A 57,671-nucleotide genomic window follows, 5' to 3' on the forward strand; every position below is an offset into this window, starting at 1 on the left:
GGCGCAACCCGTGCATGAGACGCGTGGGGATGTTAAGGCGCGCTACGCCGCGAATCTCTCGTCAGGTCGTGCGAAGCGCATCGCCTGCGAGGGGATGGCGCCAGAGCATCAGCCCCGGTGAGGCGACGGCGGCCCCTTGAGTTCGACGACATTGCCGTCAGGATCGCTGAGGTAGCACGACGGGCCCTCCCCGTGCGCGCCATAGCGCTGCGCCACCTCCCCCAGCGTCACCCCGTGCGAGGCGAGCCCACGGCGGATCGCGTCGGCATCGAACGGCTCGACACGCAAACAGAAGTGATCGAGATTGCGCCCCTCCGGCCCCGGCGCCGCGCCGCCCTGACGTCCGATCGCGCCGCTCACGTCGACCAGATCGATCAGCGCGTCGCCGGCGCGCAGTTGCACCAGGCCGATGTCGGATTGCACTTTCTCGCGCGTGCATCCGAGCACGTGGACGTAGAAATGCTCGAGGCGGGCGACGTCGTTCGTGCGCAGCACCACGTGATCGAGCGCGACAAACGGAATCTTCATCACGCGCTCAGTGCATAGCGCCGCCGCTTCTCGACCTTGGTCTCGTGCGTCATTTCGCTGCGGCCATCCTCGAAAACCGTCTCGAGGCGTACGGTGAAGCCCCACAGTCGTGCCACGTGCTTGAGCACTTCCTCGAAACCGTCGTCAAGCGGACGGCGATCGCTCTGCACGTGGCGCAGCGTGAGCGAACGGTCGCCGTGCAGATCGACATGAGCCACCTGAATGTTCGGCTCGAGCTGGCTCAGGTTGTACTGCTGCGCGAGCATCTCGCGAATCTCGCGATACCCCGAATCGTTGTGGATGGCCGTCACGCGCAAGCGACTGTCGCGATCGTCGTCAAGCACCGAGAAGAGCTTCAGGTCACGGATGACCTTCGGCGAGAGGAATTGCTGGATGAAGCTCTCGTCCTTGAAGTTGCGCATGGCGAAATCGAGCGTGGTGAGCCAGTCGCTGCCTGCGATGTCCGGCGCCCAGCGCCGATCCTCGTCAGTCGGCGCCTCGCACATGCGGCGGATGTCCTGGAACATCGCAAAGCCCAGCGCATACGGGTTGAGCCCGCTGTAGTACGGACTGTCGAAGGACGGCTGATACACCACGTTCGTATGCGCGTGCAGGAACTCCATCATGAAGGCGTCGTTGACGAGCTTCTCCTTGTAGAGCTGCTGGAGAATCGTGTAATGCCAGAACGTCGCCCAGCCTTCGTTCATCACCTTGGTCTGGCGCTGCGGATAGAAATACTGCGCGAGCTTGCGCACGATGCGCACGATCTCACGCTGCCAGGGGGCGAGCTTCGGGGCGTTCTTCTCGAAGAAGTACAGCAGGTTCTCCTGCGGCTCCCCGGGGAACGGCGGATCCTCCGACTCGGTGGGATCGAGGCCGTCGTCGTCGTCATCGTGAAGCGCATGGTTCGGCAGCGTGCGCCACAGGTCGTTGATCTGCATTTGCAGATAGTTTTCGCGCTCCTTCTGGCGCGCCTGCTCCTGGGCGAGCGACAGCCGCTTCGGCCGTTTGTACCGGTCCACGCCATAATTCATGAGCGCGTGACAGGAGTCGAGCAGCAACTCCACCGATTGCTCGCCGTAGCGCTGCTCGCACTCCGTGATGTAGTTGCGCGCGAACAGCAGGTAATCGACGATCGCGTCGGCGCTGGTCCACGTGCGGAACAGGTAATTTCCCTTGAAGAACGAGTTGTGACCGTAGCTGGCGTGCGCGATGGTGAGCGCCTGCATGGTCATGCTGTTCTCCTCCATCAGATACGCGATGCAGGGGTTGGAGTTGATGACGATCTCGTAGGCGAGCCCCATCTGTCCGCGCTTGTAGCCACGCTCGGACGACAGGAAGTGCTTGCCGTAGGACCAATGGTGATAGCCGATGGGCAGGCCTACGGTCGCGTACGCGTCGAGCATCTGCTCGGCGGTGATGATCTCGATCTGATTGGGGTACGTATCGAGTTTGAAATCCCTCGCGATGCGCGCGATCTCGTGCTCGTAGCGCTGAATCAGCTCGAACGTCCATTCCGATCCGGTGGATATATACGCCATGATGCGTCCTCGTTGCCCGCATTGCGTCGTCGACGCGGCGACCGCTTTCAGGCCGCCTTCTTCTTGAACAGGTCGTGCAGCACCGGGTAGATTTCGGCCGCTTCCATGATGCGCTGCATCGCGAAATTCGGGTGCTGCTGCTTGACCGACAGGTACTCGTTCCACAGATTCTGCGGCTCGGCGCTCGCCACCTCCACGTAGGCGAAATACTGAACCGCCGGCATGATCGTCTGGTTGAGAATGTCGCGGCAGATGGGCGAGTCGCCGTCCCAGTTGTCGCCGTCGGAGACCTGCGCCCCGTAGATGTTCCAGTCGCTCGGCGAGTAGCGATCGGCGATGATCTCCGTCATCAGCTTGAGCGCGCTCGATACCACCGTGCCGCCCGATTCCCTCGCGTAGAAGAAGTCGTCCTCGTTGACCTCCTTCGCGGTGGTGTGATGGCGAATGAGCACCAGGTCGATGCGCTCGTAGTTGTGCCGCAGGAACAGATAGAGCAGCATGAAGAAGCGCTTGGCCAGGTCCTTGCGGCTCTGGTCCATCGAGCCCGACACGTCCATCAGGCAGAACATCACGGCCTGCGCTTGCGGTCGCGGCTGCATGATCCGGTTCGAGTAGCGCAGATCGAGCTTCTCGATGTACGGAATCGCCTCGACGCGAGTGCGCAGGTGAGTGATCTCATGCGCCAGGGCCAATGCGCGTGGCGACGTATCGCCCTCGCGCGAGACCACGTCGGCGTACTCGGCTTCCAGTTCGCGCAACTGCTTGCGATAAGGCGCCGTGAGCGCGATGCGTCGGCCGAGCGAGCTGCGCATCGTACGAATGACGTTGAGGTTCGACGGCGTGCCGTCGATGGAATATCCCGCGCGAACCTTGCGGAACTCCGGAATCTGCGCGAGCCGGCGCTTGGCAAGGTCCGGCAGGGCCATGTCCTCGAAAAAGAACTTCAGAAACTCCTCGCGCGAGAGGTTGAAGACGAAATCGTCTTCGCCCTCTCCCGAGTCGCTGGCGCGGCTGCCGCCGCCGCCCGCACCCGATGGCGGACGCTCGAAGTTGTCGCCCACCACGAACTCGCGGTTGCCGGGATGCACCATCTCCCGCCGCCCGCCGGGTCCGTGGTGGAACAACGGTTCCGAAATGTCCTTGACCGGGATCGAGACCTGTCCGCTGCCATCGATATCGGTAATCTTGCGCCCACCCACCGCCTTCGCGACCGCGCGACGAATCTGCTCGCGGTAGCGCTTGATGAAACGCTGCTGGTTGATGGCGCTTTTGTTCTTGCCGTTTTGCCGTCTGTCGATGATTGCTGACATAGTGGCCCCGATGGATTACGAGGATTTGCGCACGCGCAGATACCATTCCACGAGCAGACGCACCTGCTTCGGGGTATAGCCTTTTTCCACCATACGGTTGACGAAGTTGGCGTGCTTTTCCTGATCCTCCTTGGACGACTTCGCGTTGAAGGAGATCACCGGCAGCAAGTCCTCGGTCGTGGAGAACATGCGCTTCTCGATGACGGCGCGCAGCTTCTCGTAACTCGTCCAGAGCGGATTCTTGCCCGCGTTGTTGGCGCGCGCGCGCAGGACGAAGTTGACGATCTCGTTGCGGAAGTCCTTCGGATTGGTGATCCCGGCCGGCTTCTCGACCTTTTCCAGTTCGTCGTTGAGCGCCGTGCGATCGAGAATCTCGCCGGTATTCGGATCGCGATACTCCTGATCCTGAATCCAGAGATCGGCGAAGTTCACGTAGCGATCGAAAATGTTCTGGCCGTACTCGGAATACGACTCGAGATAGGCGGTCTGGATTTCCTTGCCGATGAACTCGACGAACGGTGCCGTCAGGTATTCCTTGATATAGGCCAGGTATCGCTTCTCGACCTCGCCGGGATACTGCTCGCGCTCGATCTGCTGTTCGAGCACGTACAGCATGTGCACCGGGTTGGCCGCCACTTCGGTGTTGTCGAAGTTGAACACCTTCGAGAGCACCTTGAAGGCGAAGCGCGTGGACATGCCCGTCATGCCCTCGTCCACGCCGGCGTAGTCGCGGTATTCCTGATACGACTTGGCCTTCGGATCGATGTCCTTGAGGTTCTCGCCGTCGTAGACGCGCACCTTCGAGAAGATGTTGGAGTTCTCCGGCTCTTTCAGGCGCGTAAGCACGGCGAACTGAGCGAGCATCTTCAGCACGTTCGGCGCGCGTGGCGCATTGGCGAGCGAGCTGTTCTTCACGAGCTTCTCGTAAATCTTCACCTCGTCGGTCACGCGCAGGCAGTACGGCACCTTCACGATATAGATCCGGTCAAGGAAGGCTTCGTTGTTGCGGTTGCCCTTGAAGCTCTGCCACTCCGCTTCGTTCGAGTGCGCGAGCACGATGCCGTCGAATGGAATCGCACCGAACCCTTCCGTGCCCTTGTAGTTGCCTTCCTGCGTGGCGGTGAGCAGCGGGTGGAGCACCTTGATCGGCGCCTTGAACATTTCCACGAATTCGAGCAGGCCGCGGTTGGCCAGGCACAGGCCGCCGGAATACGAGTAGGCGTCGGGGTCGTCCTGCGGATATTCCTCGAGCTTGCGAATGTCGACCTTGCCGACCAGCGACGAAATGTCCTGGTTGTTCTCGTCCCCCGGTTCGGTCTTGGCAATGGCGATCTGCTGCAGCACCGACGGCCGCACCTTCACCACGCGGAACTTGGTGATGTCGCCGTTGAATTCGTTCAGGCGCTTGGTGGCCCACGGCGACGGGATCGTATTGAGATACCGCACCGGAATGCCGAAGTCCTCTTCCAGAATCTTGCCGTCTTCCTCGGGCGAGAACAGACCCAGAGGCGACTCGTGCACCGGCGATCCCTTCAGGCAATAGATGGGCACGTCCTCCATCAGCGCCTTGAGCTTCTCGGCCAGCGACGACTTGCCGCCGCCCGGGGGCCCGAGCAGATACAGGATCTGCTTGCGCTCCTCGAGGCCCTGCGCCGCGTGCTTGAAGAACGAGACGATCTGCTCGATCGTGTCTTCCATGCCGTAGAAATCGCGGAAGGCCGGATAGATCTTGATGATCTTGTTGGAGAACAGCCGCGAGAGTCGCGGGTCGTGGTGCGTGTCGATGAGCTCGGGCTCACCGATGGCGCGCAGCATACGCTCGGCGGCCGTCGCATAAGCCGTCGCATCCTTCTTACAGATCTCCAGGTATTCCTGGATGCTGTATTCCTCTTCCCTGCGTGCTTCGAAACGTGTCGTGTAGTGGCTGAAAATATCCATATGCCTCACCCCCGCTTCATCGGAAAGCATCACAACGCGATGCCCGCCCTGTTACCCAAGACCCGGATGACTGCGCAATGGTTTCGACCTGGCTCACTGCATGCCGGAGCGACGATTGCGAAACCATTCGCACTGTCCCCTCCCTCACATGAACGACTCAAAATCCGTTTAGGTTGACTTTAAACGCGCCACCAAAAATTGCAACCGTTAACTCATCATATGCTCAAAACAAAAAAACTGTCTCCAGATATTTTCCGCATCTCTAGGCCTCCACGATAACCCGCATTCCACAAGGGTTTGCGCTCGATCTACGCATTGCGCACGCCCATGCCGCCCCATCAAAATTCGAGCGTTTTTTCAAGCACCATCCCACGCATTGCGCACTCGGGTTTGCCTGCACTCATCGCCGTTTTTCCTTGCGTCCAATTCATTAAGGAATCCTATGTATTCAATGGATTTCCCAACGATCTTCGTATCGTGTTCTGCGGAAAAAAGTGGGGGGCCCGACGACGTCGACGAACGCGAAGACGTGGGCGCAAGACGGAGGGCTTTCCTGACGAAGCAACGCGACGGCGCGAAGTCGCGAAGGTCGTGCGAGCGGCAGGTGCGGCACCCGACGAACGCAGGCGAAAAGTCGACGATTGCCGGATATCTGAACGGGCGAACCTCCTCGGCGAAATCGTACCGGACGGGACGAATCGGCCACGGGCATCCCGCTTCGCCCTCGTGCTTGCCGGAGGTTCCGGCCGGGCCGCGGCACTGCACCATGCCACCGTCTCATCGATACCTTGCATATTGCCGATCTCTGGAATGAAGCGAACAGCGTGCCAGTCGATCGTGCGTGAACTCATGTTACGCCGGTTCGCCAAAATGTGCTGCGATGATTGTGTAACGCCCTGTGTCGCCCCGGCACTCCACCGCCATCACCGCTTCCCGGCCATTTCATGCAATAATGCAACTTTGTTGCATTTATTACACAGTTGCAAACTGTGTCCGGGCATCGACCGCCGCCTCCATGATTCGTTTTTCCGTTTGGCTATACCGTCTCGCCGGCTGGGAACGCACCGCCTTGACGCTGCTCGTACTCCTGCCGCTGTGGGCACTCGTCTATTGGGCGCTGCTGGGAGTCGCATCGTGATCGGCTGTCAGGATCTCTCGGTGCATTTCGGCCCCAACGCGGCGCTCGAAGGGGTTAACGTCACGTTCGCGCCCGGCGTGCTCTCGGCCGTCGTCGGCCCCAACGGCGGGGGCAAGACCACCTTGCTGCGCGCGCTCGCGGGGCTGCAGAGGGCGTCGCGGGGCAAGATCGTGTGCGACGGGCCGGTGGCTTATCTGTCGCAGCGCCCGGAAACGGATCATCGGTTTCCGATGTGCGTCGAGGAATACGTGCTGACCGGCACGTGGCGGCGCACCGGCGACGCTCGCCGCCTCGGCCGCGACGAATTCGCGCGCGCTAACGACGCGCTGGCGCGCGTCGGTCTCGCCGACCGGCGCACCCAGCCGCTGGAAGTCCTGTCCGGGGGGCAATGGCAGCGCGCACGCTTCGCCCGACTGATCGTCGAGGATGCGCCGATCGTTTTGCTCGACGAACCGCTGACTGGCATCGACGTACCGTCGGCGGAACTGTTGCTGGCTTTGCTGGATCAATGGCGCAACGAAGGTCGCACCGTGGTGACGGTACTGCATGACCTGCCACTGGTGCTCGAGCGGTTTGCGCACGTGGCCGTGATGGCGGGCCGGCTGGTTTCGTCGGGTACGCCGGCGGCGTGTCTGCACGGCGCCTTTCCGTCCGGCGAGCGCGCAGGCGGGGGTGCCGCCGTCGGCCTGTCCGGCGCGGGCGGCTACACGGCGCGCGCGGCCCATGCACCGCTCTCGGGCGTGTCGATCACGACCACGACGGGAGATCGACGGTGAGTGCGCTGATCGATTGGGTGGTCGGCCCCTTCGCCGAGTTCGACTTCATGCGGCATGCGCTCGTCGGCAGCCTGGCGCTGTCGATCGGCTGCACGCCGGTCGGCGTCTTCCTGTTGCTTCGCCGCATGAGCCTGATGGGCGACTCGCTCTCCCATGCCGTGCTGCCCGGTGCGGCCGTGGGGTATCTGATCGGCGGCCTGTCGTTGCCCTGGATGGCCGGCGGCGGCATGGTGGCGGGTCTGCTCGTGGCGCTGCTCGCCGGCCTGTCGAGTCGCCGCACGCGGCTCGACGAAGGCGCCTCGTTCGCCGGCTTCTACCTGCTCGCGCTCGCGGGCGGTGTGGTCATCGTGTCGAAGTGGGGCAACAGCGTGGACCTGATGCACCTGCTCTTCGGCTCGGTGCTGGCGGTCGACGACCCGTCGTTGATCCTGGTGGCCGCGATCGCGACAGTGACGTTGTTGTGGTTCGGGTGGCATTATCGCGGTCTCGTGCTCGACAGCGCCGACCCGACCTTCCTCGGCCAGAGCCGCGGCAAGACCGTGATGCGATATCACCTCGGCTTCACGGTGCTCACGGTCATGAACCTCGTTGCAGGCTTTCAGGCCATGGGCACGCTGATGGCCGTCGGGCTGATGATGCTGCCCGCGGCCACGTCGCGGCTCGTCGCCCGCACGTTGCCGGGCATGCTCCTCGTGGCGTGGCTGGTCGCCAGTGCGTCGAGCGTGATCGGCCTGTTGATGTCGTATTACCTGGCCTGCCCTTCCGGGCCGGCCATCGTATTGACGGCGGGAGTCGCCTACCTGGGCGCCCTGCTGATTTCGCCGGGCGGCGCATCCGCTGCGAAGGCCCCGGCGCTTTAAGAGAGGAAAACATGTTCGGATTGGGTAAAACGGGCGGCAAATCGTGGCTGGGTGCAGGATTCTTCGCCGCAATGGTCGCCCTCGCGCTGAGCCTCGCCAGCCCGGCCCGCGCGCAGGATACGCGCCTGCCCGTGGGCGCGAGCTTCAGCATCCTGGCCGACATCGTGAAGGTGGTCGGCGGCGACCGGGTCGATGTCACCACGCTCGTCGGCCCGGATCAGGACACCCATGTCTACGAACCCACCCCGGCGGACGTGGCGAAGATCTCCGGTACGAAGCTCTTCTTCGTCAACGGCCTGGGTTTCGAAGGCTGGCTGCCGCGGCTGATGAAGTCGAGCCACTATCCCGGCACGCTGGTGACCGTGACCAGGGGCCTCAAGCCCCGAACGATGGTCGACGAGGGCCACACGGTATCCGACCCGCACATGTTCCAGGATCCGGAGCGCGTGAAAACGATGGTCGACAACATCGCCGCAGCGCTGTCGCAGGCCGATCCGGCCGGCGCCACGTATTACGCCGATCGCGCCAGGAACTATCGCGGTGCGCTCGACGACCTCATTACCTGGGCGAACAAGCAACTGGCACCGATCGCCGCGTCGCGCCGCGTGGTGCTGACCTCGCATGACGCCTTCGGCTACCTCGGCCAGCGCTTCGGCATCCGGTTCCTCGCACCGGAAGGGGTGTCGACGGAGAGCGAAGCGAGCGCCCGGGACGTGGCCAACCTGATTCGCGTGATCCGCCGCACCGGCATCAAGGCGGTGTTCATGGAAAACATCTCGAACCCGCGCCTGGTCCAGCGCATCGCGCGAGACGCCAGGGTCACGGTCGACGGCAAGCTGTATTCCGACGCCCTGTCGCAGAATCCGGAAGCGTCGACCTACCTTCAGTTGTTCCAGCACAACATTCGCGCGCTGGCCGCCGCGATGAAGGACAACCGCTAGCGCTCGCACGTCCCCGACGGTGCACGCGGTATAATGCGTGCACCACACACCGGCCCCGCCACGGAGGTCCGGACAGGCCGGCCACGCCGGCTTTTGCGTTTGGGCCGCCGCTTTTGTTCTGCGACCCGGCCCGCCGGCGCGGGCCCAACCCCTGAAACATCAATACGGACGCCCCCAGGTCAACCACTGCGAACGGCGCACACTCAATGGCAAAGAAGATTTACATCAAGACGTTCGGCTGTCAGATGAACGAGTACGACTCCGACAAGATGGCGGACGTGCTCGGCGCAGCCGAAGGCCTCGAAAAGACAGACACCCCTGAAGACGCCGACGTCATTCTGTTCAACACCTGCTCGGTGCGCGAGAAGGCGCAGGAGAAGGTGTTCTCGGATCTGGGCCGCATGCGCGCGCTCAAGGAAATCAAGCCCGACCTGGTGATCGGCGTCGGTGGCTGCGTGGCCAGTCAGGAGGGCGCGGCCATCGTGCAGCGCGCGCCATACGTGGATGTCGTGTTCGGCCCCCAGACCCTGCACCGCCTGCCGCAAATGCTCGAGGCACGCCGCTCGACCGGCCGCTCGCAGGTCGACATTTCGTTCCCGGAAATCGAGAAGTTCGACCATCTGCCGCCGGCCAAGGTCGAAGGCGCGACTGCCTTCGTATCGATCATGGAGGGCTGCTCCAAATATTGCAGCTACTGCGTGGTGCCTTACACGCGCGGCGACGAGGTCTCGCGCCCGTTCGACGACGTGCTCACCGAAATCGCCGGCCTGGCCGAACAGGGCGTGCGTGAAATCACCCTGCTGGGCCAGAACGTGAACGCCTACCGCGGCCTGATGGCCGACGGCGAGATCGCGGACTTCGCGCTGCTCATCGAATACGTGGCGGAAGTGCCGGGCATCGAACGCATCCGCTACACGACCAGCCACCCGAAGGAATTCACGCAGCGCCTGATCGACACCTACGCCAGGGTGCCCAAGCTCGTGAGCCATTTGCACCTGCCCGTGCAGCACGGCGCCGACCGCGTGCTGTCGGCCATGAAGCGTGGCTACACGGTGCTCGAGTACAAGTCGATCATTCGCCGCCTGCGCCAGGTGCGCCCGGACATGTCGATGTCGTCCGATTTCATCGTCGGCTTCCCCGGCGAGACGGAGGAAGATTTCGACAAGCTCATGGCGATGATTCACGAAATCGGCTACGACACGAGCTTCTCGTTCATCTACAGCCCGCGCCCCGGCACCCCGGCGGCCAACCTGCCGGACGACACGCCGCGCGAGGTCAAGCTGCGGCGCCTGCAACACCTGCAGGCGGTCATCGAGGAGAACGCCGCGCGCATCAGCCAGCGCATGGTCGGTTCGCGCCAGCGCATTCTGGTCGAAGGCGTGTCGCGCAAGGACCCGAACGAGCTGCAGGGCCGCACGGAGAACAACCGCGTGGTGAACTTCCCCGTACCGGAAGCGCAGCGCGCGGCCCTGATCGGCCAGATGACCGACGTTGTGATCACCTTCGCCTACCCGCACTCGCTGCGTGGCGAACTCGTGACCACGCACTGAGCGAAATTCGCGACCATGACCGGACCCGGCCGCATCGGACACACCGCCCAAACGCGGTGCCTGCCCGATGCCGCACGCCGGCGACACCATCGAACGACCTGAACAGGCACCCGACCGGATCATCTTGAAAGCACCCGTCCAAGAATTCACCGCCCCGCGCGACGACAATCGCCGTCTGGCCAACCTTTGCGGCCCGCTCGACGAAAACCTGCGCCAGATCGAACAGGCGCTCGACGTGGCGATTTCCCGCCGCGGGCATCGCTTCTCCGTTCGCGGCAAGAGCGCCGTGATCGCCACGCAGGCCCTCGAGAGCTTTTACAACCGCGCCACCGAACCGCTGTCCGTCGACGACATCCAGCTCGGCCTCGTGGAAACGCGCCAGGGCCTGGCCCCGACGGTTCGCCATGGCGACGACAACCCGTTCGCCGCGGGTGAAACGCAGGACGGCTCGCCCGTGCTGCACACGCGCCGCAGCGACCTGCACGGCCGCACGCCCGCCCAGCGCGAGTACCTCAAGCAGATCCTCTCGCACGACGTGACTTTCGGCATCGGCCCCGCCGGCACCGGCAAGACGTATCTGGCGGTCGCCTGCGCCGTGGATGCGCTCGAGCGCGACGCCGTCAAGCGCATCGTGCTCACGCGCCCGGCGGTCGAGGCGGGCGAGCGGCTGGGCTTCCTGCCCGGCGATCTGGCTCAGAAGGTCGATCCCTACCTGCGCCCGCTCTACGATGCACTCTACGACCTGCTGGGCTTCGACAAGACGCAGAAGTATTTCGAGAAGCAGATGATCGAGATCGCGCCGCTCGCCTACATGCGCGGGCGTACGCTCAACCATGCCTTCATCATTCTGGATGAGGCGCAGAACACCACGCCCGAGCAGATGAAGATGTTCCTCACCCGGATCGGCTTCGGCAGCAAGGCCGTCGTGACCGGCGACACGACGCAGGTCGATCTGCCGCGCGGGCAAAAGAGCGGGCTGATGGAAGCGCAGGTCATCCTGAAGAACGTGCGCGGCATTGCCATGACCCGCTTCACGAGCGTGGACGTGGTGCGTCACCCGCTGGTCGCGCGCATCGTCGAAGCGTACGACGCGCACACGCAGCACGCCGAGGCCGGTCTCGACCTGCCCGAAGCGCCGGCCGCGCGATCCTCGCGAGGCCACGCATGAGCACCGCGCGCCACGCGCTCACGCTCACGAGTCAGTTCGTCGCGGGACCGGCGTTCGCCGCGCACAAGGCACTGCTCTCGCGCACCGCCCTGCGCCGCTGGGTGCAGGCCGCGCTGCTGGCCGACGCCGAACTCACGCTGCGTTTCGTCGATGCCGACGAGGGTCAGGCGCTCAACCGCGGCTATCGTGGCAAGGACTACGCGACCAACGTGCTGACGTTTGCCTACGCGCAAGACGAGAGCGATCCGGTGACGGGCGACATCGTGCTGTGCTGCCCGGTGATCGAGCGCGAAGCGAACGAACAGGGGATCACGCTCGAGGCGCACTACGCGCACCTGATCGTGCACGGCGTGCTCCATGCGCAGGGCTACGACCACGAGGAAGACGACGAGGCGGTGGAAATGGAGCGCCTGGAGACAGAGATTCTCGCCGGACTGGGTTACGCCGATCCCTATGCGGCCGAGAAGGCCGCCCAGGCGCCGAAGGAGTCCGCCACGACCGGGGCAGCCGCCGCACGGAAATCCGCGCGCCCCGCACGATCGGCTCGACCCGCTCCCGGCGCCGCGCGGCCGCGCCGCACCTGAACCCGCACCCGAATCCCTTTTGCCCATGGATCGCACTCCCGACGCCTCGACACCTCCGGACACCCCGATGTCCGGCGCATCGGGCGGTCCGGCCTGCGACCGCTACCCGCCCGATCTCGGCGTCTCGCGGCATCTGAGCCGCGACGAGCTCCTTGGCTCGCTCGACGCCGCGCTCGAGGGTTGGGACGGTCGCCAGGATCTCTGGATCTTTGCTTACGGCTCGCTCATCTGGAACCCCGGCATGCCGGTCGAGGAGAGCGTGCATGCGCGCGTGCACGGCTACCATCGCGGGCTATACCTGTGGTCGCGCGTGAACCGCGGCACCCCCGAACAGCCGGGCCTGGTGCTGGCGCTCGATCGGGGCGGCTCGTGCGCCGGGGTCGCGCTGCGGCTCGCCGCGGCCAGGGTTCGCGAGGAATTCGAAACGCTCTGGTATCGCGAGATGGCCATGGGATCGTATCGTCCGGCATGGCTGAACTGCCGTCTGCGCGACGGTCGCACGCAGTCGGCGCTTGCGTTCGTGATGCGGCGCGACGTAAAAAGCTACGCAGGCCGACTGCCCGACGCCATCATCCGTCAGGTGTTCGACTGCGCGCAGGGCCGCTACGGCACGACGCGCGACTACGTCGCCCGCACCGTCAAGGCGCTGCGCGACGCCGGCATGGCCGACCCCGCACTCGAGGCGATACTGCACCGTTGCGGTGCACGTGACGGCGACTGAGCGTCCCGTCATGACCTTCCGCCGGCGTCGCGCAGGCCGGCGAACCGCGGCGCCCCGATCTCGCGCAGGCCAGCCGCTCGCGGCTCACGCGGCGTTGCCGCACATCTGGTGTATCCTTGGGGTTCCTGTAACAGCTCGGCGTCCGCCCAACTTGGACGCGCCGTCATGAACGACCCTTATCCCAGTCGACCCGGTCGAAAAAACACCGAAAAACCTCGCTCTCTGCTCGAACGCCTAACCGATCTGATTTCCCCGGAACCGGAGTCGCGTGCGGAGTTGCTCGAAATTCTGCAAGACGCTCACGCCCGCAACCTGATGGACGCCGATTCCCTGGCGATGATCGAGGGCGTATTCCAGGTGGCCGATCTGTGCGCACGCGACATCATGGTGCCGCGCGCGCAAATGGACGCCGTCAACATCGAGCAGACGCCCGAAGAATTCATGCCCTTCGTACTGGAACAGGCGCACTCGCGCTATCCGGTGTACGAAGGCAATCGCGACAACATCATCGGCATTCTGCTCGCGAAGGATCTGCTGCGTTACTACGCCAATCACGACTTCGACGTGCGCGACATGCTGCGCCCGGCGGTGTTCATTCCCGAGTCGAAGCGTCTCAACGTGCTGCTGCATGACTTTCGCGTCAATCGCAACCACATCGCCATCGTCGTGGACGAGTACGGTGGCGTGGCGGGCCTCATCACCATCGAGGACGTGCTCGAACAGATCGTCGGTGACATCGAGGACGAATACGATTTCGACGAAGAGGAAGACAACATCATCGCCGCGCCGGATGGGACCTACCGCATTCGTGCGCTCACCGAGATCGAGCAATTCAACGAAGCGTTCGGCACGCAGTTCCACGATGACGAGAACGACACGATCGGCGGTATGATCACGCACCAGTTCGGTCGCGTGCCTCGCCGGGGCGAGCGCATGCGCATCGGCAATCTCGTATTCGAAGTGCAGCGCGCCGACGGTCGCCAGGTCCACATGCTGCTCCTGCGGCGCGTGGAACCGGCGCCCGCCGTGCAGGCCGAATAGCCGGCCTGGAGCCGCTCCCGATTAACCTCATGATCGATCCATGCAGGAAATGACCGTCCACGCGCCCGAGCGGCGCACGTGGCCGGCCTGGCGCGCGCGCGCGCTCGCCGGTCTGGCCGGAATCGCGCAAATGCTGGCCTTCGCGCCGCGCGACGTCTGGTGGCTGCAACTGCTTGCCATGGCGGGCCTGTTCGCGCTCGTGGAGCGCAGCGCCTCGCGGCGTGACGCCGCATGGCTCGGCGGCTGCTTCGGCACTGCGTCGTTCGTCTGCGGCATCTGGTGGCTCTATATCAGCATGCACACTTACGGCGGCATGCCCGGCATCATGGCCGGCGCCGCCGTCGTGCTGTTCTCGATCTATCTCGCGCTGTACCCGGCGCTCGCTACCTGGGTCACGCGCTGGGTGGGGCCGGCAGGCCCATGGCGCGCACTCGCGTTCGCCGGCGCCTGGATCCTCGCGGAATGGCTGCGCGGCACCATCTTCACCGGCTTTCCGTGGCTCTCGCCCGGCTATGCCCACGTCGACGGCCCGCTCGCGGGCTTTGCACCGCTCGTCGGCGTGTATGGCATGGGCGGCCTGGCCGCACTGGCGGCCGCGGGGATCGCGCAGGCCGTGCTGCCCGCCGTCGCGTCCGTGCGGCCCGGGCGACGCCTGGCCATGGTGGTCGGCGTGCTCGCGCTGCTGGGCGCGGGTGCGGGACTGTCGCGCCACGCATGGACCGCACCGTCGGGCAAGCCGATCACCGTGCGCCTGCTGCAAGGCAATGTCGCGCAGGACATGAAGTTCGAGCGCGCCGGGATCGACCACGCCATGACGCTGTACCGCGACATGATCGTGGCAGCGCCGGCCGACTTCATCATGACGCCGGAGACGGCTTTCCCGGTGCTGCTGCAAGGCATTCCGCCCGACATCGCCGCGTCGATCCGCGAATTCGCGGACCGCACCGGCTCGCACGTGGCGCTCGGCGCCGTGGGGGCCACGCTCACCGAGCGCGGGCCGACCGACCTGACCAACAGCCTGTTCGGCGTGACGCCGCGCGATCGCACGCTCTACCGATACGACAAGCACCATCTGGTGCCGTTCGGCGAGTTCGTGCCGTGGGGCTTTCGCTGGTTCGTCGACATGATGCACATTCCGCTGGGCGACTTTCTGCGCGGCACGGCCACGCCAGCCGGGTTCGTGGTGCGCGACCAGCGGGTGGCGTTCGATATCTGCTACGAGGACTTGTTCGGCGAGGAAATCGCGCAGACGCTTCGCAACATGCCCGAGCCCGCCACCGTGCTGGCGAACTCGACGAACCTGGCCTGGTTCGGCGACACCATTGCGCTCGACCAGCATTTGCAGATTGCCCGCATGCGCTCGCTGGAGACCGGACGGCCGATGCTGCGCGCCACGAACACGGGCACCACGGCGATCATCGACGCACAGGGCCGGGTGCAGGCCCGTCTGCCGGCCATGACGACGGGCGTGCTCACCGGCACCGTGCAGCCATACGCCGGACTCACGCCGTACATCCGCTTCGGCAACGCGCCCGCGCTGCTGCTGGCGCTCGCGGCGCTGGGCCTCGGCCTGTTCATGACGCGCCGCGCACGCTGATCCGCCACGCCAACGTCGGCACCTCGTCGGCCGGAACGTGACCCGCAGGGGGGACGCGAAAATCCCCCCATGCCACCACCGTTGGTCATCGGCGCCCCATTCGGGTCGAATTCCCGCTAAAATTCAATGTTTTAGTCTTTCGGGCGCGCTCGCGGCCGGGCCGAAAGACTGCGCAAAATCCGCATTTTTTCCTGTTCGTCCGCGCGAATTCATCATGCTCACCTTTCAACAAGTCATCCTGACGTTGCAGGATTACTGGGACAAGCAAGGCTGTGCGTTGCTCCAGCCTTACGACATGGAGGTCGGCGCCGGTACCTCGCACACCGCCACGTTCCTGCGCGCGATCGGCCCGGAGCCGTGGCGTGCCGCGTATGTGCAGCCGTCGCGACGTCCCAAGGATGGCCGTTATGGCGAGAATCCGAACCGCATGCAGCACTACTACCAGTACCAGGTAGTGCTCAAGCCGGCGCCGGAAAACATTCTCGACCTGTACCTGGGCTCGCTGCGCGCGCTCGGTCTGGATCTGACCGAAAACGACGTGCGCTTCGTCGAGGACGATTGGGAGAACCCCACGCTCGGCGCCTGGGGCCTGGGCTGGGAAGTGTGGCTCAACGGCATGGAAGTGACCCAGTTCACCTACTTCCAGCAAGTCGGCGGTCTGGACTGCAAGCCGGTGCTCGGCGAGATCACCTACGGTATCGAGCGTCTGGCCATGTACCTGCAGCAGGTCGAGAATGTCTACGACCTGGTGTGGACGGAGTGGGAAGAGCAAACGGCCGACGGTCCGGTCAAGCGCCGCCTGACCTACGGGGACGTGTTCCATCAGAACGAAGTCGAACAGTCGACGTACAACTTCGAGCATTCGAACCAGCCGATGCTGTTCGGCTTCTTCGACAACTACGAGAGCGAGGCCAAGCGCCTCATCGAAGCCGAGCTGGCACTGCCTGCCTACGAGATGATTCTCAAGGCCGCGCACACCTTCAACCTGCTCGACGCGCGCGGCGCCATCTCGGTGACCGAGCGCGCGGCGTACATCGGCCGCATCCGTGCGCTGTCGCGCCTGGTCGCACAGGCCTACTACGCCTCGCGCGAGAAGCTCGGATTCCCGATGCTGAACGCCTCCGCCGCCCAACACCCAACGCAAGCCGCATGATGAGCACCGCACAACGCACCCTGCTGGTCGAACTGCTGACCGAAGAATTGCCGCCGAAGGCACTGGCGCGTCTGGGCGACGCATTTGCCGACGGCATTGCCAACGGCCTGCGCACGCGCGGCCTCACCACCGAAGCGAGCGTCGTCACGTCGTACGCCACACCGCGCCGACTGGCGGTCACGATCTCGAACGTGCTCGAGCGCGCACCCGACGCCACCATCCGTGCGAAGGTGCTGCCGGTGTCCGTCGCGCTCGACGCGAACGGCAACCCCACGCCCCCGCTGGCCAAGAAGCTCGCCGCCATGGGCTTCGCCGACCTGCCGGTCGCCAGCCTCGAACGCGCGATGGACGGCAAGGCCGAAGCCTTCTTCCACACCTACACCGCCGCAGGCGCGCAACTCGCAGACGCATTGCAGGCCTCGCTCGACGAGACGCTCGGCAAGCTGCCGATTCCCAAGGTCATGAGCTATCAGCGCCCGGACGGGGAGACGGTGCAGTTCGTGCGCCCGGTGCACGGCCTGATCGCGCTGCATGGCGACACGCTGGTGCCCGCCACGGCAATCGGCCTGGCGTCGTGCAACAAGACGCTGGGTCACCGCTTCCTCTCGAAGGGGGACGTCACCGTCGCCAACGCCGACGCCTACGCCGCCACGCTCGAGACCGAAGGCAAGGTGCTGGCCAGCTTCACCGGCCGCCGCGACGCGATTCGCGCGCGACTGCTCGCCGCCGCCGGCGACGACCATGTCGTGATGCCCGATTCACTGCTCGACGAAGTGACCGCGCTCGTCGAATGGCCCGCGATCTACGCCTGCCACTTCGAGAAGGAATTCCTGTCGGTGCCGCAGGAATGTCTGATTCTCACGATGCAGACCAACCAGAAGTATTTCGCGCTGACCGACAAGCCGCTCGCCGAGGGCGGGCGCCTCACGAACCGCTTCCTGATCGTCTCCAACATCGAGACCGCCAAGCCGGAGCAAATCGTGACGGGTAACGAGCGTGTGGTGCGCCCGCGTCTGGCCGACGCGAAGTTCTTCTTCGAGCAGGACAAGAAGAAAGCGCTTGCCGATCGCGTGCCGCTGCTCGCGAACGTGGTCTACCACAACAAGCTGGGGTCGCAACTCGAGCGCACGCAGCGCCTGGTGAAGCTTGCCGGCGCCATCGCGAAGATGACCGGCGCGGACGTGGCGCTCGCAGAGCGCGGTGCCCTGCTCGCCAAGGCCGACCTGCTGACCGACATGGTCGGCGAATTCCCGGAACTGCAAGGCACGATGGGCACGTACTACGCCCGCCACGACAACGAGGCCAACGACGTCGCCCTCGCCTGCTCGGAGCACTATCAGCCGCGCTTCGCGGGCGACGCCCTGCCCGCGAGCCCCACCGGCACGGCGGTCGCGCTGGCCGACAAGGTCGAGACGCTTGTGGGCATCTGGGGCATCGGTCTGCAGCCGACCGGCGAGAAAGACCCGTTCGCACTGCGCCGCCACGCACTGGGCATCGTGCGCATGCTCATCGAGAAGCGCCTGCCGGTCATGCTGTCCGACCTGCTGCGCGCGGCCTACGACGGCTTCACGTCGGGCGTGGCCGACAGCGCCTACCTGAACGACGTCTATCTGTTCGTGCTCGACCGCCTGCGCGGCTACCTGCGCGAGCGCGGCTTCGCCGCGAATGAGATCGAAGCCGTGCTGGCCGATCAGCCGAAATATCTGGGCGACCTGATCGAGCGACTGGAAGCCGTGCGCGCGTTCTCGGCGTTGCCGCAGGCCGAAGCGCTGGCCGCTGCCAACAAGCGTATCGGCAACATCCTGAAGAAGACCTCGGCGCCCGCGGACAGCGTGGTGCGCGCCGAACTGCTGATGGAGCCCGCCGAGAAGGCGCTGGCCGCCGAACTCGACCAGGTGGCTCCGGTGGTGCAGCACAAGTTCGAGGCGCGCGAATACGCGCAGGCGCTCTCGGCCCTGGCGCAGCTGCGCGATGCGGTCGACGCCTTCTTCAACGACGTGATGGTGATGGCCGACGACGAGGCACTGCGCAACAACCGCCTCGCGCTGCTCACGCGCTTGCATGTGCAGATGAACCGCGTGGCCGATCTGTCCAAGCTCGCCGCCTGACGGTGGTGTTCCGAGAAAGGTGAACTGAGTTGCCCAAGTCCCTCACGTCCCCCATGGATTCGCGCAAGGACCGCGCGCCCGGCCCCGCCGCCCGCAAGCTGGTGATTCTGGATCGGGACGGCGTGATCAACGCCGACTCGGACCAGTTCATCAAGTCGACGGACGAGTGGGTGCCCCTGCCCGGTAGCCTGGAGGCCATCGGCCGCCTGAATCAGGCCGGGTACCGCGTCGTCGTGGCGACCAATCAGTCGGGTGTGGGGCGCGGGCTGTTCGACATGGCCACGCTCGGCGCCATGCACGCGAAGCTGTCGAAACTGGCCGCGGCCGTCGGCGGGCGCGTCGATGCGGTTTTCTTCTGCCCGCACACGGCCGCCGACGGCTGCGACTGCCGCAAGCCGAAGCCCGGCCTGTTTCAGGAAATCGCGCGGCGCTACGAAATCGACCTGACCGGCGTGCCGGCCGTGGGCGACTCGCTGCGCGACCTGCAGGCAGCAGTCGCCGTGGGTGCGCACCCGCATCTGGTACTCACCGGCAAGGGCCGGAAGACACTCGCGGCCGGCGACCTGCCCGACGGCACGCGGGTCCACGACAGCCTTCAGGCGTTCGTCAACGACCTGCTCGCCGACGAGGACGGCCGACATGCGTGAGCGACAGCTGCCCCGTCGCGCGTCTCGATGCGCGCAGCGCGACACGCGTCGATGCCTGTAGGACAATCGCTTCGGCCACCCTCATTTCGCCAAGACCCGATGCTGCAATTTCGTTCGATTCTCTTCTTCCTCTTCCAGATCGTCTGGACGGTCCCGTACGCCATCGCGTGCATCGTGTCGTTTCCGTTCCTCAAGCGCGAGCAACGCTACTGGTTCGCGGTGGGCTGGTGCCGCGTCGTGATTCGCGTGGCCGACAAGCTGTGCGGTATCCGCTACCGGGTCATCGGACGGGAGAATCTGCCCGACACGCCCGCGATCGTCCTGTCGAAGCATCAGTCCGCGTGGGAGACGGTCGCGCTGCCCGCACTCATGCCGAAGCCGTTGTGCTACGTGTTCAAGCGGGAGTTGTTGTACGTGCCGTTCTTCGGCTGGGCACTGGGTCTGCTGAGCATGATCCACATCGACCGCAGCAAGGGCACCGACGCGTTCCAGTCGGTCGTCGCACAAGGCCGCGAACGCCTGGCCGAGGGCGCTTGGATCATCATGTTCCCCGAAGGCACGCGTACCCGGACCGGCTCGCGCAACAAGTACAAGTCCGGCGGCGCCCGGCTGGCGGCAACGACCGGCACGCCGGTGGTGCCGGTCGCGCACAACGCCGGACGCGTGTGGCCGCGCAATTCTTTTGTGAAATACCCTGGGGAAGTGGTCGTCTCGATCGGACCGGTGATCGAGACGGCGGGACGTACGCCGGAGGCCGTCAACGCCGACGTGGCCGAATGGATCGAGCGGGAAATGGTGCGCATCGACCCGGCGGCCTACACGTCCCGGCCGAAGGCAAGCGCCACGCCCGACGCCACGCCACGGGCCTGAACCGTACGCCGAGACCGTCTCATGTCGAAAGTCCAACCCGCCACCCGCGACATCCGCTCCCGGCATGAGACGCCTGCTCCCCAGATGGAACTCGACCTTTTTGGCAGCCCCGCCGCCGAAGTCACCGGCGTTGCCACGGATGTGCCGGACGGCTCGGCGGCCCTGAACCCCGCCGCCGCCGACACCCGCAACCTGCAACCCACCCCGCCGCGCCGCACACCGGCGAACGGTGAGCGCGTGATCGTGCTAGACGGTCATGCGCTCTACTATCGGTTCAAACGCTCGTCGCGACGCACCATCGGCTTCATGATCGACGAATCGGGACTGGCGGTGACCGCGCCGCGATGGGTCACGCTTGCCGATGTGGAAGCCGCCATCGTCGAGAAGAAGCGCTGGATCTTCAGCAAGATCGCCGAGTTTCGCGAACGCGCGGCGCGCCGCGTGATCCCGCGTGTGAACTGGATCGACGGCGCCACGCTGCCGTATCTCGGCCATACGCTGACAGTGCGCCTGAGCGCAGGCGCGGGTATCGCGCAGTACGACATCCACACGCACACCCTGTGGCTCGACCTGCCGCCCCAGGCCGCCGCCGAACAGATGCGCGACCGGGTGCAAGGCTGGTTGCAGCAGGAAGCCCGAAAGCTCTTCACCATGCGTCTGGAAGTCTATGGCGAGCGCCTGGGTGTGCGTCACTCGGCGCTGGGCCTGTCGTCGGCCGCAACGCGTTGGGGCAGTTGCAGCGCCGACGGGCGCATTCGGCTGAACTGGCGCCTCATCCACTTCCCGCTCGGCGTGATCGACTACGTGGTCGCGCACGAACTCGCGCACCTGAAGGAAATGAATCACGGCCCGCGCTTCTGGCAGGCCGTGGCGTCGATCTTCCCGGAATTCGAGGCCGCGCGCGACACGCTCAAATCGCACGCACCGGAGTGGCTGCCCGAATTCTGACGGGACGTGCGCTCCGGATCACCGGGATCGCCTGAGCGTCAGAATGGCTCAACGCTGCATGAACCCTGCTCATTTTCGTGAGCGCGGGTACAATCGGGTTCTTGTTGTCCCCACACTGAAAACACCATGCGAATGCTCCATACCATGCTGCGCGTCGGCGACCTGCAGCGCTCGATCGACTTCTACACGCGCGTGCTCGGCATGCAACTGCTGCGTCAGAGCGAGAACCCCGAATACAAGTACACGCTGGCGTTCGTCGGCTACGGCGCCGAGTCGGGTAACACCGTGCTCGAGCTGACCTACAACTGGGGCGTGGACAAGTACGAGATGGGCACGGCCTTCGGGCATCTGGCCGTCGAAGTGGACGACGCCTATCAGGCCTGCGACACGATCCGCGCCGCAGGTGGCAAGGTCACGCGCGAGGCCGGCCCCGTCAAGGGCGGCACGACGGTAATCGCCTTCGTGGAAGATCCGGACGGCTACAAGATCGAATTGATCCAGAAGCACTCGTCGAAGGGCGATCTGTAAGACGTCGCCCGGCCCATCACGGGCCGGGCCGTTCCAGGGGCCGCAGCCCTCAGAACTCGACCATCGCGAAGTCTTCCTTGCCTACGTCGCACAACGGGCATCGCCAGTCCTGCGGCACGTCTTCCCAAGGCGTTCCCGGCGCAATGCCATCTTCCGGATAACCGACCGCCTCGTCGTAGATCCATCCGCAAATCACACACACCCACTGGCGTGACGCGATCGGCGCCGGCGCCGCGGGCGCAGGCGTACTCGCGGGCGTGCGGGCGTGCTCGCCCGCCGGGTCGGGCAGCGTGAAGACCAACGGCGACTCGGTGCCCGAGGCGTCTTGCCACGGTCGTTCGAGGTGCGTTTGCAGCGCGGCGAGCAACGCCTGCGCTTCCTCCCGGGTGAGATCGACCCAGTAGGGATCGCCCGCCCCATCGTTGAGTCGCGACGGGGAAAACTGCAATTCGACGGCGGAGCCTTTCTTGTACATACGGAATACTGCGGTGTTCGAAGCGAATGCGAATCGCCCACGTTGACCGGCGTGCCGGGGCGTGTCGTCGCGGTGAAGTGCGGAGACGAAGCCCCCCGCGCGGAGCATTGTATCGGCGCGCATGCATGCAATAAACCCGCGAAACGGGGACACATTGTGCCGCATGACGCAACAATGTCCGTCACATTACCCACGCTGCCCGCACCGGAATCCCGCCCGACGTGTCAGGATCGGGGACAATAGGCGCCAATGCGCGTCGTGCGCCGATGTTCACGATGCATCGTCATCCGAACCAATTTCATGAAAACCACACCTCGCCCGATCGACGCCGGTGCGCTCGCCATCATGCTGGGCCTGTGCATGGTCTGGGGTGGCCAGCAGGTCGCCGTCAAGCTCGCGATCCCGGCCGTGCCGGCGGTACTGCAGGCGGGCCTGCGCTCGCTCATCGCCTCCCTTCTCGTGGGGGCGTGGATGCTGTGGCGCCGCCAGAAGCTAATCACGGGTGACGGTACGTTGCCTGCCGGCCTTCTCACCGGGCTGCTGTTCTCGGTCGAGTTCTACTGCATCTTCGTCGGACTGACGTACACCACGGCCTCGCGCATGGCGGTCTTCCTCTACTCGGCGCCGTGCTTCACCGCCATCGGTCTGCACTGGGCCGTGCCGAGCGAGCGGCTCCGGCCGCTGCAATGGCTCGGCATGGCCGTTGCCTTCTGCGGCATCGTCGTGGCGTTTTCCGACGGCAGCAGCGCCAACCTCTCCACGACGTGGCCGGGCGACCTGCTCGGCATTCTCGCGGGATTTTTCTGGGGAATGACGACCGTGATCGTTCGCGCCTCGCGTCTGGCGACGGCCGCGCCGGCCAAGACGCTGCTGTATCAGTTGGCCGTGTCGGCGGTATTGCTGTGCCCGCTGGCGCTGCTTACGGGTCACGCGCACGTCGGCGCGATGACGGCCACGGCATGGATCGGCCTCGTTTACCAATCCGTGGGCGTGGCGTTCGCGAGCTATCTGATCTGGTTCTGGATGCTGACCCGCTACAGCGCCGCCCGCCTCGCGTCGTTCTCGTTCCTGAGCCCGCTGTTCGGTGTGACGTTCGGCGTGCTGATTCTGGGCGAATCGGTCGGCTGGCGCTTTGCGGGCGCGGTGGCGCTCGTGTTCGCGGGCATCAGCCTCGTGAACCGCCGGCGCTGATCGCGCGCGCCAGGGCAACGTATTCGTCGACCGGCACATCTTCCGCGCGACGCGTGAGATCGAAGCCGATCGCCTCGAAGTCGACGCGGTCACGGTAGCTGTGCAGCGTGTTGCGCAACATCTTGCGCCGTTGCGAGAACGCCTGAGCGACGACCGCTTCGAACACGTCCAGATCGACGTCAGGCAGATCCGCGACCGCGCGCGGGATCATGCGCACCACGGCCGAGTCGACCTTCGGCGGCGGATTGAACGCCTGCGGCGGCACGTCGAGCACCTTGTCCATCCAGTAGCGGTACTGGAGCATGACGGACAGACGGCTGTAATTGCTCGAGCCCGCCGGGGCCACCATGCGCTCCACGACCTCGTTCTGCAGCATGAAGTGCTGATCGCGCACCTGGGCCGCATAACGCATGAGGTGAAAGAGCAGCGGGCTGGAGATGTTGTACGGCAGGTTGCCGACAATACGCAGCGGGGCCTCGTCGCGGCGATCGGCAGGCACCAGCGAACCGAAGTCGAAGTCCAGCGCATCGCCCGCGTGCACGCTCACGCGATCGCCGAACTTGCGCGTCAGGCGCGCTACCAGATCGCGATCGAGTTCGACCACGTGCAAGTGCGCGAGCCACTCGGTCAGCGGCGTCGTCAGCGCACCCAGCCCCGGCCCGATTTCCACCATCAGGTCGTCAGTGCGCGGAGAAATGGCGCTGATGATCGCGTCGATCACGCCCATGTCGACGAGAAAGTTCTGGCCGAAACGTTTGCGCGCCACGTGGCCCTGTTGGACGCCCGTGCGCTTGGATGCGCTACTCATGTGAAATTCCTTATGAACGCGGTTGCGATGCGTCCGGTGCGCCGGCCACGCCCGCGATCAATGTTGCGTGTGCGGCGGCGTTGCCCGCCATGGCCGCCGCGGTGCGCAGGGCTTCGATCAGACTGCCGCTCTCTGCGCGGCCCGTACCCGCGAGATCGAGCGCCGTGCCGTGGTCGACGGATGTACGGATGATCGGCAGCCCCAGGGTGATATTCACGCCAGCACCAAAGCTCGCGTATTTGAGCACCGGCAGGCCCTGGTCGTGATACATCGCCAGCACGGCGTCGGCGCCCTCGAGGTGTCTCGGCTGAAACAGCGTGTCTGCCGGATAGGGCCCCCGGGCGTCGATGCCGACCGCGCGGGCATCGTCGAGCGCCGGCGTGATGACGTCGATTTCCTCCCGGCCCAGATAGCCCGACTCACCAGCGTGCGGATTGAGACCGGTGACGAGAATGCGCGGTCGCGTCACACCGAAATGCCGCATCAGATCCGCATTGAGGATCACGAGCGTTTCGAGCAGATCGCCGCGACGGATGGCACCGGGCACCTGCGCCAGCGGCAGGTGCGTCGTGGCAAGCGCCACGCGCAGGCCACCGCCCGCGAGCATCATCACGACACGGGGTGTGCCGGTGCGCTCGGCGAGATACTCGGTATGCCCGGTGAAGGCCACGCCGCAATCGTTGATGGTGCTCTTTTGCAGCGGCGCCGTGACGATGGCGTCGTACGTCCCGGCCATTGCGCCGTCGATGGCATCGTCGAGCAGCGCCAGCACGTAGCGACCGTTGGCGGAATCGAGCTGCCCCGCCTGCGCGGCGGCGGCCAGCGGGTGGTGCACGACACTCACCCGATCGCCCGCGAGCAACGCCTGCCAGGCGTCGCCAAGCCCTACGGCCTGCGCACGCGAGGCCAGCAGCGAAGCATCGCCGATCACGGCAAATCGACAACGGGAGAGGGATTCGTCGACGTCGCGAAGCGCCGCGACGACAGGGCCGATGCCGCCGGTGGTCGCCGGCGCCAGGCACTTTACGAGTGCCTGCACCGTCAACTCCGGCCCAACGCCCGCCGGTTCACCGGTGGTGATGGCAATGACGAAGGACCGGTCGGTAGTCATGCGTGAAGAGAATGTCGTGTCGGAATGCGTCTCACGCGGCGCTTACTGCTGCGCATTGTTCAGACGATAGTCGACGTAGGCGCTGTCGCGCAGTTGTTGCAGCCAGTCGCGATACTGCTGCTCCGCCTTGCGGCCGCGCAGTTCCTGCATGGCGAGGTTGCGCTCCTGGTCGCCGGAGACCTGCGACTCGCGATGTCCCAGCACCTGGATCAGGTGATAGCCATACTCTGAGCGCACCGGATCGCTGATCTGGCCGTCCTTGAGTTCGGACATGGCACGCTCGAACGCGGGCACGGTTTCCCCCGGGGAAATCCAGCCGAGATCGCCGCCTTGCGACGCCGAACCATCCACCGAGTACTGACGCGCGAAGTCGGCGAAGTCGCCCTTGCCTGCCTCGATCTGTGCCTTGATGTCGAGCAGCTTCTGGCGTGCCTGGGCTTCCGACACACCGTCACCCACACGAATGAGAATGTGACGCGCGTGAATCTGCGGCACCGTCATGCCCTGCTCGCCGCCTTGCTTGCGGGTCTCGACCAGCTTGATGACGTGAAAGCCGTTGTTGCTGCGAAGCACCTGCGGCACGACCGTGCCCGGCTGGAGCTTCTGAATTTGCGTGAGGTACAGGTCGGGAATGCGCTCGGGAATGCGAAAGCCCATGTCGCCGCCGTTCGCTGCGTCCGACGCGTCCGAATATTCCTTGGCGAGGGCCGCGAAATCGCCCCCCGCCTTCGCCTTATCGAGCGCCTCGGTCGCCTTCTTCTGCGCGGCGCTCACCTGATCGGGCGTGGCGCCTTCCGGCAGCTTCACGATGATCTCGCTCAGGCGGTACTCCGGCTCCGACGGCGCAGCCGACGCGCCGCGCTGCGCGGCGAGGAACGAGTTGATTTCCGAATCGCTCACCTGAATCTGGCTGTCGACCTCGCGATCGCGCAGGCGCGCCATGATGATCTGCTCGCGCACTTCCTTGCGGAAGGCATCCCACGGCACGCCGGCCTGCGACAGACGGGCCTTGTACTGGTCGACGCTCAGGCGATTGTCGGCGGCAATGCGCTGCAATGCCTGTTCGACGTCGGCGTCCTTCACGACGATGCCGTCTTCCTTGGCACGCTGGAGCTGGACCTGCGTGACGATCATCTGCTCGAGCACCTGGCGCTGGAGCATGTCGGCATCCGGAATCGGGCGCTTGGCGAGCGTCAGTTGATGCTTTGCCTCCTCGATGCGCGTGTCGAGCTCCTTGCGGGTGATGACGCTGTCGTTGACCACGGCAACGATCGAATCCACCGGACGCACGGACGACGCAGGCGCTCCCGCGGCCCTGGCGCCGACCGGCGCGGGCTGCGCCACCGCCACCCCGGCGGCAAGACACAGGCTCGCCAGCAGCGAGGCACGCTTCACAAACATGTCATTCATAGTTGCTGAATCGAGAAGGAATCTGGTTCGTCGGCGGCGGTTGATATCCCGGGACCCCGACCTTGAAGGCTTCTGTCGCGCTATTGCCGGACTTGGTCAGCCCCTTCAACTCCAGTTGCGCGAAGATGCGCGAAGTTGTCGTCGTGGCGTTGGTCGCATAGCGCTGCAGCCCGACCCGGAAGGCCCAGCAGTCGGCATCATACTCGAATCCCGCCAGGGCATCGACGAACGTCTTGTCCGTGATGCTGTAGTTCAGGCGCCCGACAACCCCGAACCGCGGTGTGATCGGCCATTGCCCCGAAAGTTCGATCTGATTGATCGGCGTCGTGGTTAGCGCCGTTTGCCCGACGACCGGCGGGGGGTTACGCAAGTAGCGGTAGTACAGGTTGAACACGCGCCGCTCGCCGGGGCGCCACGTGACGCCGACGTCCGAGCGGTTGAACTGCGACGTGCTCGGACTGTACTGGACGGCCGTGCTGAACGTGATGTTCTGGTACAGCAGCGCAGATCCGCCAACGAGGAAGTCGGACACGCCGGCGTCTTCCGGCACGCCGCCGGGCATCGTCACACGCGATTGCGTGATGTTGTAACGCTGCGCGTACCAGATGCGGGCGCGCTCGATGCCCGATTCCGCATCGATGAGGCGCGACGTCAGGGCCATGGTGACGCGGTTCGCGTCCTGGATGCGGTCTTCCCCGATGAACGAGTTCTCGCTGAAGATTTCGGCGAGGTTGAAGTCCGATACGGCGCTGTCGAAGATCGGGATCGAGCTCTGGTTCCGGTACGGCGTGTAGACGTAGAACAGGCGCGGCTCCAGCGTCTGCTTCATGGACGTGCCGAACAGGCTCACCGGACGCTCGAAGGTCAGCCCGGTGTCGAGACTGACCGTCGGCACCGTGCGGGTAATCGACGACTGCATCATCGATCCGTTCGGATAGTCGACGTTGTACGCAGCCGCGTTGAACATGACCTTCGGAACGACGAAGTAACCCGGCGTGAGAATCGGGTAACTCAACGTAGGCTGCGCGTAGAGGCGCTCGCCGTTCGGCTGGCCGGTGGAGCTGGCGATCTGGAACCGGTTGTACCGGATCGGCATCGAGAAGTCGAAGCCGTGGAAATCGAACTTGTTGTACGTGGCCGACAGCTCGGGCACCGACTCGTACTGAGGCGTGCTCGGCGCGAGCGTCTGGTACTTCAGTACGCGGGCAAGGAACGACCAGTCGCCGTAATTCCATGTCAAACCGGCTTCGCGGTTGTAGACACGCTGCACACCGGTCTGGAAGTTGGTTCCCGACCCGAAATCGTCCGGATAGGTATCGTCGGAGACCTTCGTGAAGTTGACGTACGCGTTCACGCCGTAGCCGAGCGACTGGCTGTGCTGGAACGTGAACGTGTAGCGGGCGTCGCCCGTCACACGATCCTTCGGCAGATACTCGAGGTGGAACAGGCCCGCGTACGTCGGCTCGAGGTAGCGGAAGTCACCCATGAGCATCACGCCGCGCTTGGTCATGAAGCGGGGCGTGATCGTCAGATCACGGTTCGGCGCGATGTTGAAATAGTACGGTGTTGCCAGCTCGAAACCGGTACGGCTCGACTGCGTGAAGGTCGGTGCGAGAAAGCCCGAACGACGCTCGTTCGACGTCGGGAACGACAGGTACGGGCTGGCCAGAATGGGCACATTTTGGAAGAACAGCACGCCGTTGTAGGCCGTGCCCTCCTGCTGATCCTGATCGAACTCGAACTCCGACGCCTTGATGTACCACGCGGGCGTCTTGCCGTCCTCGGTACACGCGCAAGCGGAGTACGTGCCGCGCTTCAGGGTCACGAGGTTGCTCGCCTCGACGTCGGCGCGTTCCGACTTGCCGCCGCCGCCCGACACGAGCTTGTACGTGGGCGTGAGCATGTAACCGTCGCCCGCCCCCGTGTACATATGCGCCTCGGGGCCGATGAACAGATTGCCGCCCTGGGACAGTCGCGCATTGCCGCGCGCCACGACTTCGTCCGTGTCCTGATCGTAGGTCAGGCGATCGCCTTTCACGAACGACCGGTACTTGCGCGCCTCGGCATCGCCGTCGACCGTCGCGTCGACGTTGGTGCGTCCGGTGAGATGCATGCCGCGCACGTACATCGGCACGTCTTCGCCGGCGGCCAGCGGGTTGTCGACCAGCGCGGGCACCGTGCGCAGCACGAGACCATCGCTCTTCGCGATATCGGGAGGGGGGGCTTCCTGGGCGGCCGCGAGCGAACACCACACTCCCGGCAGGGAGAGCAGCAGAGCCAGCGGCTTGCGCCGCGTGCGCATCAGGCGGCGCAGCGACGAAACATCATTCGTATGGACTTGTTTATCCGGCATGTACGCAAACAGCGAAACAATCGTGGCGCCGCTTGCGGGCAGCCAATCCCGTACGTCTGCCAGGCGTTGCCGGGACATTCGGGACGGTCGATCGAGGTCGAGAAACAGGGCGTCGGGAAAACATGATCGGGTATTATATGGCAAGACGTTTACGGCCCCCATCATGACCGCACAACCCACCGCCTCCGCGCATATTTCCGGCGCTTCCGGCGCCCTCTCCAACGCCGCCGATCCGCGCCTCCAGGCCCTCGGCGAATGGCTCGCCAGCGTTGCAGAGCCGTTCTCGCTCGACCTCGCACAGTGGGCACCCGCTTCGGCGGACGCGAGCTTCCGGCGCTACTTCCGTATCGGCAGCCACGATCCCGCGCATCCGAGCCTCATCGTGATGGACGCCCCGCCGCCACAGGAAGATTGCCGCCCGTTCGTGCACGTGGCGCAGCTGCTCGATGAAGCGGGCCTGCAGGCCCCGAAGGTGCTCGCCGAGGACCTGACCCAGGGCTTTTTGCTGCTCACGGATCTGGGGCGCGAGACGTACCTCGACGTCCTCAACGACGACAACGCCCGCGCCCTCATGCGCGAAGCGCTCGACGCGCTGATCGTGTGGCAAAAGAGCTCCCGGCCCAGCGTGCTGCCCGAATACGACACGGCGCTGCTGCGGCGCGAGCTCGACCTCTTCCCCGACTGGTACGTCGGCAAGCATCTGAAAGTCGAGTTGAGCGAGGACCAGCGGGCAACGCTCGAGCGCATCAATCGGTTGCTGATCGACAACGCCCTCGCGCAGCCGAAAGTGTTCGTACACCGCGATTACATGCCGCGCAACCTGATGCCCGGCCAACCCGGCACGACGGGCCCCGGCATTCTGGACTTCCAGGACGCCGTCCACGGCCCGCTCACCTACGACGTCATCTGCCTGATGCGCGATGCCTTCCTGAGCTGGGACGAAGAACGCGAGCTCGACTGGCTGGCGTACTACTGGGAGCGGGCCCGCAAGGCCGGCCTGCCGGTCGACGCCGACTTCGGCGAGTTCTACCGTCAGGCGGAATGGATGGGCCTGCAACGCCACCTGAAGGTCCTCGGCATCTTCGCGCGCATCAATTATCGCGACGGCAAGCCGCGCTATCTGGCCGACACGCCGCGCTTCATCCGCTATGCCCGCAAGGTGGCCGATCGCTACGCGCCGCTGCGCCCGCTGGCGAAGTTGCTCGACGAGCTGACCGGGCAGCAGGTCGACGTCGGCTACACGTTCTGAGGTCCACCGCATGAGCCGAATGAAGGCGATGATCTTCGCCGCCGGACGCGGCGAGCGCATGCGTCCGCTCACGGACACGACGCCCAAGCCGATGCTCCCCGTGGGCGGCAAGCCCATCATTGTCTGGCAGATCGAGGCGCTCGCGCGCGCCGGCTTCACCGACATCGTCATCAATCACGCCTGGCTGGGCGCCCGGATCGAGGCCGCGCTCGGCGACGGCAGCGCGTTCGGCGTGCGCCTTGCCTACTCGGCCGAGACCGACGCGCTGGAGACGGCCGGCGGCATCGCGCACGCGCGGGCCCTGCTCGAAGGCGCCGGCAACGTATTCCTGGCGATCGCGGGCGACATCTTCACCGCGTTCGATTACGCCAGCCTTTCCCCGCACGCCGAGCGCATGCGGACGCAATCCGCGCCCGGCATGCACCTCGTGATGGTGCCGAATCCGACGTTTCATCCGAAAGGCGATTTCTCGCTCGACGCCACGGGCGCGCTGCATCTGCCCGATCGCGCACCGGCCGGCGCCACCGCGCTGACGTTCGGCAGCATCGCGCTCTACGACCTGCGCCTGTTCGACGGGATCGCCCCCGGCACGCGCATGGCGCTCACGCCGATGTACCGGGCATCGATTGCCGCCGGCCGCGCGACAGGCGAGCGCTTCGACGGCGTCTGGGAAAACGTCGGTACGCCGGCGCAGCTGGCCGCGCTCGACGCCGAGATTCGCGCCGGACACGACAGCGCCCCCGGCAGTAGAATCGCCTGAATACGTCCCTCACCCACCGAATCCCCGAAATGGAGCCCGCGATGTCTGATTCCCCGTACCGTGCCCGCCGCGAGCGAGTCATCGAACAGATGCGCAAGGCCGGTGGCGGCGTCGCCGTCGTGCCCACGGCCCCCGAAGTGCCGCGCAACCGCGACAGCGACTTCCCGTATCGCCACGACAGCTACTTCTACTACCTCTCGGGCTTCACGGAGCCCGAAGCCGTCGTGGTGCTCGACAGCCGCACGGGCCAGTCGATCCTGTTCTGCCGCGCCAAGAACGAAGAGCGCGAGATCTGGGACGGCTATCGCTATGGCCCGGAAGCCGCCCGCGAGACGTTCGGCTTCGACGCCGCCTACCCCATCGACGAAATCGACACGCGCATGCCGCAGTTGCTGGCCGACGCACCCGCGCTCTTTTATGCGCTCGGCGCGTCCGCGCAGCAGGACCGGCAAGTGCGCCACTGGCTCAACGCCGTGCGTGCGCAAAGCCGCACGGGCGTCTCGGCACCCAGCGCCGCGCACGACATCCGCGCGATTCTCGACGAGATGCGTCTGGTCAAGGACAGCACCGAACTGGCGATCATGGCCCGCGCCGGCAAGATTTCGGCCGATGCCCACGTGCGCGCGATGAAGGCGTCGCGCCCGGGACTGCGCGAGTACCATCTCGAAGCGGAGCTGCTGTACGAATTCCGTCGCCACGGGTCGCAGTTCCCGGCCTACGGCTCCATCGTCGCCACCGGGGCGAACGCCACGGTGCTGCACTACCGTGCCGGCGACGCCGAACTGCGCGATGGCGATCTGGTGCTCATCGACGCCGCGTGCGAGCTCGACGGCTACGCTTCGGACATCACCCGTACGTTCCCGGCCAACGGCAAGTTCACCGCCGCGCAACGCGAGCTGTATGACATCGTGCTCGCCTCGCAGCAGGCCGCCATCGACGCCACGCGTGCCGGGGTGCCGTTCGACGCGCCGCACAACGCCGCCGTGCGCGTGCTCGCACAGGGCATGCTCGATACCGGCCTGCTCAAGCGCGACACCGTGGGGAGCCTCGACGACGTGATCGCCAACAAATCGTTCAGCCGCTTCTACATGCACCGCACCGGCCACTGGATCGGCATGGACGTGCACGACTGCGGCGAATACCGCGAGGACGGCCCGAACGGCGAGCGTCCGTGGCGCACGCTCGGCGCCAACATGGTCACGACGATCGAGCCGGGCATCTACGTGCGGCCGGCCCCCGACATCGACGAGCGTTATTGGAACATCGGCATTCGCATCGAGGATGACGCTGTCGTCACGCCCACCGGCTGCACGCTGCTCACACGCGACGTGCCCGTCGATGCCGACGAGATCGAAGCCTTGATGCGCGGCTGATGACCGGGCCGCAAGTCACTCCCACCGCCGTGCCGGCCGCGATCCCGGGGTCGCGTCTCGAGGGAGCGCCTCGCGCCGCGCGGCGCTTCGACGTGGCCATCGTTGGCGCCGGCCCGGTGGGCACGGCGCTCGCATTGCTGCTCGCCCGGCGCGCGCCGCAATTGCGCATTGCGCTGGTCGACGGGCGCGGGCCGCTGGCCGGCTACGACGATCCGCGCACGCTGGCGCTCTCGCACGGTAGCCGCGAAATTCTCGCGCGCGCCGGCGCCTGGCCGCACCAGGGCGCCGGACTGGACTGCACGCCGATCCGGCATATCCACGTCTCGCAGGCGCGCCGCTTCGGCAGCACCGAAATCGACCATCTCGATCACCAGGTGCCGGCGCTCGGCTACGTGGTGCGATACGGCTCGCTCATGCGCGCGCTCGACGCCGCGATGTCGTGCTTGCCTTCTCGCGTCGCGCATGCGCCGCCCGGCGAGATCGGCAATATCGACGCGCGCCGTGAATCGTTGGAAGCCGACGATTCCGCAGGGCTGCATCATTTCCGCCCCTACCGGGCGATCGCCCTGCGGCAGGACGCCGGAGAGGTCACGCTCACACTCGGCACATCGATCGACGATCACGCCCAGACGCTGCACGCCACGCTCGCCGTCAATGCCGAAGGGGGCTTGTTCGAGGGCCAGACAGCCCGTGCGCGCTCACGCGATTACGGGCAAACCGCGCTGGTCGGCTTCGTGACGTGCGAACGGCCGCGTGCCGGCTGGGCCTGGGAACGGTTCACGCCGGACGGCCCGCTCGCGCTGCTGCCCCAGGAACACGGGTATGCGCTGGTGTGGTGCTGCTCGCATGACGAGGCCAAGCGTCGCCGCGAGCTCGGCGACGTCGCCTTCCTCGCAGAGCTGCACGCCGCATTTGGCGATCGCATGGGACGCTTCACCGCGATCACCGGACGCGCCGGCTTCCCGCTGGGCCTGAATGCGACAAGCCATGTCGTCGACGGCCGTGTCGCGGCCATCGGCAACGCGGCGCAGACCCTCCACCCGGTGGCCGGGCAAGGCCTGAATCTCGGCCTGAGAGACGCCTTCGATCTGGCCGAGACCCTTGTGCGCGACGCGCGCCACGGCGTGCCGGGCCCCGCTGCGCTCACGGCCTTCGCGCGCCGCCGACGCGCCGATCGCGGCCTCACCATCCGCATCACCGACCTCCTGCCGCGCGTGTTCGGCATCGACGCCACGCCGGTCGCCCTGTTGCGCGGCATGGCCCTGGCGGGCCTCGACCTCGTGCCGCCACTCAAAACCGCCTTCGCGCGTCAGATGATGTTCGGCCAGCGCGGCTGAGGGCGGGGCCCGGCCGCTGGGCCGCCGGACAATTTGCACAATTTTTAGGCGACGGGGACGGGTTTTCGCAGTAAAATACAAACTTTTTCCCGGCTTTTCCCTTCATCGTGCGTATCGGTCCCCACGAACTCCGCAATAACCTGTTCGTCGCCCCCATGGCGGGTGTGACGGATCGGCCGTTCCGCCAGTTGTGCAAACGACTGGGGGCGGGCTACGCCGTCTCGGAGATGGTGGCGTCGAACGCCCAACTCTGGAAGAGCGAAAAAACGATGCGCCGCGCCAACCATGCCGGCGAGGTCGCGCCCATCTCGGTGCAGATCGCGGGCGCGGATCCGGCCATGATGGCCGAGGCCGCGCGTTACAACGTCGAGCGCGGCGCGCAGATCATCGACATCAACATGGGTTGCCCGGCCAAGAAGGTCTGCAACGTCGCGGCCGGCTCGGCCCTGCTGCAGAACGAGCCGCTGGTGGCGCGCATCGTGTCGGCCGTCGTCGGCGCGGTCGGCGATGTCGTGCCGGTCACGCTCAAGATTCGCACGGGCTGGGATCGCGAGCACAAGAACGCGCTCACGGTGGCGCGCATCGCCGAGGACTGCGGCATCAGCATGCTCACGGTGCACGGCCGCACGCGCGCCGATCTGTACCACGGCGATGCCGAGTACGAAACGATCGCCGCCGTCAAGGCTGCGGCGCGTATTCCGGTCGTCGCCAACGGTGACATCGATTCGGCGCCGAAGGCAAAGCACGTGCTGGAAGTCACCGGTGCCGACGCCATCATGATCGGCCGCGCCGCGCAGGGACGGCCCTGGCTGTTCCGCGACATCGAGCTGTACCTCGCGACGGGCGAGATCGCCCTGGCGCCGCGTGTCGACGAAATCCAGCAGATCATGAATGAACACCTCGTGGACCACTACGAGTTCTACGGGGAATACACAGGCGTGCGGACCGCACGCAAGCATATTGCATGGTATTCACGGGGTTTGCCGGGGGCAGCCACGTTCCGGCAGCGTATGAATACGCTCGACACCACGCAGGAACAGTTGGCCGCGGTCAACGAGTTTTTCGAACAGCAGAAGGCGCACTCGGACCGTCTCTGCTATGAACAAGAATCTCCGAGGGAGCTATTAGCCGCATGAGCAAAGCAAACATAGAACAATCCGTGCGCGACAGTCTGGATTCGTATTTCCGCGATCTGGATGGCGCACGTCCACACGATGTCTACGATATGGTCGTCTCCGTCGTTGAAAAGCCGCTGCTCGAGTTCGTGCTCGGCAAGGCCGACGGCAACCAGTCGCTCGCCGCCGAATACCTGGGGATCAACCGCAACACGCTGCGCAAGAAGCTACAGCAGCACGGCCTGCTGTAAACGCCGGCGCGCCCGTCAGGTTCGCCCCATCCGTTCGATCCGTCCGTTTTTGCCGCTTCACTTTCGTCCGTCATGATCAAGCAAGCTCTCATTTCCGTCTCCGACAAGACCGGCATCGTCGACTTCGCCAAGTCGCTCGCTGCGCAAGGCGTGTCGATCCTCTCCACCGGCGGCACCGCCAAACTGCTGGCCGATGCCGGGTTGAAGGTGACCGAAGTCGCCGACTACACCGGTTTCCCGGAAATGCTCGACGGCCGCGTGAAGACGCTGCACCCGAAGGTGCACGGCGGCATCCTGGCCCGCCGCGACCTGCCGGAGCACATGGCCGCGCTCGAACAGCACGGCATCCCGACCATCGACCTGCTCGTGGTGAACCTGTACCCGTTCGTGCAGACGGTTTCCAAGGAGCAGTGCTCGCTCGAGGACGCCATCGAGAACATCGACATCGGCGGCCCGACGATGCTTCGCTCCGCCGCGAAGAACCATCGTGACGTCACCGTCATCGTCGATCCGGCCGACTACGCCGTGGTGCTCGACGAAATGAAGGCGAACGGCAACACCGTGGGCTACGCCACCAACTTCCGCCTGGCCACGAAGGTGTTCGCGCACACGGCGCAATACGACGGCGCCATCACGAACTACCTCACGAGCCTGGGCGAGTCGCTGCGCCACGACGAGCGCTCGCCGTACCCGGCCACGCTGAATCTCGCTTACACGAAGGTGCAAGACATGCGCTACGGCGAGAATCCGCATCAGAGCGCCGCGTTCTATCGCGATATCGTCACGCCCGAGGGTTCGCTCGCGAACTATCGCCAGCTCCAGGGCAAGGAACTGTCGTACAACAACATCGCCGATGCCGATGCGGCATGGGAGTGCGTGAAGACGTTCGACGCACCCGCCTGCGTCATCATCAAGCACGCCAACCCGTGCGGCGTGGCCGTCGCGGCGTCGCCGTCCGAAGCCTACGCCAAGGCCTTCCAGACCGATCCGACGTCGGCCTTCGGTGGCATCATCGCGTTCAACCGCGAAGTCGACGAGGCGGCCGCGCAAGCGGTTGCCAAACAGTTCGTGGAAGTGCTGCTCGCACCGTCGTTCACCGAGGGCGCCAGGCAGGTCTTCGCCGCCAAGCAGAACGTGCGCCTGCTCGAAGTGCCGCTGGGCAACGGCGTGAACCAGTATGACTTCAAGCGCGTGGGCGGCGGCCTGCTCGTGCAGTCGCCGGATGCCAAGAACGTGGCGCCGCACGAACTGCGCGTGGTGACCAAGCGCCATCCGACGCCCAAGGAAATGGAAGACCTGCTCTTCGCCTGGCGCGTGGCCAAGTACGTCAAGTCGAACGCGATCGTGTTCTGCGCCGGCGGCATGACGCTCGGCGTGGGCGCGGGTCAGATGAGCCGTGTCGATTCGGCCCGTATCGCCAGCATCAAGGCACAGAACGCCGGCCTGTCGCTCAACGGCTCGGCCGTGGCGTCAGACGCCTTCTTCCCGTTCCGCGACGGCCTGGACGTGGTCGTCGATGCCGGTGCGACCTGCGTGATTCATCCGGGCGGCTCGATGCGCGATGACGAAGTCATTGCCGCGGCCGACGAGCGCAACGTCGCCATGCTGATGACGGGTACGCGTCACTTCCGTCACTAAGCCGACTGGCGCGACGGCCCGGCGGGCCACTGTCGCGCGTCGTCATTGCGCGACCGCGCGATCGCCTGAAAGCGCGAAAGGACACCCGAGGGTGTCCTTTCTTTCTGCCCCGCGCCCGCGTCGCGAGCTTCAGAAGTAGTGCGCGAGCCCCACGGCCACACCCACCTGACTGCTGCCCGGCGCGATGGTCATGCCATAACCCGTGACGCCAAGGTTCGACTGATTCTGGTTGTGCGAGAAGCCGACCTGCGCGAACAACTGCGTGCGCTTCGAGAGCAGATACGCCGCGTTGGCCGCGAGCAGATACGGATGCTGGTTCGCCGACGTGATGTTGTTGTAATAGATCGCGCCCGACAGAATGACCTCCGTGACGGGCCGATACTGCAATCCGGCAAAATACAGTTCGTTGCGGCCGGCCACGCCCGGGACATCGCTCAGATACCACTGATAGCCCACGAATGGCTTGAAGTTGCCAAGTGCGTAGCTTGCGCCGGCCGCAACCCGCTGCGACGTGTTGCCCTGAGTCGTGACGGCCGTGCCGCGCTGCTGATCGTAGACGAGCGACACATTGAGTGGCCCGTTCGCATATCCGACCGACACGCTGTACTCCTTGCCCACACGCCACTGCCCCGGCACCTGCGCGCCGTTGGCGATGGTGGCGTCGTAGCCCGTCGAGAACAGTCCGGCAACCTTGAAGCCACTGAAATTACCGGCGTACTTGATCGAGTTGTCCGCCTTGCCGACGAACTGCGGATCCAGCGCCGGCAGCGAGTAACTGTAGTACGACAACGGATCGAGTTCGAGGAACGCATCATAGATCAGGTTCTTCTGACGGCCGATGGTCACCGCACCCCAGGCGTTCTGCAGGCCCACGTAAGCCTGACGACCAAACATCCGGCCGTTCTGCTGCAACTGGCCGGAATCCAGATTGAAGCCGGCTTCGAGCTGCATGATCGCCTTGAGTCCGCCGCCAAGGTCTTCCGATCCCTTGAAGCCGAAGCGATTGGGCGCCTGTGAACCGTTGCTCACGCGAAAGAGCGATGCCTTGCTGCCGTTCGCGCCTGCGCCTGCATTGCTCAGGTATTCCAGACTGTTGTCCACGATGCCGTAAATCTGCACCCCGTCGGCCTTTGCGCAACCTGCGGCCACCGTGAGCGCCATTGCCATCCAAACCTTGTGTTTCATGACATTCCCCATTTTATATTGGACTACAAACTAATTATGGTTTCAGGTCGCGCATGCGCACGCACCGAGGCGATGCGAGCGACCCGCCCACCGGTGTTTCGTGGAGGTTTTGTGCGCTCGCTTCCTCAGGCGGCGCGCGAGGTGCCCGGGACGGCCGGAGGTGCCGCCCCCGGGGGAGTACAGGGTCGGGTCGATGTCAGGCCTGGCATCACGCCATTGCGCAATGCGGTCATCTCCGCGAGGATCGCCAGCGCGATTTCCGGCGGCGTGCGCGCGCCCAACGCAAGCCCCACGGGGCCATGCAGACGCCCGATCTGCGCGGCACTCAGGTCGAACATGGCGAGCCGCTCGCGCCGGGCCGCCTGATTGCGGTGCGAGCCGATCGCGCCAACATAGAAGGCATCCGACCGGAGTGCCTCGAGCAATGCCATGTCGTCGAGCTTCGGATCGTGGGTGAGCGCCACGATGGCGGTGTTCCCGTCGGGACGCAGCCGCGCGATCAGGTCGTCGGGCATTTCCCTCGTGCGGGTGATGTGCGCGGCGAGATCGCCGTCATGCATGGTGTCGTGAATGTCGCGCGGATCGCAGATCACGACCCGGTAGCCCAGCGGCACCGCCATGCTCACGAGGTGGCGCGTGAGCTGGCCGTCGCCGATCACGACGATTCGCCAGCGCGGCCCGAACGGCACCGCCAGGCGTGTCGGCGAATAGGCGAACGCCTCGGGTTGGCGCACGGTGCGCACGCGGGCGAGTCCGGTACGCAAGTTGAGTTCTCGCACCCCGAGCCTGCCGCCGTCGATGGCGTCGCGCATGGCATCGAGCGCGCTGCGTGGCGTCACGCGCTCGATGACCAGTTCCAGCGTGCCGCCGCAGGGCAGACCGAAGCGGTGGGCCTCGTCGGCGCTCAAACCGTAGACCTGCACATGCGGGCGCAAGCCGGGGCGAAAGCCCGCGGCAACCTTGGCGAGCAGATCGTCTTCGATACAGCCGCCCGACACGGAACCGGCGACGCGTCCGCGCGACGCCAGCGCCATCATCGCGCCCACGGGCCGCGGCGCCGAACCCCAGGTGCGGGCGACGGTGGCGAGCAACACGTCGTCACCCTGTGCCTGCCAGCGCGCAACCGCCTCGAGCACTTCGGCGTCGACCCCGTCCATCAGACGGCTCCCGGCACCGAAGTCGCGCCCGGCGTCCCGGCGTGCACCAGCGCACGCGCCTCGGCGACCGTCTGCGGCAGCGGCATCGTGCGCGCACGCACGCCCGTCGCACGCCGGATGGCCTGCGCCACGGCCGGCGCCATCGGCGGCAACGACACTTCACCGCAGCCCTGTGGCGGACGATCGCTCGGCAGGATCACCGTTTCGATCTTCGGCATCTCGACCAGATACAACAGCGGATAGTCACCGAAATTGCTCTGCGCCACGCCGCCGTCGGCGAAGGTGATGCGGCTCTTGAACGTGTTGGTGAGCGCGAACCCGATTCCGCCCTCGATGTTGGCGCGAATGAGGTTCGGGTTGATCGCGCGCCCGCAATCGACACCACAGACAACGCGCTCGATCTGGAAGCGATCGTTCACGATGCGAAGCTCCACCGCCACGGCCACGTACGTGGAAAACGCCGTGCCACGGCCCGTGTACGTGCAATAGCCGAAGCCGCGATGCACGCCGGGCTTCGCCTTGCGCTGCCAGCCGGCCGAGGCGAACGTCGTCTCGATCACGCGCGTGGCGAGCGGGTCGTGCCGGAGCATGCGCTTGCGATATTCCACCGGGTCGATGCCTGCGACCTCGGCCATCTCGTCGATGAAGCTTTCGAGGAAGAATACGCTCGATGTCGAGCCGACCGAGCGCATGAAGCTCACGGGAATATTCGGCTGTGGCACATCGACGCCTTCCACGCGCAGGTTCGGCACCGCGTACGCCAGATCGTAAAGCCCGTCGAGCATCGTCTCGTCGTAGCCCGCTTTCTCGAAGTGATCCTTCTTGATGACGTTGTACAGCGACTGTCCCGCCACCCGCATGTGCAGGGCGACCGGCAACCCGTCGCTGCCCAGCGCGGCCTGGAAGCGCGCCGAGGCGCACGGACGGTAGAACCCGTGACGGATATCGTCTTCGCGCGAGCGGATCACCTTCACGGGACGCCCCACGGCCGCCGAGGCCACCGCCGCATGAATCACGAAATCGGGCACGTACTTGCGGCCGAAGCTGCCACCGAGGAACGTGGTGTGCACCGTGACCTTCTCGGGCGGCAGCTTGAAGATGCCACCGAGCGCCCAACGCACCTTGTCCTGCCCCTGAATCGGTCCCCAGACCTCGATTTCCCCCTTGTCCTTGCGCACGTGCACGGTGGCGTTCACCGGCTCCATCGTCGCGTGGACGATGTACGGGGTGTGATACTCGCTCGTGACGACTTTGCCCCCGGCGGCAATGACCCCGGTGGCGTCGCCGATATCGGTGGCCACGCCCGCCTTGCCGCCGACGAGGGCCGCGCGACGCTCGGCGAGGATCGTCGCGCTGTCGGCGGCCGGCCCCGCCTTCCATTCGACGTCGAGCGCGTCGCACGCGGTTTTCGCGCGCCAGTAATCGTCGGCCACGACGATCACGGCGTCTTTCGCCAGCACGACGTCGTGCACGCCCTTGCGCGCCTTGATCGCGTCGCGATTGCGCACCGAGCGCGGCGCGCCGCCCGACGTGGGCGCCATGCGCACGGCGCCCACGAGCATGTCGGGAACCTTCACGTCGATGCCGAAGATGGCCGAGCCGTCGACCTTCGAGGGCGTGTCGAGACGCGCCAGCGATTGTCCGATCAGGCGGTGTGCCGCATCGTTCTTCAGATGTGGATGCGGATTGAGCGGTTGCTTCGCGGCGTCGGCGACCAGCTCGCCGTAACCGATCGAGCGGCCCGACTGCGGGTGGATGACACGGCCGTCGCGCGTCACACAATTCGACGTGCGCACGCCGAGTCGCTTTGCCCCGACCGCGACGAGCGCCTCACGCGCCTGCGCCCCCGCGACGCGAAGGCGGTCGTAGAACAGCGTCGCCGACATCGATGCGCCCACGAACTGCTGCAGGGCTTCGTTGGCGGCGGCGGTGCGATAGGCGTCGCGAGCGGTCACGAACTCAACGCGCACCCGGCGCCAGTCGGCATCGAGTTCGTCGGCCAGTACCTGCGGCAGGCCGGTGTACGCCCCCTGCCCCACCTCGCATTGCGACAGGCCGAGCACCGTGGTGCCGTCGGCGTCGATACGGATCCAGTCGTTGATCTCGACGAGGTTCGCGCCGGCCGCGCGCGCCGGCGGACTGGCCACCCAAGTCGCCGTGACCGGAACCAGCAAGCTGCCCGCCGCGAGCGACATGCCCTTGAGCCAGTGGCGTCGCGCGGGCGACGTCGGAGCGTTCGCGTGCGGTGCGGTGCCGCAGGCGGGATCTTGCGGATGCGCCGGACGCACCGCCGGCTCAGCGTTTTGCTGCGTCATGGATCGCCTCCCGGATGCGGTGATAGGTCGCGCAACGGCACAGGTTGGTCATGGCCTCGTCGATCTGGGCGTCGGTCGGCTGCGGATGCTTGCGCAGCAGCGCTGCCGCCGCCATGACCATGCCGGACTGACAGTAGCCGCACTGCGGCACGTCCTTCGCGATCCAGGCTTGCTGAATCGGATGCGAGCGCGTGGGCGAAAGCGCCTCCACGGTGGTGATGCGCTTGCCTGCCACGGCCGAAACCGGCAGAACGCAGGTACGCGTGGCCTCGCCGTCGACGTGCACCGTGCAGGCGCCGCACGCCCCGATGCCGCAGCCGTACTTGGTCCCCGTCAGTCCCGCCGCATCGCGGATGACCCACAGCAAAGGCGTGTCGTCATCGCCGTCGAAGACGAAGGGGCGCCCGTTGAGTTGGAATTCCATTGACTCTCCCGTTGTGACTGGCTGCCCTCTGCGCAAACACCTTCACGGTGGCCGGCAGATGGCGATTGAATTCTCACCACGAGAAAATTGGCGAACAACGGCCGGGCGGCCCGAAAAGGATGCCGTTCGTCCAGAGACGGGAAAACCCTCAGGAAGGATAGGACGAGCGGGGAGCGCGGGGAGCGCGAGGCGAGTGAGGGAAGCGATGGGCGGGCGTCAGTTGCCCGGCTCGCAGCTTCGGAGGTATTCCCGCGGCGGCAGGCCGTAACAGCGACGGAAGGCCCGCGTGAACGCCTTCTCCGAGGCGTATCCCACGGCGTCGGCCACGTCGGAGACGCGTGCGCCCGCGCCCGCGAGCCGGTCGGCCGCGAGGTACATGCGATGGGCCGTGAGATACGACATCGGCGACTCGCCGACCAGTTCGCGAAAGCGCAGGCAGAACTTCGAGCGCGACATGCCGGCGATGTCGGCCAGTTGTTCGACCGTCCACGCGCGTTGCGGCATTTCGTGCATCGACGCGATGGCACGCCCCAGTTGCGGGTCCGACATGCCACGCAGCCAGTGCGTGCTCGCGCCGCCGTGCGCGCCGAGATAGGCGCGCAGAATCTGCACGAACAACACGTCGGCCAGACGCGCCACCGCCACACGCCAGCCCGAGCCGCGCTGCATCGACTCTTCGATGAACCCCGCGATGGTGGTCGTGAGCAAGGCGGGCACGGCCGGGTCGCCGGCGCGGATGTGGATCAGCGGCGGCAGCGCGGCGAGCAACGGATTGCGAACCCGCTCGCGGAACATCACCACCCCGGTGTAGAGATCGCTCACCGCGCCCGGCCCGCCCGCGCGAAACGCGAGCGGGGTATCCAGCTTGGGCTCGATGCCCTGCGCGGACATCATGTCCTCGAACAACACCGGCGGCTCGTCGAGCGACGAGCACATCACATGCTCGTGTCCGTGCGGCAGCAGCACGCAGTCGCCGGGCTCGATGCGCACGGGCGCCATGCCCGCCACAACGAGCCAGAACGGTTCCCCCATCGCCGTGCGAAAGGGCGCGCCGTCGAGCGCCGGCTTGCGCAGCGACCACGGGGCACCGAAGGTGAACCGTCCGGTGACGACCGCGTCCGCGCGCAGATCGCCAAGCACATCGCTCAACGGATCCATGGTGCCCTGCCCGACTCGACGTGACGCAGTAAATGTTCCATATGTGAAACGTCGATTTATCTATGAATATTCACAGTATGCCGTTTCGCACGCTGGAAAAGTATCGGGTTTCACCTAGGGAAAATACCGGGAGCGGAGGGGACAGGCACGAAACGCCCGGTTGTAGGCCGAAGTACGAGTCGAAGTACGAGTCGAAGTACGAGCCGAAGCGCGGGCTGAAGTGTGCTCCGCAGTGCAGGCCGGCGCTCGGGCCCTGAGCACGGAGCGTGTCGGTTCGGCGAGCGGAGGTGCCGCCGACGATCAGCGACGCGAGATCGACGCCAGGAAGACGTCGGCCGGCCCGGCATGCGCGCGCAATTCACACCCCACGCACGCCACCGCGCCGTCGGCCTCCTCGCTCCCGTCCATTCCATCGATGCGCAGCGCGTGGCCCAGCGGCACCGTCACGGTGCGACCATCGTGCAAGGCGGCCGTCACCTGCCCCTGCGCACAGTAGAGAAAGCCGATCGCGCCATCGCCCGTCGGCAGCGACCACCTGAACGGCGTGCGCTCGAGACGATGTTGCATCAGCACGTGTTGCCACCCGACGCGGCGCGTCATGACGTTGAAGTCGTCGATGGGCACGTTCGCCGCTTCCAACGCGGGCGTGCAGCTCACGGCCAGTTCGCCACAAAACGCGTAAGGGGGCGTTCGCGGGGTGAGCGTCACGTCGGGACACCCTTCGACGTTGAGCGTCAACGCGCCGCCCCTCACGATGGCCAACGACCTGTCGATGCCGGCAAAGACCGAGAACGGCCCCGGGTTCGCCACCGTCGCGGTGCTGATGCGCCAATCGAATCCGTCTTCCCCCGCGCGTCGCGCCACGGCGAGCTCGGTCGTCACACCCTGACCGTTCTTCCAGGGCATCTTCACGAAATCGGCCGGGCCGAGGACTTGCAATTGCATGGACACTGTCGAGGCGAGTGGGACGTTGGCGAAAAGATGGGAATCGATCGGGGCGCCGCGTTACTTGCGGACTTCGCCGTGACCGAACACGACATATTTCAGACTCGTGAGCCCCTCGAGTCCCACGGGACCGCGCGCGTGCAGCTTGTCGTTCGAGATGCCGATCTCCGCGCCCAATCCGAATTCGAAACCGTCGGCAAATCGCGTGCTCGCGTTGATCATCACACTTGCGGAATCCACCTCGCGCAGGAATTGCATGGCGGCGGTGTAGTCCTCGGTCACGATGGCGTCGGTGTGATGCGAGCCATATCGATTGATGTGCGCGATGGCAGGCGCAAGACCATCCACGACTTTCACGGCGAGCACGGGCGCCAGGTACTCGGTCGACCAGTCGTCCTCGGTCGCCGCGATGGCGCCGCCAATGCCGGCTTCGGCGAGTGCCGCGAGCGTACGTTCGCAACCACGCAACTCGACCTGCTTGCGCTGGAACATGCGTGCGATGGCAGGCAACTGACCGATGGCCTGCTGATCGACGAGCAGCGTCTCCATCGTGTTGCAGGTGCCGTAGCGGTGCGTCTTGGCGTTCTCGCATATCGCCAGTGCTTTCGACGCGTCTGCGCGCGCGTCAACGTAGACATGGCAGATGCCGTCCAGATGCTTGATCATCGGCACGCGCGCATCCTGCATCAGGCGTGCGATCAGGCTCTTGCCACCGCGCGGCACGATCACGTCGACATAGTCGGTCATCGTGATGAGTTCGCCCACGGCGGCACGGTCGGGCGTGTTCACCACCTGAACGGCATCGCCGGGCAGGCCGCTGGCCGCCAGCGCGTCGGCGATCAACGCCGCCAACGCGGTGTTGCTCTCGATGGCTTCCGAACCGCCGCGCAGGATCGTCGCATTTCCCGACTTCAGGCAAAGCGCCGCCGCGTCGATCGTCACGTTCGGGCGCGACTCGTAGATGATGCCGATCACGCCCAGCGGCACACGCATCTGACCGACCTGAATACCGCTCGGCTGCACGCGCACGTTGCTGATCTCCCCGATGGGATCCGACAGCCCGGCAATCTGGCGCAGCCCTTCGATCATGGTCCGCAACGCCTTGTCGGACAGCGTGAGACGGTCGATGAACGCGGCGTCCTGGCCGTTGGCGCGCGCGCGCTCGAGATCACGGCGATTCACGTCCTGCAGCGTCGCACCCTCACGCTCGATGGCGTCGGCAATCGCGAGCAGCGCGCGATTCTTGGCGGCGGTGTCGGCACGCGCCATGGCGCGCGACGCCTCGCGGGCGCGCTGACCCAGCGATTGCATGTAGGCTTTGATATCCATATCGTCGTTCGGCGGTTTTGGTGGGCGGATGAGTCGCCCCTTGAATTCGGGTTGGCTGCCGCGAAGGCTCGCCGGTCATGCGACAGATTGTCCGTGAATTGCGGGGATCTTGCTGTCGCGGCTCCCGTTCCCCGGGAGGCGCATTACCGACATTGGCGGCTTTGCTGGAGTTCGTGGCTTGAGCAGCGTCGGGCGCGGTCTACGCGGGCACCGGGCGTGGTGCGCGGGCGGAGCGCGCCCCCGGCGGTCGCTCGCCCGCGAGCAGCAGGCCAAGTTGCAGCATGCCGTCCCACGGGTCGCCCGGCAGGCCTTCAGCGCGCAACCCCTTGACCTGTCGATCCAGACGCGCGGCCAGTTGAAGCGCCTGAGCCAGCATGGCCGGCGAGGCGCGCCCTGCGGCCTGCTCCATCAAGCGCTCGCGTGGCCCCCACACCCGAAATTCGCGCAGCAGCATGGCAAGCGGCTTGCCCGCCGCCATGCCGCGCGTGATCTTCGCGAGCGTGCGGACTTCCTCCGTCAGTGCCCAGAGCACGAGCGGCGCCGCTTCGCCCTCGCCGCGCAAGCCGTCGAGCATGCGGACCAGCCGGGCGGCGTCGCCCGCCAGAACGGCTTCGCTCAGCTTGAAGACGTCGTAGCGCGCCACGTTGAGCACGGCATCCTGCACCTGTTCGAACGTGAGCACACCTTCGGGGTACAACAGGCCGAGCTTCTGAATTTCCTGATGCGCCGCGAGCAAGTTGCCCTCGACACGATCGGCAATGAACTGCAGCACGCGCCGACCCGGCTCGCCCGCTTCCACGCGCTGGCCCTGTGCAGCCAGACGCTGGGCGATCCAGTCCGGCAGGCGTGCCCGATCGACGGGGTCGACCTTGACGGTCACACCGGCGCGGTCGAGCGCCGTGAACCAGTCGGACTTGCTGGCGGCGGCATCGAGCCGGGGCAGCGTGATGATGGTCAGCACGTCCCCGTTGGCGGTCTCGGCATGCGCCTTGAGCGCCGCGCCGCCCTCCTTGCCCGGTTTGCCGCCCGGAATACGCAATTCGATGAGCTTGCGGTCGCCGAACAGCGACATCGATTGGCCGGCGTTCGCGAGCGCTCCCCAGTCGAAGCTGCGTTCGACGCTGAGCACATCGCGTTCGGTAAAACCGCCCGCACGCGCCGCCGCCCGCACGCGATCCACCGCCTCCTGCACGAGCAGGCCCTCGTCGCCGTGGATCGTATAGATCGGCGAGAGCGACTTGGCGAGGTGCGCGTCGAGCGCGTCGGGACGCAGTTGCATGAACGGAATTCGGGTCGCGTTACTCTTCCGGCTTCGGGGCCGGCATGGACTTCACCGCTTCCATGCGCCGGATGATCTGATCGACCGCATCCTTCTGCATGTCGCGGGCCAGCAGCGCCGCTTCCGTGTCGCGCGCCGTCGCTTCGCTGTCGCTGTAGGGCAGGTTGCGCGTCAGGCGAATGGTGCTCAGCGGAATGATCGGCCGGCCGTCAGGCGTGACCAGCTGGAACGTGTAGGAGTTGCGAATCTCATATTCGCGCGCCTGACCGTTGGCATCGAGACTGACCGCCGTACGTGACGAGGTCGTGTTCAGAATCTCGAGGCGAGCATCGGCATCCTTGGGTTCGGTCACCACCACGGTGCCCTTGCTGCCGTAGCGCACGTAGCGCGAGATGTCGATCGCCATCAGGCCACCGCCCGAGATGTACAGTCGCTTGAACGCGTATTCGCTAGCGCCCCGCAGCTGGAAGCCGCAGGCGGACAATGCCAGCGCGCAGCCCAGCAAGGCCATCCAACCGAAGATCCTGCGCGTCATGCCGACGCCTCGTTGCCCGGATGTCATTTGCACGTGATGTGCCCTCTTGTCACCAAACGTCATCAATTCGTCGAGCGGCGGCAATCCACGCCGCCTCACACCACCACGTTCACCAGTCGACCCGGCACGACGATGACCTTCTTCACCGGCTTGCCTTCGCCGAACTTGGCGGTCATTTCATGCGCCAGTGCGGCCTGCTCGATGGCTTCGCGCGAGGCGTCCTTCGCCACGCGCACCGCACCACGCACCTTGCCCGCGACCTGGAGCACGAGTTCGATCTCGTCCTGCACCAGCGCCGCCTCGTCGACTTCCGGCCACGGTGCGTCGAGCAGATCGCCCATCTGCGCGGCGTAACCCAATGCGTCCCACAGGCCGTGCGTGACGTGCGGCACCACCGGGTAGAGCACGCGCAGCAAAATGCCGTAGCATTCGCGCACCGCGCCGGCGCCAGCGGCACCCTTGTCGCTTTCGATGGCGTTGAGCATCTTCATCGCCGCCGACACGACCGTGTTGTACTGCACACGCTGATAGTCGTAATTGGCCTGCTTGAGCACGCCGTGAATCTCGAGACGCAGCGCCTTCGCGGCTGCGCTCGACGTGTCGATCGCCGCATCGGCCTGACGCAGCAACGCCGCCTGCGATTGGCCGAATCCCCACAGGCGACGCAGGAAGCGGCTTGCGCCCTCCACCCCCGCTCCCGACCATTCGAGCTGCTGCTCGGGCGGCGCCGCGAACATCACGAACAGGCGCGCGGTGTCAGCGCCGTACTGATCGATGAGCGACTGCGGATCCACCCCGTTGTTCTTCGACTTCGACATCTTCTCGATGCCGCCGAGCGCCACATCGGCGCCGTCTGCCTTCGACGTGGCGCCGATCGGGCGTCCCTTGTCGTCGAACTGGACCTGCACGTCGAGCGGGTTGAACCACGTCTTCTTGCCGGTGGCGTCTTCGCGATAGAACGTCTCGTTGAGCACCATGCCCTGCGTGAGCAGGTTCTGCGCCGGTTCCTTAAAGCTCACCAGGCCCAGGTCGCGCATGACCTTGGTCCAGAAGCGCGAGTACAGCAAGTGCAGGATCGCGTGCTCGATACCGCCGATGTATTGGTCCATCGGCATCCAGTAATCAGTGCGGGCGTCAACCATGGTGTCGGCGTCCGGGCAGGCATAGCGCGAGAAGTACCAGGACGAATCGACGAACGTGTCCATCGTGTCGGTCTCGCGGCGCGCCGGCTTGCCGCACTTCGGGCAATCGCACTTCAGGAAGGCTTCGGACTTGGCCAGCGGATTACCGGTGCCGTCCGGCACGAGGTCCTCGGGCAGTACCACCGGCAGGTCCTTCTCGGGCACTGGCACGGCACCGCAAGATTCGCAATGGATGATCGGGATCGGCGTGCCCCAGTAACGCTGACGCGAAATCCCCCAATCGCGCAGGCGGAACGTGACCTGCTTGTCGCCCACGCCCTTTGCCTTCAGATCCGCCGCAATCGCGTCGACGGCGGCCGCAAAGCCGAGGCCGTCGTACTTGCCGCTGTTGATCAGCGTGCCGTCCTTCTCGCCGTACCAGGCTTGCCATGCTTCGGTCGAATACGTCTCGCCCTCGACGGCGACGACCTGCCGGATCGGCAGGTCGTACTTGCGTGCGAATGCGAAGTCACGTTCATCGTGCGCCGGCACGCCCATCACCGCGCCTTCGCCGTAGCCCATCAGCACGTAGTTGCCGATCCACACTTCGACCTTCTCGCCAGTGAGCGGATGCGTGACGAAGAAGCCCGTCGGCATGCCCTTCTTTTCCATCGTGGCGATGTCGGCCTCGGCCACACCGCCCTGCTTGCACTCGGCAATGAACGCCTGGAGGTCGGCACGGCCTTCGGCGAGGCGCGTGGCGAGCGGATGCTCTGCCGCGATGGCGCAGAAGGTCACGCCCATGATCGTGTCGGCACGCGTGGTAAACACGCGCAGGAGCTTCTGCTCGCCATCGAGTTCGTACGGGAAGCCGAAGTTCACGCCGAAGCTCTTGCCGATCCAGTTCTGCTGCATCACCTTGACGCGCTCGGGCCAGCCGAGGTCGTCCAGATCGCCGAGCAATTCGTCGGCGTACTCGGTGATACGCATGTAGTACATCGGGATTTCGCGCTTTTCGACGAGCGCCCCCGAGCGCCATCCGCGGCCGTCGATCACCTGCTCGTTGGCCAGCACGGTCTGATCGACCGGATCCCAGTTCACGGTCCCGGTCTTCAGGTAGACGACGCCCTTCTCGAGCATCTTCAGGAACAGCCACTGGTTCCAGCGGTAGTACTCGGGCTTGCAGGTGGCGACTTCGCGCGACCAGTCGATCGCCAGGCCCATCGCCTGCATCTGCTTCTTCATGTACTCGATGTTGTCGTACGTCCACTTCGCCGGCGGCACGCCGTTGGCCATGGCCGCATTTTCCGCCGGCATGCCGAAAGCGTCCCAGCCCATCGGCATCAGCACGTTGTACCCGCGCATGCGCATCTGGCGGTACATCACATCGTTGATGGTGTAATTGCGCACGTGCCCCATATGCAGCTTGCCCGACGGATACGGCAGCATCGAGACGCAATAGAATTTTTGTTTGTCCGCGCGCTCGGTGGTCTTGTAGGCGTCGATCGCCTGCCAGTGCGACTGGGCGGAGGCTTCAACGTCGGCGGGAACGTATTTTTCTTGCATGATGGGTCGGCGGATAGGATTCGGCTCGGCTCGTCCCCGCCCGGCGCGCGGCGATCGAGGCGCGGCATGCAGGTGTTTCGGGGTGAGTCCGGGGAAAACGATGATTATAACGCCGCCGGGAGCCGATTCGGCGCGACGGCGGCGAGGGATGCGCGAAGGAGGAACCCTCGCGCCCGGCGCAGGAGGCGCCACGTCGCTGACGGGGCACGCAGAACACCCCGCCGTGAAGGCATCCGGACGTTCGGCGCCCCGTGCGAGCGGTGCGGCGCGCTGGCCGCCCCGGCGGGTCCGATGGGGTCAGCGAAGACCCAGCACGTCCTGCATGTCGAACAGGCCGGTCTTGTGTTTCGCGAGGAAGCGGGCCGCGCGCAGCGAGCCCTGGGCATAGGACAACCGGCTCGACGACTTGTGCGTGATCTCGATGCGCTCGCCGATGCCGGCGAACAGCACGGTGTGATCGCCCACGATGTCGCCGCCGCGCACGGTCGCGAAACCGATCGTCGACGGATCGCGCTCCCCGGTCACCCCCTCACGACCGTAGATCGCGCATTCCTTCAGATCGCGCCCCAGCGCCTCGGCAACCACTTCGCCCATGCGCAACGCCGTGCCCGAAGGCGCATCGACCTTGTAGCGGTGGTGTGCCTCGATGATTTCGATGTCGTAGCCGGTGTTCAGAATCTTGGCGGCCACTTCGAGCAGCTTGAACGTCGCGTTCACGCCCACGCTCATGTTCGGCGCGAACACCACGGCGACGCGCTCCGCCCCCTTGGCCAGACGCGCCTTGTCCGCCTCGGAGAAACCGGTCGTGCCGATGATCATCTTCACGCCATGCTTCTCGGCGGCCGCCAGGTGGGCGAGCGTCCCTTCAGGGCGCGTGAAGTCGATCAGATACTCGGCGTTGGCGAGCGCGGCGTCGAGATCGTCCGTGATCTTCACGCCGGTCTCGCGGCCGAGGAACGCCCCGGCATCGTGGCCCAGCGCCGGGCTTTGCGCGCGGTCGAGCGCGCCCACCAGCTTGGCGTCGTCGGCGGCAAGCACGGTTTCGATCAGCATCCGGCCCATTCGACCCGAGGCGCCAGCAATCGCAATCTTCATCATGGTGATTCTTTCGTCGTCTTTCTGACAGCTTACTGGGGCATGGAGAACAGCCCGCCGCCGGCCGTCACGCGCGGCGACGGCACGAGGCCCGTGCCGGTACTCTTGCTCCCGCCGGTCGTGGCGGGCGCGCTCGCCTGCGGCACCGACGCGGCCGGCTTGGCGGCGGCCCCGACATTCGCGGCGGCGTCCGTCGACACGGTGGCGACGTCGCTGGCGGCGGGCGCAGCACTTGGCGCTGCCGCTGCGGCGTCAGGCGACGGCGATGCGGCTTCCGCCGCCGCGGCACTGGCCGTCGACGGCGCAGGCGCATCGGTCTTCACCGTCTTGCCCTTCTGGCCGTCGATTTCCTGTACCAACTGGTATTCGGTCGGCAGGTTCTCCCCGCCTTCCCAACGTGCCAGCGTGTCGCCGTCGAAATACACCTTCAGATGGCGCTCCTGCACCACCGAGGCATTGCCGCGCTTGAAGTAGAAAACGTAATCCCAGCGATTCGCGTGGAAGATGTCGGTGAGCAGCGGGGTACCGAGCAACTGACGCACCTGATCGCGCGTCATGCCGGGCTTGAGCTGGTCGTAGGCTTCTTTCGAGACGAAATTGCCCTGAACGATGTTGATTCGATACGGCGTGACCACGCCGATCACTTTGTCGGTCACGCTGTCATACGTCGAGCAGCCGGCCAGGGCCAGCAACGCCGCAGCAGCGCACACGGAAAACGGAAGGGAGAGATAACGACGCAAATCTGACTCGCTTTCAAAAAAATCGAACTTGAATCCGGCACGCCCGGCGCGCCGCCACATCGCCCCCGTTGACGGTACAAACCGTCCCGTTTGCCCCGGTTTGCGCCCGGGCAAGGCAAAAAGGCATTATTATTGGGGCTGTATTGTACTCTAGGGACGTAGAGCGATGCCGAATCCCGCCGATCTGAAAAATATCGGACTGAAAGCCACGCTTCCGCGCCTCAAGATTCTGGAAATCTTCCAGAACAGTGAGGTGCGCCATTTGACCGCTGAAGACGTTTACCGTCATCTGCTCGGCGAAAATCTCGACATCGGACTGGCCACGGTCTACCGTGTTCTGACGCAATTCGAGCAAGCCGGACTATTGTCGCGCAGCAACTTTGAATCCGGCAAGGCCGTTTTCGAGCTCAACGAGGGACATCACCACGACCACCTGGTGTGCCTCGATTGCGGACGTGTCGAGGAATTCTTCGACGCCGAGATCGAACGCCGTCAGAAACTCATTGCCAAGGAACGCGGATTCGCACTCCAGGAGCACTCCCTCGCGATGTACGGGAGCTGCACCAAGGATCCCTGCCCGCATCGTCAAAAGAACTAAAAGCGATTCCATTGGAACGCCCTCCGTCAGGAAGCATTCTGGGAATTCGCCCGCTCCTCAACGCCACGCCGAACCGAGCTCAGAGTCGCATCGTCTACAATACTCTCCCGTTCAAAGCGTATAGACGTAAATCACGCCTGTACGGGACCGTATCGATGCACTCCCCTTTTTTATGACCCACAAAGAATCGCCCAACGATATGGCACAGAGTGACGCAGACGAAATCTCGTTGGCGGATGTTCTCGGATTTGTCCGCGAAAACCTGAAAGCGATTGCGGCACTTGCCTTGGCCGGCGCCGTCATCGGCATCGGGAGCACGTACGCCATCCAGAAGCAATGGGAAGGCAAGGTCACCCTTCAGATCGGACGCTCGGCCGGTTCCCCGGTGTCGGGCCCGGACGGCCCGCTCATCGAGTCGGTCCAGCAAACGGTGGGCCGCATTACCCTCGGTTCATTCCGCGATCGCGTGGCCGGCGAAGTGCTGCCGGACTTGCGCCAGGATCCGGAGGCGTTGCGCAAAACCGTCGCGTGGAAGTCGCTGAAAGCCCGTGGCATCCAGGGCACCGTCTATGTGGAAGTCACCGCACGCGGCACCTCCGAAGCCGAAGCGGAGAAGATGCTCAAGCAGGCGTCCGAGGACGTCATCCTCGAGCATCAGGCGATTCTCGACCGGGCGCGCCTGCTTCCCAAGCAACAGCTGAGCGTCATTGACGCGGCCATCGACGCCAACACCAAAGCGCAGGAAGAATTGAACACCGCGTTGGCACGATCGAAGAACACAGACTCGGTCATGGCCCTCAGTGCGCTGCAGAGCAGCCGCTCCGAGCGTGCCGTGCTCAACGACAGCCGCTTTCGCGTATCTCAGTTGCTCGCCCCTGACCAGTCGTACAACACGCGCGTGATCAGCGCGATCAACGTCGGCGACAATGCGGTGTTCCCGCGCAAACTGTATTTCGGACTCGGCGGCCTCGTCATCGGTGCCATACTGGGCGTGCTCCTGGGGCTGATCCGCAAGCTGAACGCCAGCGCTATCAAGTAAGCCCCGGACGCCAGCAAGCGACCGCCAGCCCGAGCCGTTTGCCGCACGCGAAAGAAAAAAGCCGCTGTCTCTCGACAGCGGCTTTTCTTTGTGACGAGCGTCGCGCGGCGATTACTTTGCCGACATCAGCGCCACGGTCGTGTCGAGCATGCGGTTCGAGAAACCCCACTCGTTGTCGTACCACGAGCTCACCTTCACCAGACGACCCGACACCTTGGTCAGCGTGCCGTCGAAGTTCGACGAGGCCGGGTTGTGGTTGAAGTCGACCGACACCAGGGGTGCCGTGTTATACGTGGCGATGGCCTTGAGCGGGCCCTCGGCGGCTTCCTTCAGGATCGCGTTCACTTCGTCCACCGTCGTGTCGCGCTTGGCGACGAACGACAGATCGACGATCGACACGTTGATCGTCGGAACGCGAATGGCATAGCCGTCGAGCTTGCCATTGAGTTCCGGCATCACGAGACCGACAGCCGACGCGGCGCCGGTCTTCGTCGGGATCATGCTCATGGTCGCCGAACGGGCGCGGCGCAGGTCTTCGTGATAGACGTCGGTCAGCACCTGGTCGTTCGTGTAGGCGTGCACCGTGGTCATCAGGCCCGTTTCCAGGCCGATCTTCTCGTGCAGCGGCTTGACCAGCGGCGCCAGGCAGTTCGTGGTGCACGAAGCGTTCGAGATGACCGTGTCGGTCGCCTTGAGCACGCCTTCGTTCACGCCGAACACGATCGTGGCATCCACATCCTTGCCGCCCGGGGCCGAGATGATGACCTTCTTCGCACCGCCCTTCAGGTGTGCGCTGGCCTTTTCCTTCGAGGTGAAGAAGCCGGTGCACTCGAGCACGACGTCCACGCCCAGCTCGCCCCACGGCAGTTCGGCCGGGTTGCGGTTGGCCAGCACGCGAATCTTGTCGCCGTTGACGATCATGTAATCGCCGTCGACCGACACGGTGCCCGGGAACTTGCCGTGTGCCGTGTCGTATTGCGTCAGGTGCGCGTTCGTCTGCGCATTACCGAGATCGTTGATGGCAACGATTTCGATGTCGTGCTTCTTGCCACCTTCGTAGTGGGCACGCAGTACGTTGCGGCCGATACGGCCATAGCCGTTGATAGCGACGCGAATGGTCATGGGGGTTTCTCCGTAAGGTCTAACGAAATCAGCCAAGCACGGACTTGACCGTCGCGACCACGTGGTCGACGGTGAAGCCGAAGTGTTTGAACAGCACGCCGGCCGGTGCCGACTCGCCGAAGGTGTCGATGCCGACCACGCCGCCTTCCAGGCCGACGTACTTGTGCCAGAACGCCGTCACGCCGGCTTCGATGGCCACTCGCGGCACGCCGCGCAGCAGCACGCTTTCGCGATAGGCCTTGTCCTGACGATCGAACACGTTGGTCGAAGGCATGGACACCACGCGCGCGGCAATCCCCTCGGCGGCCAGCGCTTCGGCGCCCTTGAGGGCCAGGTCGATTTCCGAACCGGTCGCGATCAGCACGATCTGCGGATTCGCCACATCGCGCAGCACGTAGCCGCCGCGGCGAATGTTTTCGATCTGCGCATCGTCACGCGAGACAAACGGCAGGTTCTGACGGCTGAGCACCAGGCTCGACGGACCGTCGTGACGCTCCACCGCCGCCACCCACGCGGCCGCCGTCTCCGTCGTATCGCACGGACGCCACAGGTCCATCTGCGGAATCAGGCGCAGGCTCGATACGTGCTCGATGGATTGATGGGTCGGGCCATCCTCGCCCAGACCGATCGAGTCGTGCGTGAACACGAAGATCGAACGCAGCTTCATGAGCGCGGCCATGCGCAGCGCATTGCGGCTGTAATCGGAGAACGTCAGGAACGTGCCGCCGAACGGAATGTAACCGCCGTGCAGCGCAATGCCGTTCATGATGGCGCTCATACCGAATTCGCGCACACCGTAGTTGATGTGATTGCCGAACTGCACGCCGTCGGCATTGGCGCGTACGGCCTTGCTGGCCTTCCAGTTCGTCAGGTTCGAGCCGGTCAGGTCGGCCGAGCCGCCGAGGAACTCCGGCAGCACCGCCGCGAGCCCCTCGATCGCGAGTTGCGACGCCTTGCGCGTTGCGACCGTCTCGCCCTTCTCGTTGGTCTTGGCGATCAGCGCGGCAGCAGCGGTCTTGAAGTCGCCCGGCAGCTCGCCCTTCATGCGGCGCTCGAACTCGGCCGCCTCGGCCGGGAACTCGCCGCGGTAGGCGGCAAACCGCTCGTTCCAGGCCGCTTCGGCCTGCTGGCCGGCAGCCTTCGCATCCCATGCCGCATAGACCTCGGCCGGCACTTCGAACGGCGGCAGGTTCCAGCCCAGCGCGGCGCGCGTGGCCGCAATCTCGTCGGCGCCCAGCGGTGCGCCATGCACGTCGTGGCCGCCCTGCTTGTTCGGCGCGCCCTTGCCGATCAGCGTCTTGCAGCAGATGAGCGTCGGACGATCGGAGGTCTTGGCCTGGGCGATGGCCGCATCGACGGCGTCGACGTCATGCCCGTCAATGCCGCGAATCACGTTCCAGCCATACGCTTCGAAGCGCTTGGGCGTATCGTCGGCGAACCAGTACTCGACGTCGCCGTCGATCGAAATGCCGTTGTCGTCGTACAGCGCAATCAGCTTGTTCAGACGCAGCGTGCCCGCCAGCGAGCAGGCCTCGTGCGAGATGCCTTCCATCAGGCAGCCGTCGCCGAGGAACGCGTACGTGTAGTGATCGACGATCTCGTTGCCGGGACGGTTGAATTCCTTGGCGAGCAACGCTTCCGCCAACGCGAAGCCGACCGCGTTGGTAATACCCTGGCCCAGCGGGCCCGTGGTCGTCTCGACACCCGGGGTGATGCCGACTTCCGGGTGACCCGGCGTCTTGCTGTGCAATTGACGGAAATGCTTGAGTTCTTCGATCGGCAGGTCATAGCCCGTCAGATGCAGCAGCGAATAGATGAGCATCGAGCCATGGCCGTTCGACAGCACGAAGCGGTCGCGATCGAACCAGTGCGGGTTGACGGGGTTGTGCTTGAGGTGACGGCCCCAGAGAGCGACCGCGATATCGGCCATGCCCATCGGCGCGCCAGGGTGACCGGAGTTGGCCTGTTGGACCGCGTCCATGGAGAGGACGCGAATGGCGGAGGCCATCAGCGCAGCCGTAGCAGGAGAGGAGTTCGTCATGGTGACCAGCCGGAAGAGCGGGCGTGCCCCGTTGCCGCGAGCCGCCGCGCGAAATTCAAATGCAGGAAAAGACCAAGATTTTACCAGATACGACACCCGACCGGGTCGCTCGCGGTGAACTTCCCCAACCGGCGAGAACGTGGAATCATGGGGAAAAGTGGCGTGATCGCCACAAATTAGAGGAAGTTACCTTGCCAATGACAGTCAAACGCGACCTCTCCACACCGGATTCCGGCATCGCCCCGATCGCTTGCACGGCCCCGCTCGGCCCGTGGGCCGGCTATCGGTTCGACGCCCGACACGTCTTCTCCACGACATCGCCCCACCAGCGTATCGACGTCGTCGATTTGCCCGCGTTCGGTGCGCTTGGGCGCGCGTACCGGCTCGATGCACGCTTCATGGCATCGCTTGCCGACGCCCATATCTGCCACGAATGCATGGTGCACCCGCTGTTGCTCGCGCACGGCGCTGCGCGTCGCGTGCTTGTCCTGGGCGGTGGCGACGGCGGTTCCGCGCGCGAGATACTGCGCCATGAGCGCGTGTGCGAAGTCGTCGTCGCGGAGCTCGACGCGCAGGTACCCGCCACTATCCGGCAATACATGCCCGCGTTACCCGACGGCGCTTTTGACGACCCCCGCACCCGACTCATCATCGGCGACGCGCGCGACTTCGTCGACGCCGCACTCGCCCGAGGGGAGCGTTTCGATGCCGTGATCTTCGACCTGACCGAGGCCGACGGGGCTGCGGCACCGCTGCACGATGCGCCGTTCTTCGGGAAGATTCGGGCATTGCTGGCACCCGGCGGCGGCGTGGCGCTCCAGCTCGGCGCGCCATGGTTCGACGGCACAGGGGTTCGGCGCATGTGCGAGGCGCTGCGCCGCGTCTTCCGCATCGTGACGCCCATGACCGCATATGTGCCCCTTTACGGCACGTTATGGGCGCTCGCAATCGCGAGCGACACGCTGGACGTTCGACGGGATGTGCGGGCGAGCGCCGGAGATACG

At 65.4% G+C, this 57,671-nt stretch carries 49 protein-coding genes and 1 pseudogene (1 of these 50 running past the window's edge); 27 read left to right on the forward strand and 23 right to left on the reverse strand.

The features are described from left to right. Positions 1-108: 108 nt before the first annotated feature. Genes PMO31116_RS09190 through PMO31116_RS09205 form a run of 4 tightly spaced genes read right to left on the reverse strand, consistent with a single transcriptional unit; the run spans position 109 to position 5,317 of the window. Positions 109-528 carry a VOC family protein gene (locus PMO31116_RS09190; RefSeq protein ID WP_150566441.1) on the reverse strand — a complete coding sequence of 140 codons (420 nt, stop codon included), beginning with the start codon at positions 526-528 and terminating at the stop codon, positions 109-111. After that, complete coding sequence (locus PMO31116_RS09195; protein WP_150566442.1) at positions 528-2,069, reverse strand: SpoVR family protein; 1,542 nt, start codon at positions 2,067-2,069, stop codon at positions 528-530. Before PMO31116_RS09195 ends, PMO31116_RS09190 begins: the two co-directional genes overlap by 1 nt. A gap of 47 nt (positions 2,070-2,116) precedes the next feature. After that, positions 2,117-3,379: a YeaH/YhbH family protein gene (locus PMO31116_RS09200; RefSeq protein WP_023594236.1), complete on the reverse strand. Its 1,263-nt coding sequence runs from the start codon at positions 3,377-3,379 to the stop codon at positions 2,117-2,119. Between the two features lie 15 nt (positions 3,380-3,394). Beyond that, positions 3,395-5,317: a PrkA family serine protein kinase gene (locus PMO31116_RS09205; protein ID WP_023594235.1), complete on the reverse strand. Its 1,923-nt coding sequence runs from the start codon at positions 5,315-5,317 to the stop codon at positions 3,395-3,397. Positions 5,318-6,332: 1,015 nt separating this feature from the next. On the opposite strand from PMO31116_RS09205, the gene PMO31116_RS24280 reads away from it, so the two are divergent. The 16 genes and pseudogenes from PMO31116_RS24280 (at position 6,333) to gloA (ending at position 21,947) form a co-directional block, all read left to right on the forward strand. After that, the gene (locus PMO31116_RS24280) at positions 6,333-6,455 is read left to right on the forward strand and encodes a hypothetical protein (protein WP_255343981.1); all 123 of its coding nucleotides are present in this window, start codon (positions 6,333-6,335) and stop codon (positions 6,453-6,455) included. Next, complete coding sequence (locus tag PMO31116_RS23645) at positions 6,452-7,231, forward strand: metal ABC transporter ATP-binding protein (protein ID WP_174971028.1); 780 nt, start codon at positions 6,452-6,454, stop codon at positions 7,229-7,231. Before PMO31116_RS24280 ends, PMO31116_RS23645 begins: the two co-directional genes overlap by 4 nt. Then, entirely contained in the window at positions 7,228-8,091 is an 864-nt protein-coding gene (locus PMO31116_RS09215) for a metal ABC transporter permease (protein WP_217424730.1), read from the forward strand. Before PMO31116_RS23645 ends, PMO31116_RS09215 begins: the two co-directional genes overlap by 4 nt. A gap of 11 nt (positions 8,092-8,102) precedes the next feature. Then, positions 8,103-9,032, forward strand: a complete 930-nt coding sequence (locus tag PMO31116_RS09220; RefSeq protein WP_150566444.1) for a metal ABC transporter solute-binding protein, Zn/Mn family — start codon at positions 8,103-8,105, stop codon at positions 9,030-9,032. A gap of 206 nt (positions 9,033-9,238) precedes the next feature. Continuing rightward, on the forward strand, positions 9,239-10,582 hold the full coding sequence (miaB, locus tag PMO31116_RS09225; RefSeq protein ID WP_023594229.1) for a tRNA (N6-isopentenyl adenosine(37)-C2)-methylthiotransferase MiaB: 1,344 nt from the start codon (positions 9,239-9,241) through the stop codon (positions 10,580-10,582). A 67-nt stretch (positions 10,583-10,649) separates the two neighbouring features. Next, positions 10,650-11,750, forward strand: coding sequence for a PhoH family protein (locus PMO31116_RS09230; RefSeq protein ID WP_150566445.1), 1,101 nt, complete (start codon positions 10,650-10,652; stop codon positions 11,748-11,750). After that, positions 11,747-12,205: pseudogene (gene ybeY / locus PMO31116_RS09235) on the forward strand (rRNA maturation RNase YbeY); the annotation flags it as partial. The gene PMO31116_RS09230 and the pseudogene ybeY, both read left to right, overlap by 4 nt. Before the next feature lie 196 nt (positions 12,206-12,401). Further along, on the forward strand, positions 12,402-13,055 hold the full coding sequence (locus PMO31116_RS09240; RefSeq protein ID WP_246185232.1) for a gamma-glutamylcyclotransferase: 654 nt from the start codon (positions 12,402-12,404) through the stop codon (positions 13,053-13,055). Between the two features lie 165 nt (positions 13,056-13,220). Then, the gene (locus tag PMO31116_RS09245; RefSeq protein ID WP_150566447.1) at positions 13,221-14,096 is read left to right on the forward strand and encodes a CorC family transporter; all 876 of its coding nucleotides are present in this window, start codon (positions 13,221-13,223) and stop codon (positions 14,094-14,096) included. Positions 14,097-14,145: 49 nt separating this feature from the next. Next, the gene (lnt, locus tag PMO31116_RS09250; RefSeq protein ID WP_150566563.1) at positions 14,146-15,693 is read left to right on the forward strand and encodes an apolipoprotein N-acyltransferase; all 1,548 of its coding nucleotides are present in this window, start codon (positions 14,146-14,148) and stop codon (positions 15,691-15,693) included. A gap of 214 nt (positions 15,694-15,907) precedes the next feature. After that, on the forward strand, positions 15,908-16,846 hold the full coding sequence (gene glyQ, locus PMO31116_RS09255) for a glycine--tRNA ligase subunit alpha (RefSeq protein ID WP_023594224.1): 939 nt from the start codon (positions 15,908-15,910) through the stop codon (positions 16,844-16,846). After that, on the forward strand, positions 16,843-18,954 hold the full coding sequence (glyS, locus tag PMO31116_RS09260; protein WP_150566448.1) for a glycine--tRNA ligase subunit beta: 2,112 nt from the start codon (positions 16,843-16,845) through the stop codon (positions 18,952-18,954). The genes glyQ and glyS overlap by 4 nt, the downstream gene beginning before the upstream one ends. 53 nt (positions 18,955-19,007) lie before the next feature. Further along, a complete protein-coding gene (gene gmhB, locus PMO31116_RS09265; RefSeq protein WP_048806746.1) occupies positions 19,008-19,601 on the forward strand; it encodes a D-glycero-beta-D-manno-heptose 1,7-bisphosphate 7-phosphatase in 594 nt (197 codons plus the stop codon). Between the two features lie 99 nt (positions 19,602-19,700). After that, positions 19,701-20,471, forward strand: a complete 771-nt coding sequence (locus PMO31116_RS09270; RefSeq protein WP_150566449.1) for a lysophospholipid acyltransferase family protein — start codon at positions 19,701-19,703, stop codon at positions 20,469-20,471. An 84-nt stretch (positions 20,472-20,555) separates the two neighbouring features. Continuing rightward, on the forward strand, positions 20,556-21,419 hold the full coding sequence (locus tag PMO31116_RS09275) for a M48 family metallopeptidase (RefSeq protein ID WP_150566564.1): 864 nt from the start codon (positions 20,556-20,558) through the stop codon (positions 21,417-21,419). Between the two features lie 126 nt (positions 21,420-21,545). After that, a complete protein-coding gene (gene gloA / locus PMO31116_RS09280) occupies positions 21,546-21,947 on the forward strand; it encodes a lactoylglutathione lyase (protein WP_023594219.1) in 402 nt (133 codons plus the stop codon). A gap of 49 nt (positions 21,948-21,996) precedes the next feature. Here gloA and PMO31116_RS09285 read toward each other — a convergent pair whose 3' ends face one another. Then, positions 21,997-22,422: a rubredoxin gene (locus tag PMO31116_RS09285; RefSeq protein ID WP_150566450.1), complete on the reverse strand. Its 426-nt coding sequence runs from the start codon at positions 22,420-22,422 to the stop codon at positions 21,997-21,999. A gap of 300 nt (positions 22,423-22,722) precedes the next feature. On the opposite strand from PMO31116_RS09285, the gene PMO31116_RS09290 reads away from it, so the two are divergent. Further along, positions 22,723-23,613 (forward strand): DMT family transporter, encoded by an 891-nt coding sequence (locus PMO31116_RS09290; protein WP_150566451.1) that lies wholly within the window; start codon positions 22,723-22,725, stop codon positions 23,611-23,613. On the opposite strand, the gene rsmA is transcribed toward PMO31116_RS09290, so the two are convergent. The 4 genes from rsmA to PMO31116_RS09310 are packed head-to-tail and all read right to left on the reverse strand — an operon-like array spanning position 23,588 to position 29,295. Continuing rightward, positions 23,588-24,421 (reverse strand): 16S rRNA (adenine(1518)-N(6)/adenine(1519)-N(6))-dimethyltransferase RsmA, encoded by an 834-nt coding sequence (gene rsmA / locus PMO31116_RS09295; RefSeq protein WP_150566452.1) that lies wholly within the window; start codon positions 24,419-24,421, stop codon positions 23,588-23,590. The genes PMO31116_RS09290 and rsmA overlap by 26 nt on opposite strands. A 10-nt stretch (positions 24,422-24,431) precedes the next feature. Further along, a complete protein-coding gene (pdxA, locus tag PMO31116_RS09300) occupies positions 24,432-25,532 on the reverse strand; it encodes a 4-hydroxythreonine-4-phosphate dehydrogenase PdxA (RefSeq protein WP_150566453.1) in 1,101 nt (366 codons plus the stop codon). A gap of 42 nt (positions 25,533-25,574) precedes the next feature. Beyond that, positions 25,575-26,942: a peptidylprolyl isomerase gene (locus PMO31116_RS09305; RefSeq protein WP_150566454.1), complete on the reverse strand. Its 1,368-nt coding sequence runs from the start codon at positions 26,940-26,942 to the stop codon at positions 25,575-25,577. After that, the gene (locus PMO31116_RS09310) at positions 26,935-29,295 is read right to left on the reverse strand and encodes an LPS-assembly protein LptD (protein WP_174971035.1); all 2,361 of its coding nucleotides are present in this window, start codon (positions 29,293-29,295) and stop codon (positions 26,935-26,937) included. Before PMO31116_RS09310 ends, PMO31116_RS09305 begins: the two co-directional genes overlap by 8 nt. Positions 29,296-29,458: 163 nt before the next feature. Here PMO31116_RS09310 and PMO31116_RS09315 point away from each other — a divergent pair, with 163 nt between their 5' ends. From PMO31116_RS09315 to purH, 7 genes are all read left to right on the forward strand, one after another. Next, on the forward strand, positions 29,459-30,544 hold the full coding sequence (locus PMO31116_RS09315; protein WP_150566456.1) for an aminoglycoside phosphotransferase family protein: 1,086 nt from the start codon (positions 29,459-29,461) through the stop codon (positions 30,542-30,544). Positions 30,545-30,563: 19 nt separating this feature from the next. After that, complete coding sequence (gene murU, locus PMO31116_RS09320; protein ID WP_150566565.1) at positions 30,564-31,304, forward strand: N-acetylmuramate alpha-1-phosphate uridylyltransferase MurU; 741 nt, start codon at positions 30,564-30,566, stop codon at positions 31,302-31,304. Between the two features lie 41 nt (positions 31,305-31,345). Beyond that, the gene (locus PMO31116_RS09325; protein ID WP_174971038.1) at positions 31,346-32,677 is read left to right on the forward strand and encodes an aminopeptidase P N-terminal domain-containing protein; all 1,332 of its coding nucleotides are present in this window, start codon (positions 31,346-31,348) and stop codon (positions 32,675-32,677) included. Beyond that, the gene (locus tag PMO31116_RS09330) at positions 32,677-34,014 is read left to right on the forward strand and encodes a UbiH/UbiF/VisC/COQ6 family ubiquinone biosynthesis hydroxylase (RefSeq protein ID WP_150566458.1); all 1,338 of its coding nucleotides are present in this window, start codon (positions 32,677-32,679) and stop codon (positions 34,012-34,014) included. The genes PMO31116_RS09325 and PMO31116_RS09330 overlap by 1 nt, the downstream gene beginning before the upstream one ends. Before the next feature lie 107 nt (positions 34,015-34,121). Beyond that, positions 34,122-35,150 (forward strand): tRNA dihydrouridine synthase DusB, encoded by a 1,029-nt coding sequence (gene dusB, locus PMO31116_RS09335; RefSeq protein WP_023594208.1) that lies wholly within the window; start codon positions 34,122-34,124, stop codon positions 35,148-35,150. Beyond that, positions 35,147-35,380, forward strand: coding sequence for a Fis family transcriptional regulator (locus tag PMO31116_RS09340; protein WP_023594207.1), 234 nt, complete (start codon positions 35,147-35,149; stop codon positions 35,378-35,380). Before dusB ends, PMO31116_RS09340 begins: the two co-directional genes overlap by 4 nt. Positions 35,381-35,452: 72 nt before the next feature. Next, a complete protein-coding gene (gene purH / locus PMO31116_RS09345; protein ID WP_150566459.1) occupies positions 35,453-37,018 on the forward strand; it encodes a bifunctional phosphoribosylaminoimidazolecarboxamide formyltransferase/IMP cyclohydrolase in 1,566 nt (521 codons plus the stop codon). A 129-nt stretch (positions 37,019-37,147) separates the two neighbouring features. Here the strand turns inward: purH and PMO31116_RS09350 are convergent, their stop codons facing one another. From PMO31116_RS09350 to PMO31116_RS09405, 12 genes are all read right to left on the reverse strand, one after another. Further along, positions 37,148-38,203, reverse strand: a complete 1,056-nt coding sequence (locus PMO31116_RS09350) for a porin (protein WP_174971041.1) — start codon at positions 38,201-38,203, stop codon at positions 37,148-37,150. A gap of 125 nt (positions 38,204-38,328) precedes the next feature. Then, a complete protein-coding gene (locus PMO31116_RS09355; protein WP_150566461.1) occupies positions 38,329-39,360 on the reverse strand; it encodes an XdhC family protein in 1,032 nt (343 codons plus the stop codon). Continuing rightward, positions 39,360-41,555, reverse strand: a complete 2,196-nt coding sequence (locus PMO31116_RS09360; RefSeq protein WP_246185233.1) for a xanthine dehydrogenase family protein molybdopterin-binding subunit — start codon at positions 41,553-41,555, stop codon at positions 39,360-39,362. The genes PMO31116_RS09355 and PMO31116_RS09360 overlap by 1 nt, the downstream gene beginning before the upstream one ends. Before the next feature lie 100 nt (positions 41,556-41,655). Further along, complete coding sequence (locus PMO31116_RS09365; RefSeq protein WP_145864558.1) at positions 41,656-42,099, reverse strand: (2Fe-2S)-binding protein; 444 nt, start codon at positions 42,097-42,099, stop codon at positions 41,656-41,658. Positions 42,100-42,315: 216 nt separating this feature from the next. Beyond that, on the reverse strand, positions 42,316-43,257 hold the full coding sequence (locus PMO31116_RS09370) for an AraC family transcriptional regulator (RefSeq protein WP_150566463.1): 942 nt from the start codon (positions 43,255-43,257) through the stop codon (positions 42,316-42,318). Between the two features lie 300 nt (positions 43,258-43,557). After that, positions 43,558-44,202, reverse strand: coding sequence for a HutD/Ves family protein (locus PMO31116_RS09375; protein WP_150566464.1), 645 nt, complete (start codon positions 44,200-44,202; stop codon positions 43,558-43,560). Positions 44,203-44,262: 60 nt separating this feature from the next. After that, positions 44,263-45,531 carry a glutamate-5-semialdehyde dehydrogenase gene (locus PMO31116_RS09380; RefSeq protein ID WP_150566465.1) on the reverse strand — a complete coding sequence of 423 codons (1,269 nt, stop codon included), beginning with the start codon at positions 45,529-45,531 and terminating at the stop codon, positions 44,263-44,265. 199 nt (positions 45,532-45,730) lie between these two features. Then, complete coding sequence (holA, locus tag PMO31116_RS09385) at positions 45,731-46,810, reverse strand: DNA polymerase III subunit delta (protein WP_150566466.1); 1,080 nt, start codon at positions 46,808-46,810, stop codon at positions 45,731-45,733. Between the two features lie 19 nt (positions 46,811-46,829). Then, entirely contained in the window at positions 46,830-47,345 is a 516-nt protein-coding gene (locus PMO31116_RS09390) for an LPS-assembly lipoprotein LptE (RefSeq protein ID WP_023872334.1), read from the reverse strand. Between the two features lie 95 nt (positions 47,346-47,440). Beyond that, on the reverse strand, positions 47,441-50,032 hold the full coding sequence (gene leuS, locus PMO31116_RS09395) for a leucine--tRNA ligase (RefSeq protein ID WP_150566467.1): 2,592 nt from the start codon (positions 50,030-50,032) through the stop codon (positions 47,441-47,443). 297 nt (positions 50,033-50,329) lie between these two features. Further along, positions 50,330-51,127: a 4-hydroxy-tetrahydrodipicolinate reductase gene (dapB, locus tag PMO31116_RS09400; RefSeq protein WP_031627068.1), complete on the reverse strand. Its 798-nt coding sequence runs from the start codon at positions 51,125-51,127 to the stop codon at positions 50,330-50,332. 32 nt (positions 51,128-51,159) lie between these two features. Next, positions 51,160-51,867, reverse strand: coding sequence for an outer membrane protein assembly factor BamE (locus PMO31116_RS09405; protein ID WP_246185221.1), 708 nt, complete (start codon positions 51,865-51,867; stop codon positions 51,160-51,162). A 166-nt stretch (positions 51,868-52,033) separates the two neighbouring features. Here PMO31116_RS09405 and fur point away from each other — a divergent pair, with 166 nt between their 5' ends. After that, positions 52,034-52,465 carry a ferric iron uptake transcriptional regulator gene (gene fur, locus PMO31116_RS09410; RefSeq protein ID WP_023594193.1) on the forward strand — a complete coding sequence of 144 codons (432 nt, stop codon included), beginning with the start codon at positions 52,034-52,036 and terminating at the stop codon, positions 52,463-52,465. Between the two features lie 229 nt (positions 52,466-52,694). Next, positions 52,695-53,504: a hypothetical protein gene (locus tag PMO31116_RS09415; protein ID WP_150566469.1), complete on the forward strand. Its 810-nt coding sequence runs from the start codon at positions 52,695-52,697 to the stop codon at positions 53,502-53,504. Positions 53,505-53,615: 111 nt separating this feature from the next. Here the strand turns inward: PMO31116_RS09415 and gap are convergent, their stop codons facing one another. Beyond that, complete coding sequence (gene gap, locus PMO31116_RS09420) at positions 53,616-54,626, reverse strand: type I glyceraldehyde-3-phosphate dehydrogenase (protein WP_023594191.1); 1,011 nt, start codon at positions 54,624-54,626, stop codon at positions 53,616-53,618. Positions 54,627-54,654: 28 nt separating this feature from the next. Then, on the reverse strand, positions 54,655-56,667 hold the full coding sequence (tkt, locus tag PMO31116_RS09425) for a transketolase (RefSeq protein ID WP_150566470.1): 2,013 nt from the start codon (positions 56,665-56,667) through the stop codon (positions 54,655-54,657). Between the two features lie 197 nt (positions 56,668-56,864). Between tkt and PMO31116_RS09430 the strand changes: the two genes are divergently transcribed. Continuing rightward, on the forward strand, positions 56,865-57,671 hold the 5' portion of the coding sequence (locus tag PMO31116_RS09430; protein ID WP_174971045.1) for a spermine/spermidine synthase domain-containing protein. The gene runs 120 nt beyond the window's last position; 807 of the gene's 927 nt are visible here — the first part of the coding sequence; it begins with the start codon at positions 56,865-56,867; its stop codon lies beyond the right edge, outside the window.

The organism is Pandoraea morbifera (assembly GCF_902459575.1).
Classification (GTDB): domain Bacteria; phylum Pseudomonadota; class Gammaproteobacteria; order Burkholderiales; family Burkholderiaceae; genus Pandoraea; species Pandoraea morbifera.

Coding starts and splice junctions, on each gene's coding strand:
- glyQ (WP_023594224.1), top strand. CDS start 15,908: ATGCTCACCTTTCAACAAGTCATCCTGACGTTGCAGGATTACTGGGAC.
- PMO31116_RS09245 (WP_150566447.1), top strand. CDS start 13,221: ATGAACGACCCTTATCCCAGTCGACCCGGTCGAAAAAACACCGAAAAA.
- PMO31116_RS09275 (WP_150566564.1), top strand. CDS start 20,556: ATGGAACTCGACCTTTTTGGCAGCCCCGCCGCCGAAGTCACCGGCGTT.
- PMO31116_RS09310 (WP_174971035.1), bottom strand. CDS start 29,295: ATGCCGGATAAACAAGTCCATACGAATGATGTTTCGTCGCTGCGCCGC.
- PMO31116_RS09330 (WP_150566458.1), top strand. CDS start 32,677: ATGACCGGGCCGCAAGTCACTCCCACCGCCGTGCCGGCCGCGATCCCG.
- holA (WP_150566466.1), bottom strand. CDS start 46,810: ATGCAACTGCGTCCCGACGCGCTCGACGCGCACCTCGCCAAGTCGCTC.
- miaB (WP_023594229.1), top strand. CDS start 9,239: ATGGCAAAGAAGATTTACATCAAGACGTTCGGCTGTCAGATGAACGAG.
- PMO31116_RS09340 (WP_023594207.1), top strand. CDS start 35,147: ATGAGCAAAGCAAACATAGAACAATCCGTGCGCGACAGTCTGGATTCG.
- rsmA (WP_150566452.1), bottom strand. CDS start 24,421: ATGAGTAGCGCATCCAAGCGCACGGGCGTCCAACAGGGCCACGTGGCG.
- PMO31116_RS09375 (WP_150566464.1), bottom strand. CDS start 44,202: ATGCAATTGCAAGTCCTCGGCCCGGCCGATTTCGTGAAGATGCCCTGG.
- PMO31116_RS24280 (WP_255343981.1), top strand. CDS start 6,333: ATGATTCGTTTTTCCGTTTGGCTATACCGTCTCGCCGGCTGGGAACGC.
- leuS (WP_150566467.1), bottom strand. CDS start 50,032: ATGCAAGAAAAATACGTTCCCGCCGACGTTGAAGCCTCCGCCCAGTCG.
- gap (WP_023594191.1), bottom strand. CDS start 54,626: ATGACCATTCGCGTCGCTATCAACGGCTATGGCCGTATCGGCCGCAAC.
- lnt (WP_150566563.1), top strand. CDS start 14,146: ATGACCGTCCACGCGCCCGAGCGGCGCACGTGGCCGGCCTGGCGCGCG.
- PMO31116_RS09270 (WP_150566449.1), top strand. CDS start 19,701: ATGCTGCAATTTCGTTCGATTCTCTTCTTCCTCTTCCAGATCGTCTGG.
- murU (WP_150566565.1), top strand. CDS start 30,564: ATGAAGGCGATGATCTTCGCCGCCGGACGCGGCGAGCGCATGCGTCCG.
- PMO31116_RS09315 (WP_150566456.1), top strand. CDS start 29,459: ATGACCGCACAACCCACCGCCTCCGCGCATATTTCCGGCGCTTCCGGC.
- gmhB (WP_048806746.1), top strand. CDS start 19,008: ATGGATTCGCGCAAGGACCGCGCGCCCGGCCCCGCCGCCCGCAAGCTG.
- PMO31116_RS09190 (WP_150566441.1), bottom strand. CDS start 528: ATGAAGATTCCGTTTGTCGCGCTCGATCACGTGGTGCTGCGCACGAAC.
- PMO31116_RS09370 (WP_150566463.1), bottom strand. CDS start 43,257: ATGGATCCGTTGAGCGATGTGCTTGGCGATCTGCGCGCGGACGCGGTC.
- purH (WP_150566459.1), top strand. CDS start 35,453: ATGATCAAGCAAGCTCTCATTTCCGTCTCCGACAAGACCGGCATCGTC.
- glyS (WP_150566448.1), top strand. CDS start 16,843: ATGATGAGCACCGCACAACGCACCCTGCTGGTCGAACTGCTGACCGAA.
- PMO31116_RS09230 (WP_150566445.1), top strand. CDS start 10,650: ATGCCGCACGCCGGCGACACCATCGAACGACCTGAACAGGCACCCGAC.
- tkt (WP_150566470.1), bottom strand. CDS start 56,667: ATGACGAACTCCTCTCCTGCTACGGCTGCGCTGATGGCCTCCGCCATT.
- PMO31116_RS09220 (WP_150566444.1), top strand. CDS start 8,103: ATGTTCGGATTGGGTAAAACGGGCGGCAAATCGTGGCTGGGTGCAGGA.
- gloA (WP_023594219.1), top strand. CDS start 21,546: ATGCGAATGCTCCATACCATGCTGCGCGTCGGCGACCTGCAGCGCTCG.
- PMO31116_RS09240 (WP_246185232.1), top strand. CDS start 12,402: ATGTCCGGCGCATCGGGCGGTCCGGCCTGCGACCGCTACCCGCCCGAT.
- PMO31116_RS09365 (WP_145864558.1), bottom strand. CDS start 42,099: ATGGAATTCCAACTCAACGGGCGCCCCTTCGTCTTCGACGGCGATGAC.
- PMO31116_RS09390 (WP_023872334.1), bottom strand. CDS start 47,345: ATGACGCGCAGGATCTTCGGTTGGATGGCCTTGCTGGGCTGCGCGCTG.
- PMO31116_RS09290 (WP_150566451.1), top strand. CDS start 22,723: ATGAAAACCACACCTCGCCCGATCGACGCCGGTGCGCTCGCCATCATG.
- PMO31116_RS09200 (WP_023594236.1), bottom strand. CDS start 3,379: ATGTCAGCAATCATCGACAGACGGCAAAACGGCAAGAACAAAAGCGCC.
- dapB (WP_031627068.1), bottom strand. CDS start 51,127: ATGAAGATTGCGATTGCTGGCGCCTCGGGTCGAATGGGCCGGATGCTG.
- fur (WP_023594193.1), top strand. CDS start 52,034: ATGCCGAATCCCGCCGATCTGAAAAATATCGGACTGAAAGCCACGCTT.
- pdxA (WP_150566453.1), bottom strand. CDS start 25,532: ATGACTACCGACCGGTCCTTCGTCATTGCCATCACCACCGGTGAACCG.
- PMO31116_RS09360 (WP_246185233.1), bottom strand. CDS start 41,555: ATGTCGCTCGCGGCGGGCAGCTTGCTGGTTCCGGTCACGGCGACTTGG.
- PMO31116_RS09325 (WP_174971038.1), top strand. CDS start 31,346: ATGTCTGATTCCCCGTACCGTGCCCGCCGCGAGCGAGTCATCGAACAG.
- PMO31116_RS09380 (WP_150566465.1), bottom strand. CDS start 45,531: ATGGATATCAAAGCCTACATGCAATCGCTGGGTCAGCGCGCCCGCGAG.
- PMO31116_RS09285 (WP_150566450.1), bottom strand. CDS start 22,422: ATGTACAAGAAAGGCTCCGCCGTCGAATTGCAGTTTTCCCCGTCGCGA.
- PMO31116_RS09205 (WP_023594235.1), bottom strand. CDS start 5,317: ATGGATATTTTCAGCCACTACACGACACGTTTCGAAGCACGCAGGGAA.
- PMO31116_RS09355 (WP_150566461.1), bottom strand. CDS start 39,360: ATGGACGGGGTCGACGCCGAAGTGCTCGAGGCGGTTGCGCGCTGGCAG.
- PMO31116_RS09195 (WP_150566442.1), bottom strand. CDS start 2,069: ATGGCGTATATATCCACCGGATCGGAATGGACGTTCGAGCTGATTCAG.
- PMO31116_RS09350 (WP_174971041.1), bottom strand. CDS start 38,203: ATGAAACACAAGGTTTGGATGGCAATGGCGCTCACGGTGGCCGCAGGT.
- PMO31116_RS09305 (WP_150566454.1), bottom strand. CDS start 26,942: ATGAATGACATGTTTGTGAAGCGTGCCTCGCTGCTGGCGAGCCTGTGT.